Source organism: Erwinia sp. AnSW2-5, assembly GCF_045107195.1.
Lineage (GTDB): Bacteria > Pseudomonadota > Gammaproteobacteria > Enterobacterales > Enterobacteriaceae > Erwinia.
On sequence record NZ_JBJGXA010000021.1, the window covers coordinates 1 to 55943 of the forward strand.

Annotated in this window: 40 protein-coding genes and 1 riboswitch; of the genes, 9 read left to right on the forward strand and 31 right to left on the reverse strand. The window is 55.8% G+C overall.

The window, feature by feature from the left end:
* From ACFL9S_RS15560 to ACFL9S_RS15570, 3 genes are all read right to left on the reverse strand, one after another.
* Window positions 1-4673, reverse strand: a 4673-nt coding sequence (locus tag ACFL9S_RS15560) for a hemagglutinin repeat-containing protein (protein ID WP_405262794.1), incomplete at its 3' end; no start/stop codon positions are given.
* A gap of 31 nt (window positions 4674-4704) precedes the next feature.
* Complete coding sequence (locus ACFL9S_RS15565; protein WP_405262795.1) at window positions 4705-7362, reverse strand: filamentous hemagglutinin N-terminal domain-containing protein; 2658 nt, start codon at window positions 7360-7362, stop codon at window positions 4705-4707.
* 70 nt (window positions 7363-7432) lie between these two features.
* On the reverse strand, window positions 7433-9157 hold the full coding sequence (locus ACFL9S_RS15570) for a ShlB/FhaC/HecB family hemolysin secretion/activation protein (protein ID WP_405262796.1): 1725 nt from the start codon (window positions 9155-9157) through the stop codon (window positions 7433-7435).
* Window positions 9158-9691: 534 nt separating this feature from the next.
* Here ACFL9S_RS15570 and ACFL9S_RS15575 point away from each other — a divergent pair.
* A complete protein-coding gene (locus tag ACFL9S_RS15575; RefSeq protein WP_405262797.1) occupies window positions 9692-11083 on the forward strand; it encodes an amino acid permease in 1392 nt (463 codons plus the stop codon).
* Between the two features lie 81 nt (window positions 11084-11164).
* Here ACFL9S_RS15575 and ssb1 read toward each other — a convergent pair whose 3' ends face one another.
* Window positions 11165-11725 carry a single-stranded DNA-binding protein SSB1 gene (gene ssb1, locus ACFL9S_RS15580; protein ID WP_405262798.1) on the reverse strand — a complete coding sequence of 187 codons (561 nt, stop codon included), beginning with the start codon at window positions 11723-11725 and terminating at the stop codon, window positions 11165-11167.
* 251 nt (window positions 11726-11976) lie between these two features.
* Here ssb1 and uvrA point away from each other — a divergent pair, with 251 nt between their 5' ends.
* Together uvrA and ACFL9S_RS15590 are read left to right on the forward strand one after the other, a co-directional pair.
* Window positions 11977-14805, forward strand: a complete 2829-nt coding sequence (uvrA, locus tag ACFL9S_RS15585) for an excinuclease ABC subunit UvrA (RefSeq protein WP_405262800.1) — start codon at window positions 11977-11979, stop codon at window positions 14803-14805.
* A 335-nt stretch (window positions 14806-15140) separates the two neighbouring features.
* Window positions 15141-16193: an NAD(P)-dependent alcohol dehydrogenase gene (locus ACFL9S_RS15590; RefSeq protein WP_405262801.1), complete on the forward strand. Its 1053-nt coding sequence runs from the start codon at window positions 15141-15143 to the stop codon at window positions 16191-16193.
* A 37-nt stretch (window positions 16194-16230) separates the two neighbouring features.
* On the opposite strand, the gene ACFL9S_RS15595 is transcribed toward ACFL9S_RS15590, so the two are convergent.
* The 6 genes from ACFL9S_RS15595 to dnaB all read right to left on the reverse strand — a co-directional run bounded on the left by ACFL9S_RS15595 (window position 16231) and on the right by dnaB (window position 21321).
* A complete protein-coding gene (locus ACFL9S_RS15595) occupies window positions 16231-16548 on the reverse strand; it encodes an MmcQ/YjbR family DNA-binding protein (protein WP_405262802.1) in 318 nt (105 codons plus the stop codon).
* A 2-nt stretch (window positions 16549-16550) separates the two neighbouring features.
* Entirely contained in the window at window positions 16551-16970 is a 420-nt protein-coding gene (locus ACFL9S_RS15600) for a secondary thiamine-phosphate synthase enzyme YjbQ (RefSeq protein WP_405262803.1), read from the reverse strand.
* A 114-nt stretch (window positions 16971-17084) separates the two neighbouring features.
* Window positions 17085-18278 carry an amino acid aminotransferase gene (locus ACFL9S_RS15605; protein ID WP_405262804.1) on the reverse strand — a complete coding sequence of 398 codons (1194 nt, stop codon included), beginning with the start codon at window positions 18276-18278 and terminating at the stop codon, window positions 17085-17087.
* Between the two features lie 74 nt (window positions 18279-18352).
* Complete coding sequence (locus ACFL9S_RS15610; protein ID WP_405262805.1) at window positions 18353-18970, reverse strand: YitT family protein; 618 nt, start codon at window positions 18968-18970, stop codon at window positions 18353-18355.
* A 255-nt stretch (window positions 18971-19225) separates the two neighbouring features.
* The gene (locus ACFL9S_RS15615; protein ID WP_405262806.1) at window positions 19226-19705 is read right to left on the reverse strand and encodes an Lrp/AsnC family transcriptional regulator; all 480 of its coding nucleotides are present in this window, start codon (window positions 19703-19705) and stop codon (window positions 19226-19228) included.
* 200 nt (window positions 19706-19905) lie between these two features.
* Window positions 19906-21321 carry a replicative DNA helicase gene (dnaB, locus tag ACFL9S_RS15620; RefSeq protein ID WP_405262807.1) on the reverse strand — a complete coding sequence of 472 codons (1416 nt, stop codon included), beginning with the start codon at window positions 21319-21321 and terminating at the stop codon, window positions 19906-19908.
* 101 nt (window positions 21322-21422) lie between these two features.
* On the opposite strand from dnaB, the gene ACFL9S_RS15625 reads away from it, so the two are divergent.
* Complete coding sequence (locus ACFL9S_RS15625) at window positions 21423-22403, forward strand: quinone oxidoreductase (RefSeq protein ID WP_405262808.1); 981 nt, start codon at window positions 21423-21425, stop codon at window positions 22401-22403.
* Window positions 22404-22640: 237 nt separating this feature from the next.
* On the opposite strand, the gene pspG is transcribed toward ACFL9S_RS15625, so the two are convergent.
* The 3 genes from pspG to ACFL9S_RS15640 all read right to left on the reverse strand — a co-directional run bounded on the left by pspG (window position 22641) and on the right by ACFL9S_RS15640 (window position 25399).
* Window positions 22641-22874 (reverse strand): envelope stress response protein PspG, encoded by a 234-nt coding sequence (gene pspG / locus ACFL9S_RS15630; RefSeq protein WP_405262809.1) that lies wholly within the window; start codon window positions 22872-22874, stop codon window positions 22641-22643.
* A 157-nt stretch (window positions 22875-23031) separates the two neighbouring features.
* Window positions 23032-24027, reverse strand: a complete 996-nt coding sequence (gene dusA, locus ACFL9S_RS15635) for a tRNA dihydrouridine(20/20a) synthase DusA (protein WP_405262811.1) — start codon at window positions 24025-24027, stop codon at window positions 23032-23034.
* Between the two features lie 130 nt (window positions 24028-24157).
* Window positions 24158-25399 (reverse strand): conjugal transfer protein TraF, encoded by a 1242-nt coding sequence (locus tag ACFL9S_RS15640; RefSeq protein WP_405262812.1) that lies wholly within the window; start codon window positions 25397-25399, stop codon window positions 24158-24160.
* A gap of 461 nt (window positions 25400-25860) precedes the next feature.
* On the opposite strand from ACFL9S_RS15640, the gene zur reads away from it, so the two are divergent.
* The gene (zur, locus tag ACFL9S_RS15645; protein ID WP_405262833.1) at window positions 25861-26370 is read left to right on the forward strand and encodes a zinc uptake transcriptional repressor Zur; all 510 of its coding nucleotides are present in this window, start codon (window positions 25861-25863) and stop codon (window positions 26368-26370) included.
* A gap of 85 nt (window positions 26371-26455) precedes the next feature.
* Here zur and ACFL9S_RS15650 read toward each other — a convergent pair whose 3' ends face one another.
* From ACFL9S_RS15650 to ACFL9S_RS15665, 4 genes are all read right to left on the reverse strand, one after another.
* Window positions 26456-26665, reverse strand: a complete 210-nt coding sequence (locus ACFL9S_RS15650; RefSeq protein ID WP_405262813.1) for a CsbD family protein — start codon at window positions 26663-26665, stop codon at window positions 26456-26458.
* A gap of 216 nt (window positions 26666-26881) precedes the next feature.
* Entirely contained in the window at window positions 26882-28204 is a 1323-nt protein-coding gene (dinF, locus tag ACFL9S_RS15655; protein WP_405262814.1) for an MATE family efflux transporter DinF, read from the reverse strand.
* An 82-nt stretch (window positions 28205-28286) separates the two neighbouring features.
* The gene (gene lexA / locus ACFL9S_RS15660) at window positions 28287-28895 is read right to left on the reverse strand and encodes a transcriptional repressor LexA (RefSeq protein WP_062748337.1); all 609 of its coding nucleotides are present in this window, start codon (window positions 28893-28895) and stop codon (window positions 28287-28289) included.
* 106 nt (window positions 28896-29001) lie between these two features.
* A complete protein-coding gene (locus ACFL9S_RS15665) occupies window positions 29002-29370 on the reverse strand; it encodes a diacylglycerol kinase (protein ID WP_405262815.1) in 369 nt (122 codons plus the stop codon).
* 127 nt (window positions 29371-29497) lie between these two features.
* Between ACFL9S_RS15665 and plsB the strand changes: the two genes are divergently transcribed.
* A complete protein-coding gene (gene plsB, locus ACFL9S_RS15670; protein WP_405262834.1) occupies window positions 29498-31921 on the forward strand; it encodes a glycerol-3-phosphate 1-O-acyltransferase PlsB in 2424 nt (807 codons plus the stop codon).
* A 48-nt stretch (window positions 31922-31969) separates the two neighbouring features.
* Here plsB and ubiA read toward each other — a convergent pair whose 3' ends face one another.
* The 8 genes from ubiA to pgi form a co-directional block, all read right to left on the reverse strand.
* Window positions 31970-32818, reverse strand: a complete 849-nt coding sequence (gene ubiA, locus ACFL9S_RS15675; RefSeq protein WP_405262816.1) for a 4-hydroxybenzoate octaprenyltransferase — start codon at window positions 32816-32818, stop codon at window positions 31970-31972.
* 19 nt (window positions 32819-32837) lie between these two features.
* Complete coding sequence (gene ubiC, locus ACFL9S_RS15680; RefSeq protein WP_405262817.1) at window positions 32838-33365, reverse strand: chorismate lyase; 528 nt, start codon at window positions 33363-33365, stop codon at window positions 32838-32840.
* Window positions 33366-33470: 105 nt separating this feature from the next.
* Window positions 33471-33887, reverse strand: a complete 417-nt coding sequence (gene psiE, locus ACFL9S_RS15685) for a phosphate-starvation-inducible protein PsiE (RefSeq protein WP_405262818.1) — start codon at window positions 33885-33887, stop codon at window positions 33471-33473.
* Between the two features lie 138 nt (window positions 33888-34025).
* Window positions 34026-36119: a YjbH domain-containing protein gene (locus tag ACFL9S_RS15690; protein WP_405262819.1), complete on the reverse strand. Its 2094-nt coding sequence runs from the start codon at window positions 36117-36119 to the stop codon at window positions 34026-34028.
* On the reverse strand, window positions 36119-36874 hold the full coding sequence (locus ACFL9S_RS15695; protein ID WP_405262820.1) for a capsule biosynthesis GfcC D2 domain-containing protein: 756 nt from the start codon (window positions 36872-36874) through the stop codon (window positions 36119-36121). Before ACFL9S_RS15695 ends, ACFL9S_RS15690 begins: the two co-directional genes overlap by 1 nt.
* Entirely contained in the window at window positions 36871-37518 is a 648-nt protein-coding gene (locus tag ACFL9S_RS15700; RefSeq protein ID WP_405262821.1) for a YjbF family lipoprotein, read from the reverse strand. Before ACFL9S_RS15700 ends, ACFL9S_RS15695 begins: the two co-directional genes overlap by 4 nt.
* Before the next feature lie 77 nt (window positions 37519-37595).
* Window positions 37596-37865: an exopolysaccharide production protein YjbE gene (yjbE, locus tag ACFL9S_RS15705; protein ID WP_405262822.1), complete on the reverse strand. Its 270-nt coding sequence runs from the start codon at window positions 37863-37865 to the stop codon at window positions 37596-37598.
* 624 nt (window positions 37866-38489) lie between these two features.
* On the reverse strand, window positions 38490-40133 hold the full coding sequence (pgi, locus tag ACFL9S_RS15710) for a glucose-6-phosphate isomerase (RefSeq protein ID WP_405262823.1): 1644 nt from the start codon (window positions 40131-40133) through the stop codon (window positions 38490-38492).
* A gap of 371 nt (window positions 40134-40504) precedes the next feature.
* A riboswitch (Lysine riboswitch) is annotated at window positions 40505-40694 on the forward strand.
* Between the two features lie 91 nt (window positions 40695-40785).
* On the opposite strand from pgi, the gene lysC reads away from it, so the two are divergent.
* Window positions 40786-42138 carry a lysine-sensitive aspartokinase 3 gene (lysC, locus tag ACFL9S_RS15715; RefSeq protein WP_405262824.1) on the forward strand — a complete coding sequence of 451 codons (1353 nt, stop codon included), beginning with the start codon at window positions 40786-40788 and terminating at the stop codon, window positions 42136-42138.
* A 104-nt stretch (window positions 42139-42242) separates the two neighbouring features.
* Window positions 42243-43160, forward strand: coding sequence for a ketopantoate/pantoate/pantothenate transporter PanS (gene panS, locus ACFL9S_RS15720; protein WP_405262825.1), 918 nt, complete (start codon window positions 42243-42245; stop codon window positions 43158-43160).
* A 43-nt stretch (window positions 43161-43203) separates the two neighbouring features.
* Here the strand turns inward: panS and ACFL9S_RS15725 are convergent, their stop codons facing one another.
* Window positions 43204-44829, reverse strand: coding sequence for a Na/Pi cotransporter family protein (locus tag ACFL9S_RS15725; protein WP_405262826.1), 1626 nt, complete (start codon window positions 44827-44829; stop codon window positions 43204-43206).
* Window positions 44830-44955: 126 nt separating this feature from the next.
* Window positions 44956-48639, reverse strand: a complete 3684-nt coding sequence (metH, locus tag ACFL9S_RS15730) for a methionine synthase (RefSeq protein ID WP_405262827.1) — start codon at window positions 48637-48639, stop codon at window positions 44956-44958.
* 187 nt (window positions 48640-48826) lie between these two features.
* Here metH and iclR point away from each other — a divergent pair, with 187 nt between their 5' ends.
* Window positions 48827-49660: a glyoxylate bypass operon transcriptional repressor IclR gene (gene iclR / locus ACFL9S_RS15735; protein WP_405262828.1), complete on the forward strand. Its 834-nt coding sequence runs from the start codon at window positions 48827-48829 to the stop codon at window positions 49658-49660.
* On the opposite strand, the gene aceK is transcribed toward iclR, so the two are convergent.
* From aceK to metA, 4 genes are all read right to left on the reverse strand, one after another.
* Window positions 49657-51396, reverse strand: coding sequence for a bifunctional isocitrate dehydrogenase kinase/phosphatase (gene aceK, locus ACFL9S_RS15740; protein ID WP_405262829.1), 1740 nt, complete (start codon window positions 51394-51396; stop codon window positions 49657-49659). The genes iclR and aceK overlap by 4 nt on opposite strands.
* Window positions 51397-51458: 62 nt before the next feature.
* Window positions 51459-52763 carry an isocitrate lyase gene (gene aceA, locus ACFL9S_RS15745; RefSeq protein WP_405262830.1) on the reverse strand — a complete coding sequence of 435 codons (1305 nt, stop codon included), beginning with the start codon at window positions 52761-52763 and terminating at the stop codon, window positions 51459-51461.
* A 21-nt stretch (window positions 52764-52784) separates the two neighbouring features.
* Window positions 52785-54383 carry a malate synthase A gene (gene aceB / locus ACFL9S_RS15750; protein ID WP_405262831.1) on the reverse strand — a complete coding sequence of 533 codons (1599 nt, stop codon included), beginning with the start codon at window positions 54381-54383 and terminating at the stop codon, window positions 52785-52787.
* 310 nt (window positions 54384-54693) lie between these two features.
* Window positions 54694-55623 (reverse strand): homoserine O-succinyltransferase, encoded by a 930-nt coding sequence (metA, locus tag ACFL9S_RS15755; protein ID WP_405262832.1) that lies wholly within the window; start codon window positions 55621-55623, stop codon window positions 54694-54696.
* Window positions 55624-55943 lie beyond the last annotated feature (320 nt).

Consider the following 55943-nt stretch of genomic DNA (forward strand, 5'->3'; position numbering starts at 1 on the left):
TTAAAGATCGGGGTGATGCTGCCGTCGTTGGCATGCTCTGTATCGCGATTCAGGGTGCTGACGTCCTGCTGCTGCTTCGCCGTATCACGCACGGTGATGCTGCCTTCGCTCACCGCCGCTTTGGTGGCCCCCTCCGCGTGCCCCTGGCTACCGGAACCCGATATCGGCAGGGCGCTGACGTTGCTTAAAAGGTTGGCCCCTATTGGCCCACCGCTGTTAAAGCCCGCGCTCTGATGCCCGGTTTTGTAATCAGCCTGATTATGAATATCTGACCAGCCCAGCGTCCCGGTATCAAGGCTGTTTTTATCCGCTGTTGCCGTTGAGGCGATAACCGCCCCGTCCAGCTGCGTGTGCTCACCCACTTTAATATCATAGCCGCCGCTGCCGGCAAACAGCCCGGTCTGCTCCTTCACCGAGTCAAAATCACTGTTCATCTTGTCGCGGTTGGCGTTGATATTCACCGATCCTGTCATGGATCCAAAGGTGAAGCTCCCACCCGCACTGACATTCTGCTGCTTTGCATCGTAGCGGTCACTGTCCTGCTGCGAGGCAAGCGTCAGGTTACGTCCGACGTCAGCGGTCACGGTTTCACCGCTGACCTGCGCGCCTTTCAGCGTGGTGTCGCGCCCGCTGGTCAGGCTGACCGCGCTGCCCGCATCCAGGGTGGTTTCATTATGCGTCAGGCCCTTCCCTTTCTCATGGCCTTTACCGGCATTGACGCTCGCCGATACGCTGATGCCCCAGCCGCCAGAGCCTACTCCGATCCCGATACCAACGCTGCCGCCTTTACTGCTGTTTTTACCGTCGGTGCTTTCAGTATTCTGCGCCGACACCAGATGGATATCGCGGCTGGCGTCCAGCGACAGATCTTTACCCGCCTTAAGCTGGCTACCTGCGATGCTGATATCGCCGCTGTCAGGTCCTTTACCTTTGCCAGTGGCGGTGATCGACAGGTTCTGCCCGGCGTTCAGGGTACTACCCTGCGACTGGCTGCTTTTGATGGTCGTCTCGCTTTTCGACGACTGGCTGCCATAAGAGAGATTCACCCCCACCGTGTTGGTCGCGCCTTTTTCTGCCCCATCGGCGCCTTTCTCCACGCCATTTGCTGCATTTTTTGCATCGGCCGCTTCCGTTACAGCATTGTCATGATCCCAGCCCTGCGCACCCTGCACCCCGGACAGCACCGCTTTCGTTCCCTGCAGCGCCTGTAATCGCCCGTCGCCCTCTTTCCTCGCCTGCTGCGCGGTGCTGACCGCGGTATTCAGCGCGCTGCCCACCGCACCGGAAAGCGCCAGGGTAAAGCCGCTCTGCTTCGACTCAAAGGTCTCGGTGCGGCTGCGTTTATCATAGCCCGGGTCTATCTGTACGCTGTCGCCGGTGATGGCAATATCTTTGCCCGCCACCACGTCAGCACCGCCGATATGCGCCCGGTTGCCTGCGGTGATGCTGACACTGCCCTGGCGGCTGCCCACGGTGCTGACGCTCTGGCTCTGCGTGGTGCCCTTCTCATCTATCTGATGGCGCGTGGACTGGCTGCCAATAGTAAAACCGATACCCCCGCTGCCCAGCAGCCCTTTCTTTTTCTTCTCTTCCAGCAGATAGTGCGATTCCGTCTCCGTCGCCGCGGTGATATTCACGTTGTTGCCCGCGACGAGGGTGACATCGTTATCCGCAGCAATCGCGGAACCGGTCACCGCCAGATCGCGTCCGGCGTTGATAGTGACACTTTCGCCGCTGAGCAGTGAACCCTGTTCCAGCGTTGAACGGTCGTCTTTTACCGTACGGGTGGTTTTTTTCGACAGGAACTTTTTCCTCACACTCCGCTCTTCCGAGAACTGCGATTCACGGTCGGTGGCGCTGCTCATCACCACGTCCTGTTTCGCCTGCAACGCAATGGCACCCGCCTCACTGTGCAGGGTGCTGCCCGCAATCGCGATATCATTTTCTCGGGCGATCACTGTCACGCCTTTCTCGCCGCTGAGGGTGCTGCCGATGCCGCTGTCGCGCACCGTCTCCATCTCACGCTGGCTTTTGGTTTTGCCTTTGCGTTTGTTCTCGCTGTCCTGGTCGATCACCACCTGACGCGCGTCTTTGATGATCACGTCCTGCGCGCTCACGCCGATGCTGCCTTGCTTGCTGTCCACCTGCGCGCCTTCCATCCGCAGGGTGTTACCGGCCACCAGCGTCACGCCCTGGTCACCGCTCAGGGTGCTGAGCAGCAGGCGATCTTCCTGACGGGTATTACGCACCGACGAGGTACTGCTGTTCGCTTTCAGGTGCGTGGTGTTGGTGGTGGTTTCCGCCAGCAGCTTCACGTCGCCGCCCGCCTGTAGCTGGGTGGTGCCGCCCGCTTTTGCCTGGCTGCCCTGCAGGGTAATATCCTGCCCGGCATTCAGGCTGAGGTTGCCCCCGGCATTGAGCGAACTGCCCAGCGCCTGCTGCCATTCACCGCTGACCTGGGCCTTACGCGAGCCGGCTTCTTCCATCCCGGCACGGGTGCGGTTGCCCATCGCCCCGGAAATCACCTCAAGGCTGGCGGTGTGGCTGCTGCGGGCCGCGCCGATCTCCAGGCTGTTTTGTGCATTCAGGCTGAGGTTCTGCGTGGCATCCAGCTTCGCCCCCTGCAGTTTCACATCGCTGCCGCTCAGGCTGATGTCACTGGCGCTCATTGAGGCCTGGCGCAGCGCATCCTGCAGGTTAGTGCTCAAGGTCAGGTGAGTGGCCTGGACGTTAATGCTGTCGGCACGAATATCGCCGCCCTGATGCAGGAACTGGCCGGCATCAATCTTCAGCGCCTGGTCCGCCACCAGGTTCCCGGCATTGCTGAGGCTGTTGGCCGAGAGTTGCAGGTTGCCACCCGCGATCAGCGCCCCGTCACCGGACAGGCGCACCGTATTGTTCGCCAGATAGACTTTAGGCACCCAGACCGTCTGCGGGCCTGCTGCACTGTCGACCGTTTCACTCACCAGCCAGACGATATCCTGTTGCAACGCCGCAATCTGCGCCGGTGTCAGCGCCACGCCCGGCACAAGGTGGAAGTCCTGCGCCACTTTGCTGCCGTTGTTCATCAGGCTCTGATACTGCGCCATGGCGTCATCACCTTTCACCGACGGCCGCCCGGTCAGCGCCAGCATCTGCTCGCGAACCAGACGCTGCTCGTAGAAGCCATCACCCAGACGTTTGATCACCAGCGCCGGATCGTATCCCACCCGGTCGAGCAGGTAGTCACTGCTGATAAACTTGCTGCGGCTGGTAAAGCGCTCGTCGGTCACCACCAGGAAAGGGCTGCCTTTGGCCGTATCCTGACGGAACAGGCCGTTATTGGAAATGGCGGTTGCCACACGATCAAGCTGCTGCTTGTTGGCCAGCGCCAGTTCACCCGACGTTAACGGTTGGGTGCCGTCCTCGTTGGCCGTCAGCGGGTTACGTTCCCACTCTTCGCGCCCGGCTTGCGCTGCGTTCTCCGCCGCTGCCACGCTGCTGATTTGCGCCTGATTGACCGTCATGTTCTCAATGCGGGCACCCTGGATCGTCACCGCGCCATTGCCCGTCAAAATGGCATCAATGGTGGTCAGCGCAGTGGTTTCATCACGGTTAAAGGTGGGATACCAGTGGTTAGTGTCGCGGTCGTAATGGTCGACAATATGTTCCTGGCGACGTTCGTTAACTGAATAGCCTTTGTTGACGATATGCTTCGCACCGGCAATATTCAGGTTCCCGTTCGCGCTGAGGGTGCTGGCATCATTGAGCAACTGCCCGGCGACGCGCAGCACCATATTGCCGCCCGCCAGGATCTGCGCCCCGATACCCGCAGACACCAGTTTGTCACGGGTGAGCGTGCCGGTGACCGAACGCTCACGCAGGTTGTTGTAATCGCTGACATACGGTGCATCGGCAATATCAAGGTGTTTGTTCGGATCCCACTGTTCCAGACGCCCCTGGTCGTGTTCACGCCAGACGGTATTTTGATACGGCGTTGGCACCGTATTCTGGCGATAGCCGCGCGTTTCATAGAACGTCATGGCATAACTGCCATCCGCATTGGGTTTCAGGGCCAGGTAGTTGACCCACAGGTCCGTCATCACCCCTTCATTATTCTTCACCCGCACCTGCGCACGTTTGGCCCCGGCATCGATAGCCAGCAAGGTGCCGTAACGATTGCTGGCGGCAGCGGTATCATCTTCAAAGGTGAGCTGCTGGGTGGTTGGCGTCATGGTGTTTTTATCGCGGCCCACACCTGAACCATATGAACGCCAGTAGTAGTTGTAGCGATGCCAGCTGTAGTTACTGCTTGTCGCATTACGGGTGATATCCAGCCCTTCACGCAGGTTGTTCAGGCGTTTGGCCTCCACCGTCACATCACCGTCCGCTTCGATGCTGCTGGCGCGGTTTTCAATCAGATCATCACTGCCAAGGGAGAGGCTGCCGCTGCTGTAGAGCAGGCCACCATCGCGGTTCGTCAAACGCTCCCCGCTATGCAGATCCAGACGTTCGGTTGCCGCGATCACCGCCGCCTTACCGTGGTTGTCGATCACCCGGCCACGTACGGTAATATTATCGCCGATCAGGGTTGCCGGGTTGTCCAGCGTATCAACGCTGAGCGTCATACTGTCGGCTTCCAGCCGTCCACGATTGATCAACATACCGGTGGTCAGGTGCAACGTTTTACCCACCAGCGATCCCTGATTAGTGAGATTCTGGCTGTTAACGATCAGCCCCCCCAGGCAGTAACCAGTCGGTCAGATTGGTCAGCAGGCCCGCCACCGAAAGCGTAACAGTGCCGTTGCTGCTAAGGGTGTCACCTGCCCGGTGGGTGTAATCCTGCTGAACAGAAAGGGCCAGATCCTGCTGGCTAAGCAGCGTACCGCCCTGGTTGTTAAGGGTTTGGGTCTGTACGCTTAATGTCGCACCGCTTTGCACCACGCCGCCCTGATTGTTCAGGTCGTCAGCAGGCGCCACGGCGCTGCGAGCGCGGCTGTTCCCCTGGATCGTCAACGCCTGATTCGCCACAATGTGCCCCTGGCGGTTATCCAGGGCCTCCAGCAGTGACAGGGTAAGCGTGCCCGCACTCTTTACATTCCCGGCGCGGTTATCCAGTGCGCGGGCCGTAACACCCGTATGCGTGGTGCCCAACAGCAGGCCACCGTCACGGTTATTCAGCTGCTCCGCCTCCAGGGTCAGCGCGTCCTGGCTGCTGATTTTGCCCTGATCCTGGTTATTCAGCTGCGTGGCGTGCAGATCCAGCGCCCGGGTTGCGACCAGCTGTCCACCCTGGTTGTTGACCTCATCGGCCTCAATCGTCAGCGCATCGCCGCTATGGACCTTACCCTGCAGGTTATTCAGCGTCGCAACCTGGTACACACCCTTCCCATAGCTGATCAGCGTGCCGTCCGGGTTATCCAGCTGCTGCGCCGTCAGATCCAACCCTGCACCGCTGCTGAACAGTCCCTGGCGGTTGTTAATGTGGCTGGCCACAATCCGCTGGTCGCCGCTGCTCCTCACCGTGCCGCCCTGATTGTTCAGCGCGTTCGTCACCTGCAGATCAAGCTGCTGGTCGCTAAAGATCAGGCCGCCGCTGTTGTCCAGGCCGCCCTCCAGCGCCAGCGTCAGATCGCCGTTGCTGCCCAGCACGCCGTGGCGGTTATCCAGCAAATCGCTGACCTGCCAGTGCTGTGCCGTATCGTCGAGTGCCACCAGCCGACCATTCTGGTTGGTCAGCGTAGCGGTGGTCAGGCTCAGCTGCCGGGCTTCAATGCTGCCATCGGTGTTATCCAACTGACCAGAAAGGGCAAAACGGCTTTCCGCGTCCCCAACCTGCGACCAGATGCCACCCTGAACGGAGAGATTGTCGGCGTTGATATCCCAGCGACCCGCGCTGACCTGTACCTGCTGCGCCTCGACGTTTCCTGCGGTGCTCACGATCAGTTCGCTGCTGTCCACTTTGGCATTTTTTAATGCCACGCCCGCCGCCTGCGCATGGAGGCCGGCACGGCGGGCAGCCAGCGTACTCTGGCTGAGATCAACCCGTTGCCCGCTGACCTTCACATCCTTTTTGCTCAACAGATTGCCGCTGGCTTGAATATCGCCCTGGCTGGTGAGCGTGAGATCCGCAGCCTGCGTCAGGACGCTGTTGGCATTACTGCCTGCCAGCAGGTTGCCGCTGCTGGCAATACCGCGTTTTGCCTTCAGCGTGACATCACCCGCCGCCGCCAGGGTGCCGGATTGTTTCAACTCACCTTCGCGGCTTTCGACGGACAGCGTGCCGCCGCTGTGCAGCTTGCCGTGGTGTTCAATGCTGTCCCGGGCCGTAAGCTGAATATCTCCGCCTGCCCCGGTCACCGCCTCCTGCTTGCCCGACTGCCAGGTGAGCTTGCCTTCGCTGCTCACGCTCAGCGTTTTTTCAGCCTGTATATGTCCGCCCTGGTTACGCACGCCGACGCCCGCTTCCGTCCCGACCATGCGGATATGGCCGCTGTACATGCCGCCCATCTGTCCCATGTCGATCGCCAGTTCAGGCGCCTTGCCGTCTGTGGCCAGTGCAGTCACCGTTTTAGCGTCTGCGCTGATGCGGTTGCGGCCAGCCACCACGTTAAGCCCCTGTTTCGCCCACACGCCCGCATTCACTTCGACCGCGCGCGCCAGCACATCAACGTATTCCGTATCATGCCGGGCGTCGCCATTCAGCCCGCCACCTTCAATGCGCACGGTGCCGCGCTCCACCTGATAACCCGCCAGGCTGCCATCGGCGTTCAGCTGGGTTTTCCCGGTGGTCAGCGTCATACGCCCGGCGTTAATGGTGCCACAGCCATCGCAGACGATCCCCGCCGGGTTGGCGACAATCACCTGCGCGCGCCCGCCCGCGACTTCAAGGAAACCGCGCAGTTCACTGGGATTATTGCTGTTTACTTCGTTAAGAATGACCCGCGCCGGGGCCGAATTCTGCTTGAGATTCGGGTTACCCTGGATCATGCCCGCCAGCTGTGTCGAGGTCATTGAGGCGGAGTTATTGAGGATGGCCCCGCGTTTATCAACGTCGAACTGACGGTACTGGTTATGCGAAACCCCCGCCTTGTTAGGCGCGGTGATATTCACCTGCGGCAGCCCGTTCTGGGTGGCGATCACCTGAGGGCGCTGGCCCGCCGGGGCCGAACCATCGGCGACAATGCCTGCGGCGATCGTTGGCGCGGCAAACAGCGACAGGCCGAGCATCCAGACCACCCGACGTACCGTTACCCACAGACGCGGCGCACCGATGCCACGGCTCTGGCCGGGTTCACTGCTGCAACTGCGGGCCAGTTCGGACACCACGCGCAGCTCCCCGTGGGTGCGGCTGAAGATAAGGCGATAGCAATGTTTGTTCATAGAAGTCGTCCCTGAAAGAGCACTGTCCGTTCACTCAAAAATGCAGCCGTCGCACTGGCGACAGGCCACGTTAAATATCCAGGTTGAGGCTGAAACCTGCCGTCGCCCCTGAAGTATGGAACTGGTCGGGTTTTTGCAGTGGTACACCGGCAAACAGGTCATAGCTGAAGCGGTCCCACAGCGCACCACGCACGCCAAGCGCACTACCCACCAATTGATGGCCTGCCAGATAGCGGGTGCCGGGGCCGTCAACACGACCGTAGTCCAGTGCGGCGTACAGCTCATGGCCGCGCGACAGCACATTCCACGCCAGCTCGTTACGCCATATCACCCCTTTCTCACCGGAGAGGATCTGCTCACCGTCAAAACCACGCACCGAGTAACGCCCGGCAATCGCCATGCGATCCTGTGGTGTCAGCGGGTTCGCGCTCCACTGACCGCGCACGCTGGTGACGAAGCGCCAGGGTTCCTGGCCCAGGGTGAAAGGTTGATTCAGGCTGATATCCCCCAGGGCAATGCCGGTACGGGCGCTGCCGCTCTGGGTATCCTCTTCGGGTGCCCGCAGGGCGCCGAATGCCCCGGTGCCGAGCCGCCAGCTGAGGTTGGCATCCAGCGTGGCGTTGCCAAGATAACTGCGCTGATTAAGCCCCAGCTCCCAACCCGCTGTGCGGCGGCGCTGTTGTTCAATCTCAATACCCTCGACAGCATTGGTGGAGTGCCGACGCCAGAGACGCATATTGAGGGTGGTTTTGTGCAGCTGATTGCGGAACAGCAGGCGCGAGAGCGTCAGCTGCACATTGTCGCTCTTGCCGCTGTAGCTCAACACCTCGTTGGCGTTGGCGATATTCTGGTGGTAGGTGTAATTGTTGTAGTTGGCGGCCAGTCCCCAGTAGCCGACGGGCACCGAGTAGTTCAGCGTGTGCGAGCGGTTGCCAAAGGGACCGTGCTGAAACAGATCCTTGCCGATGTTGGCATAGAACAGGTCGTTATGGGCAAATGGGGCATCGACTGCCAGCGTGGCGGAGCCGAGGTAACGCCCGGTGCTTTGTGAACCACTGTCGTCCAGCCCCAGGCTGAGACGAACCGGACGGCCCTCTTTCCAGTTCACCAGCAGGTCGCTGGTGCCGTCCTGGTCACCCGGCAGGATGCTGATATCGGCCGTGGCGCTGGGCACCCGGCGGAAGTTCTCCAGACCCTGCTCAATATCGCGCAGATTGAGCACCTCCCCGGAGGTCGCTGGCACGGCATTCCACATGCGTGCGCGCCAGGAGACAGGCTCCTCAAAATGAACGCGCCCGATGCGACCAGGCTGGAGCGTCAATATCAGGGCGCCTTTGGTCAGGTCCTGTTCCTGGGCCATCACCCGGGTGGTGACAAAGCCTTTAGCCAGGATGGCGTTCTGCACTTTGTTGATCACCAGCATGATGCCCTGCCCGCCCAGGCAACGGCCTTTGGCCCCCTCTGCCGCTTCCAGCGCCCACTGAAAACGAGGCGCAAGATCGCCCTCCAGACGCAGGGAGTGGATCATAAAGCAGGGTTTTTCGTTGGCAGGGTAGTCAGGAGTCACGGCATCGGGGCGCGCCAGACGAACGTCACTCTCCGGGGCATTTTGCTGCTGGAGTACACGTTCCCGCGCCTGTTGGCGCAGCTGTTCCTGGGCATCCAGCGTTGCACCCTTGCGGGTATCGTTGTCAGGGAGTGCTGCCGCGAAGGCGACAGGTGTACAGGCGAGCACAGCACTGATAAGTGCACATGTAGCAAATCCCTGCTGAAAGAAACGCAAACATAAAGTCATGCTAATGAAAGTCCATTTTAAACACATGTAACACAATGTAATTTGCGTATATTATCCATTCAATAAAATGAAAATCAAGCGAGGATTTGTTCGATTTTGATTATTTTCACGGAGGCTTTTTTATCAGAATAAATTAGAACCCCTTACTATTAAATGTTCAGGTAATTAATAATACAGGTAGGTTATTTATATATTTATGGAATTTGGGATAAGTCATTTTAATTAAAGAAAAGACCGCATACTGAGTAAGACTTAATCTGTAAGGATGCACAGCGTTGCTCATCACCCTGCACCTTTATGGTTCACCTCTGTCACTAAAGAGGCATTTGCCGCTCAATTCGTGCGCAAACACCTCATTCAAAGCACAACATCAGTGCGTTAAGCGCATTGCATGCATGCACTGTGAATTAAGCATGAAAATAATTACCCTTATTTTTCATTGCATTGAGTATATCCCCCCGATCACATCTCCTCCGCTGGCCCAGGAATTGCTAATTCCCATGCAGACAAATATCAATACGCTGGGGAGCATACATGGATAACCATCAGTCAGAAGGTCAGCTGCATAGAGGCTTGAAAAATCGCCATATTCAGCTGATTGCTTTGGGAGGCGCAATCGGCACCGGGCTGTTTCTCGGTATCGCGCAAACCATCAAAATGGCAGGCCCGTCGGTTCTGCTGGGCTATGCCATTGCTGGCATTATTGCCTTCTTTATCATGCGCCAGCTCGGTGAGATGGTGGTTCACGAACCGGTTGCTGGCTCGTTCAGCCATTTCGCTAACCAATACTGGGGCAGCTTTGCCGGTTTCGTCTCCGGCTGGAATTACTGGGTGCTTTATGTGCTGGTCAGCATGGCAGAGCTTACCGCCGTGGGGATTTACGTTCAGTACTGGTGGCCAGAAATCCCGACCTGGGTTTCGGCGGGGGTGTTCTTTGTTGCGATCAATCTTATCAACATGACCAGCGTGAAAATCTACGGTGAGGTCGAGTTCTGGTTTTCCATTATCAAAGTCGCGGCGATTGTCGGCATGATAGGCTTTGGCGCCTGGCTGCTTGCCAGCGGTCATGGCGGCCCTGACGCCAGCGTCGCGAACCTGTGGCAGTACGGTGGTTTTTTCCCTAATGGGATCAGTGGGCTGGTGATGGCGATGGCCGTGATCATGTTCTCCTTCGGCGGGCTTGAGCTGATTGGCATTACCGCCGCCGAAGCCGACGATCCGCAAAAAAGCATTCCGAAAGCCACTAATCAGGTGATCTATCGCATCCTGCTGTTCTATGTGGGCGCGCTGGCAGTGCTGCTGTCGCTCTATCCGTGGCAGAAAGTGGTCGAAGGCGGCAGTCCGTTCGTCCTGATTTTCCACGCACTCGACAGCAACCTGGTCGCCACGCTGCTCAACGCCGTGGTGCTGTCTGCTGCATTGTCCGTGTATAACAGCTGCGTGTTCAGCAACAGCCGTATGCTGTTTGGCCTGGCGAAACAGGGTAATGCCCCGGCGTCATTATCAAAGATTAATCGTCGCGGTATTCCTTTCAACGCCCTCAGCGTGTCGGCGCTGGTGACCGCCCTGTGCGTGCTACTGAATTACCTGATGCCGGGCAAAGCCTTCGAACTGCTGATGTCACTGGTGGTTTCTGCGCTGGTAATCAACTGGGCGATGATCAGCATCACTCACCTGAAATTCCGCAGCGCCATGCACGCTGCCGGGCAGAAAACTCGTTTCGCCAGCCTCGGTTATCCGCTGACCAATATCCTGTGCCTGCTGTTCCTGGCCGGTATTCTGGTGATTATGTTTATGACACCGGGCATTGAGATTTCCGTCTGGCTGATCCCCGTCTGGCTGCTGTTGCTGACCCTGAGCTATCAGTTAAGAAAAAAGAAATACACGGCGCAAGTCGGCTCGATTGTTGAAACCAATAGCCTCTGAAGGTAGGGGTAAGCTCATTGCATGCATAAAAAAAGAGGCCTGATGGCCTCTTTTTTTGCTTTGAGCGACATAACATTCGATTTAGAAAGGAATGTCGTCGTCAAAGTCCATTGGTGGTTCATTGTTGGCAGGCGCGCTGTTCTGCTGTGGTGCCTGCTGCGGGCGAGACTGCTGCGCGCCGCCGCTGAACTGGTTGCCGCCCTGTGCGCCGCCCTGCGGCTGCTGTGGCTGGCCCCAACCGTTGTTGCTGCTGCCGCCCTGACCGCCGCCTGCTGGTGCGCCGCCGCCCTGAGCACGACCGCCCAGCATCTGCATGGTGCCGCCAACGTTGACCACAACTTCAGTGGTGTACTTCTCAACGCCAGCCTGGTCAGTCCATTTACGGGTTTGCAGTGCGCCTTCGATATAAACCTGAGAACCCTTACGCAGGTACTCAGCGGCCACTTCGGCCAGTTTGCCGAACAGCACAACACGGTGCCACTCAGTCTTCTCTTTGGTTTCACCGGTCTGCTTGTCACGCCAGGATTCGGAGGTGGCCAGAGTAATGTTGGCAACGGCACCGCCATTTGGCATGTAGCGAACTTCCGGGTCCTGACCCAGATTTCCGACTAAAATTACTTTGTTTACGCCTCTGCTGGCCATGTTGCTGTCTCCGGTTAAATGTTCTGACTTAAGTCTAAGCGCAAAATTCTATCATGGCATACCCCCAGATCCTACATTTAGGAGATGCCTCGAAAAACACCGCTGTTCGTTGCACTATTACATCGCGCTGTATGGCATTCTACGGCAAAACACTGGTTATCCATTCAGGTTTTTTTGTGCCATACTAACGCGTTTCTTTCTGGCCGTGCCGGGCAGGCATGGTGAGGTTTGTGCTAATCCGGGAATTGTGAATGGATAAGATCGAAGTACGGGGTGCCCGCACCCACAATTTGAAAAACATTAACCTGACCATCCCGCGCGACAAACTGATCGTCGTTACGGGCCTGTCAGGCTCCGGCAAGTCCTCGCTGGCGTTTGATACGCTATATGCAGAAGGGCAACGTCGCTACGTAGAGTCGCTCTCCGCCTATGCGCGCCAGTTCCTTTCCTTAATGGAAAAACCGGACGTCGACCATATCGAAGGGCTGTCACCGGCGATTTCGATTGAACAGAAATCGACCTCGCACAACCCGCGCTCCACCGTCGGCACCATCACTGAAATTCATGACTATCTGCGCCTGCTGTTTGCCCGCGTGGGCGAGCCGCGCTGCCCGGATCATGACGTTACGCTGGCGGCACAAACCGTCAGCCAGATGGTGGATAACGTGCTGGCTCAGCCGGAAGGCCGCCGTCTGATGCTGCTGGCCCCGATCGTGAAAGATCGTAAGGGTGAGCACACAAAAACCCTGGAAAACCTGGCGACCCAGGGCTATATCCGCGCCCGTATTGATGGCGAAGTCTGCGACCTGTCCGATCCACCGAAGCTGGAATTGCAGAAGAAGCACACCATTGAAGTCGTCGTTGACCGCTTTAAGGTGCGTGAGGATCTGGCCCAGCGTCTGGCTGAGTCGTTTGAAACCGCGCTTGAGCTGTCCGGCGGGAGTGCCGTCGTCGCCGATATGGACGACACCAGCGCCGAAGAACTGCTGTTCTCAGCCAACTTTGCCTGCCCGATTTGTGGCTACAGCATGAATGAGCTGGAACCGCGCCTGTTCTCGTTCAACAACCCGGCCGGGGCGTGCCCGACCTGTGACGGGCTGGGCGTGCAGCAGTATTTTGACCCTGACCGCGTAGTGCAGAACCCTGAGCTGTCGCTGGCTGGCGGGGCTATTCGCGGCTGGGATCGCCGTAACTTCTACTATTTCCAGATGCTGCGCTCACTGGCCGAGCATCTGGAATTTGATATCGAAGCGCCGTTCAGTTCACTCAGCGACTACAACCGCAAAGTGATCCTTTACGGCTCAGGCAAAGAGAACATCGAATTTAAGTACGTCAACGACCGGGGCGATACCTCAGTGCGCCGCCATCCGTTCGAAGGCGTGCTGCACAATATGGAACGCCGCTATAAAGAGACGGAATCGTCGGCGGTGCGCGAAGAGCTGGCGAAATATATCAGCAACCGTTCCTGTACCAGCTGCGGCGGCACACGTCTGCGTCGTGAAGCGCGTCACGTCTTCCTGGAGAACACCACGCTGCCAACCATCTCAGATATGAGCATCGGTCACGCAATGGAGTTCTTCCAGAATATGAAACTCAGCGGCCAGCGCGCCCAAATCGCTGAGAAAGTGCTGAAAGAGATTGGCGACCGCCTGAAGTTCCTGGTCAACGTTGGCCTGAACTACCTGTCGATGTCACGTTCTGCGGAAACCCTCTCCGGCGGTGAAGCCCAGCGTATCCGTCTTGCCAGCCAGATCGGTGCCGGCCTGGTGGGGGTGATGTACGTGCTGGATGAACCCTCTATCGGCCTGCATCAGCGCGACAACGAACGCCTGCTGGAAACCCTGGTTCACCTGCGTAATCTCGGTAATACCGTGATTGTGGTCGAGCATGATGAAGATGCCATCCGTGCAGCTGACCACGTGATCGATATCGGTCCCGGTGCCGGGGTGCATGGTGGACAGATCGTCGCAGAAGGGACGGTGGATGACATCATGGCGGTGGAGTCCTCCCTTACCGGGCAGTACCTCAGCGGCAAACGTGGCATCGCCATCCCGCAACAGCGCGTCAAAGGCGATCCGGCGAAGGTGCTGAAGCTGACCGGCGCCAGCGGCAACAACCTGAAGGACGTCACCCTGACGCTGCCTGTCGGGCTGTTTACCTGCGTCACCGGCGTATCCGGCTCCGGGAAATCGACGCTGATCAACGATACCCTGTTCCCGATTGCCCAGCGCCAGCTGAACGGCGCCACCATTGCCGAAGCCGCGCCATACCGTGACATCTCTGGTATGGAGCATTTCGATAAGGTGATCGACATCGATCAAAGCCCTATCGGGCGTACGCCGCGTTCAAACCCGGCCACCTATACCGGGATCTTCACCCCGGTGCGTGAGCTGTTTGCCGGGGTGCCGGAGTCACGCACGCGCGGCTATACGCCGGGGCGTTTCAGCTTTAACGTGCGCGGCGGGCGCTGTGAAGCCTGTCAGGGTGATGGCGTGATCAAGGTAGAGATGCACTTCCTGCCGGATATCTACGTGCCCTGCGACCAGTGCAAAGGCAAACGCTATAACCGTGAAACGCTGGAAGTGAAGTACAAGGGTAAGAGCATTCACGAAGTGCTGGAGATGACCATTGAAGAAGCCCGCGAGTTCTTCGATGCCGTTCCTGCGCTGGCGCGTAAGCTGCAAACCCTGATGGATGTCGGCCTGTCCTATATTCGCCTCGGCCAGTCGGCCACCACGCTCTCTGGTGGTGAGGCGCAGCGCGTGAAGCTGGCGCGTGAGCTGTCGAAACGCGGCACAGGCCAAACGCTGTACATCCTCGACGAACCGACTACCGGTCTGCACTTTGCCGATATTGAGCAGTTGCTGGAAGTGCTGCATCAGCTGCGCGACCAGGGAAACACCATCGTGGTGATTGAGCACAACCTTGATGTGATCAAAACCGCTGACTGGATTGTTGACCTCGGGCCGGAAGGCGGCAGCGGCGGCGGCGAGATCCTCGTGTCCGGTACGCCGGAAACGGTGGCTGAGTGCGAGCGTTCGCACACGGCCCGCTTCCTGAAGCCGTTGTTACAGCGGTAATTATTTGGGCGAGGCATCGGCAAAGCATCGGGCGAGGCATGCCTCGCCCCTACGATTACGGTTTTCGGTTTTCGGTTTTCGGTTTTCGTAGGGGTCGGGCATGCCCGACCCGCTATCACCAACGGTATTTTTCTCAGCGATTTGCTGCATTTTTCTTATAATCCCCACAAAATCTTGCAGAAACAGGCAAGACTTAGCGAGTTTTGGATATACCCCTAACCCCATTCCCTGACTATGCTTAACCTTCATCATTTTGCGGAGAAGGCGACGTTATTCCACTGCCTGCTCCCACCCTCACGGCCATTGCGCCACATCATCAATAACTGGAGAGACCAATGAATATTACGCATGCTTATGCCGCCCAGGACGCACTCTCTGCGCTGGCTCCGTTTGAGTTTCAGCCGCGCGAACTGCGTGAACATGATGTGCAGATTGACGTGCTGTACTGCGGCGTTTGCCACTCTGACCTGCACCAGGCACGCAACGAATGGCGCAACACCGTTTTCCCGGTAGTACCAGGCCATGAAATTGTCGGCCGCGTGACGGCGGTCGGTGCGCACGGCCATAAATACAAGGTGGGCGAACTGGTGGGCGTGGGCTGTATGGTCGACAGTTGTCGCACCTGTGACAGCTGTAAAGAAGACCTGGAGCAATATTGCGAAGAGGGTTTTGTCGGCACGTATAACGGCCAGGACCGCGTTAATGGTGATATCACCTTCGGGGGCTATTCTACCCAGGTGGTCGTGCATGAAGACTTCGTGCTGCGCGTGCCGGAAAATCTCGATCCGGCGGGTGCGGCGCCGCTGCTGTGTGCGGGGATCACCACCTTCTCTCCACTGCATCACTGGGGCGTGGGTCCGGGCAAAAAAGTGGGTATCGTCGGCCTCGGCGGCCTCGGTCATATGGGCGTGAAAATTGCGCATGCGATGGGGGCACACGTCGTGCTGTTTACCACTTCACCATCAAAAATTGAAGATGGTAAGCGCCTGGGCGCAGATGAAGTGGTGATCTCGAAAGATGCCGACCAGATGGCGCAACATGCCAACAGTTTCGACTTTATTCTTAACACCGTTGCTGCTCAGCATGACCTGAACCCGTTTATTACGCTGCTGCGCCGTGACGGCACCATGACGCTGGTCGGTGCGCCGGAACATGACCATCCATCACCGCAGGTGTTTAACTTGATCTTTAAACGCCGCAGCATTGCGGGGTCACTGATTGGCGGGATTAAAGAGACGCAGGAGATGCTGGATTTCTGTGGTAAGCACAACATCACCTCCGATATTGAGATGATCAATATTAATCAGATCAACGAAGCTTATGAACGTATGCTGAAAAGCGATGTGAAGTACCGCTTCGTGATTGATATCGATACATTGCGCGCGTAACCGTCATGGGCGGACCGCAAGACGGTCCGCCCTGAGTTTATTTTTGCACCTGCTGATAAGACGCATCCACCAGGTAATAAATCTGTGAATCCTTCAGTGATCCGTCCAGAAACACGGTGTTCCAGTGTGAGGGATTCAGATGTTCGCTGGGCCGCACATCACTGTGCTGCTCTCGAATGAGATCGGCCAACGCCGGGGTGCTTTTCAGTGCCACCACAGGACGTCCGTCCACGTCGTACAACATGGCAAACAGCACACCTTTGGCTTTGACCTGCGTCGCCTGCCACTCGTCGTGCTCATTTTGCTCTGCACCGTTCTTCGCCATGCAGTAGGACAGCAGCTCAGATACCTTCATGCTTAATCATCCCCCTGTAGAGTCGCCACAATACGTCGGGCGCCACCGCGAATACGGTGTTCACCCAGATAAATTCCCTGCCATGTTCCCAGCATCAGACGACCCCGGCTAATCGGCAGCAACAGTGAGGTGCCCAGCAACGACGACTTAATATGCGCAGGCATATCGTCTGCACCTTCATAGTCATGCTGCCAGGGTGCGTTGTCCGGCACCGCACGCAGAAAGTGTTGCTCCATATCGGATCTCACCGTGGGATCGCAGTTTTCGTTCAGCGTCAGGGAAGCCGATGTATGCTGCAACAGCAAATGCAGCAGCCCGGTCTGCACATCACTTAATCGGCGTAGTTCACCGAGGATCTCATCCGTCACAAGATGAAAGCCGCGCGATTTTTCGTTCAGAGTGAGAGTTTGCTGATACCACATAGTACGACTCCTTAACGCAATAGATCCGTTAAGTGTGCAGCAAGTGGCGAAAAGGTAAACCTGAAAAGTGAAAAAGCGGGAATAGCTGGCCGGGAGAACCCCGGCCAGAGAGGACTACATCACGGCTGCCATCGCTTCCGCCACCTGACGCACATTGTTGTGGTTCAGGCCAGAGATGCAGATACGTCCGCTGGCAATCAGATACACGCCAAACTCATTACGCAGACGGTCCACCTGTGCTGCGCTCAGGCCGGTGTAGCTGAACATGCCGCGCTGCTTCAGCAGGTAGTCGAAGTTTTTCCCCGGAACCGCAAGGGTCAGCCCTTCCACCAGCGCCTGACGCATTTCCAGAATACGCACGCGCATCGCTTCCACTTCTGCCAGCCAGCTGGCTTTCAGCTCAGGATTATTCAGCACGCAGGAGACGACCTGCGCACCAAAGTTTGGTGGGCTGGAGTAGTTACGGCGCACGGTGGCTTTCAGCTGGCCAAGCACACGAGCGGCTTCATCCGCATCGTCACAGACGATTGACAGGCCGCCAACACGTTCACCGTACAGGGAGAAGATTTTAGAGAACGAGTTGCTGACCAGCGCAGGCAGGCCCGCTGTGGCGATGGCGCGGATAGCATAAGCGTCGTCGTCCATGCCAGCACCGAAGCCCTGATAGGCGATATCCAGGAACGGGATCAGCTCGCGCGCTTTCAGCACGGCGGTCACTTCGTCCCACTGCGCGTTGGTCAAGTCAGCCCCGGTTGGATTGTGGCAGCACGGATGCAGCAGCACGATGCTTTGCGCAGGCAGCGTGTTCAGTTTTTCCAGCAACGCGGCAAACTTCACGGTGTTGCTTTCATCGTCATACCACGGGTAAGTGTTTACCGTGAAACCGGCACCCGCAAAGATAGCGATGTGGTTTTCCCAGGTCGGATCGCTGACCCAGACCTGGGAATTCGGGAAGTAATATTTCAGGAAGTCAGCACCCACTTTCAGTGCGCCCGACCCGCCCAGCGTCTGGATTGTGGCAATACGCCCGGCTTTCAGTACCGGATGCTCTGCACCGAACAGCAGAGGTGCAACGGCGGAACGATAAGGCGGCAGACCTTCCATCGGCAGATAGAGGGACGCGCTCTGCGGCTGTGCATTCAGCAGGGCTTCCGCTGCGGCAACCGCTTTCATCTGTGGGATCACACCCTGTGCGTCGTAATACAGGCCGATACTCAGGTTAACCTTGTGCGCGCGGTTGTCCTGCTTGAAAGTTTCCATCAGGGAGAGAATCGGATCGCCAGCGTAGGCATCAACGTTTTGAAACACGGTGCAAGTCTCCATTAAATAATCAGTCATGTCCTGCAACGCCACGACGGGCGTCGCGGTAAATTCAGGCAGGGCTATACGTAATAGCGGCCAGGGCGATGGTTCATGGCAATAATCAGATTCAAGACCACCGCACCCGCGATAGAGGCCGCCAGCATCTCACGCGAAACCACAAACAGCGAGGCCAGTACCACACAGGTATCCACTACCATTTGCAGTTTTCCGGCGCGAATACCGTAACGGTCCTGCAACCACAACGCCAGGATATTGATCCCACCCAGGCTGGCCTTATGGCGAAATAACACTATAAACCCAATCCCCATCACCACGTTACCGAACAGTGCCGCATAAAAGGGATCCAGCGCGGAAAAATGGATGAATAATGGGTGCAGGTGGCTGAACGCTGAGACCAGCGCCACGGCAGAGAAGGTTTTTATGGTGAAAGCCCAGCCCATACGCTTCACGGCCAGCCAGTAAAATGGAATGTTGATCAGGAAAAATGCCAACCCGAAGGAGGTTTTGCTGAGGTAGCTGATGAGAAAGGCGATACCCGCGGTGCTTCCGGTCAGTGCCCCGGCTTGCTTCAGCAGCGTGACGCCAAAAGAGACCATCAGCGTACCCAGCAGGATAGCCAGCACATCTTCCAGCAGCGTATGGGGGATTTTTACAGGTTGTTGCACGACGTTATCCATCGGATTGATTCTCTGGTGATTATTGCTTTATTGACTGCCCAATATATAGCAAAAATCGCACCAATCCGGCGGCCCTTTGAGCCATCGGATGGTGCCAGCGAATTAACCCATTGAATACAAGGCGCTTTATTGCTCATTTTTGTGCATGAAACTGGCATTTAACCATCACATCACGCACTGAAATTCATTTTATCGCACAGATTTTGCATTAATGATCGTTTTTACGCACAAGAATGGTGCGCGGCATGCACTGTTTTAGCGCAGCAGCGTCTCACTCACCGACATCAGGCCATTCTCTTTCAGGCGGTTCAGGACCACTGACGTCTTCACATGCGAAACGCTTTGATGTCCCGCCACCAGCTGGCTGATAAGTGCGCTCAGCCCGGCCAGATCGGCCACCGCCACTTTCAACAGGTAATCAGCATCACCTGTGGTTTTATAGGCATCCACGATGGCCGACTGTTCGGACACCATGCGGTGAAAACTCTCAACGTATTCTGTCGTATGGTTGATCAGCCGCACTTCAATCAGGCCGATCATCCCAAGGCCAACGGCATCCGGAGACAGCCGCGCGTGATAGCCAAGGATCAATCCTGCCTGTTCCAGATTAATACGGCGGCGTGAGCACTGTGAGGCTGACAGCTTCACAATATCGCTCAGTTCCTGGTTGGTCAGGCGACCATTTGCTTCCAGTAAAGTCAGTATCTTAAGGTCAAAATCATCAATCTGGGTCATCGTTCATCCGTGCTGGTGTCTGGGTACTGCTGACAGACAGATAACCGCATTCATTGCGTTGTTGTCCAACACTATTTTGTGATGACAGACGTTGAAAGCGGGTCGGGCATGCCCGACCCCTACAAGATTGGGAGGTATTTTTTACCGCGTCGAAAGCAAGGGAGCAAACGTAGGGGTCGGGCATGCCCGACCCGAAAAGATTATTCGTCGTCGTACTGCGGACCCGCATAGTTGTCGAAGCGCGACCACTGACCGTTAAAGGTCAGGCGCACCGTCCCGATTGGGCCGTTACGCTGCTTACCGATGATGATCTCAGCGATGCCTTTATGCTCGCTGTTTTCTTCGTACACTTCATCACGGTAGATAAACATGATTAAGTCGGCATCCTGCTCGATGGAGCCGGATTCACGCAGGTCGGAGTTTATCGGGCGTTTATTACTACGTTGTTCCAGGGAGCGGTTAAGCTGCGACAGCGCCACGACCGGCACCTGAAGCTCTTTCGCCAGCGCCTTAAGCGAACGTGATATCTCAGCGATTTCCAGCGTACGGTTGTCAGACAGCGCCGGTACGCGCATCAGTTGCAGGTAGTCGATCATGATCAGGCTTAAGCCGCCGTGCTCACGGAAAATACGGCGGGCACGTGAACGAACATCGGTCGGAGTCAGGCCGGAAGAGTCATCGATGTACATGTTCTTCTTCTCCATCATGATCCCCATCGTGCTGGAGATGCGCGCCCAATCCTCATCATCAAGCTGGCCGGTACGAATACGGGTCTGGTCAACGCGGGACATCGACGCCAGCATACGCATCATGATCTGCTCGCCGGGCATCTCCAGGCTGAAGATCAGCACCGGTTTATCCTGCTCCATCGCCGCGTTTTCACACAGGTTCATGGCGAAGGTGGTTTTACCCATCGACGGACGGGCTGCAACGATAATCAGGTCGGAACGCTGAAGCCCGGCGGTTTTCTTGTTCAGATCACCGTAGCCGGTATCCACCCCGGTCACGCCATTTTGCGGCGTCTGATAGAGTGCCTCGATACGCTCGATCGTCGATTCGAGGATCTGATCAACACTCTTCGGGCCTTCATCTTTGTTGGCACGGCTTTCAGCGATCTGGAACACGCGGGTTTCAGCCAGATCGAGCAGATCCTCACTGGTGCGCCCCTGAGGATCGTAACCGGCATCCGCGATTTCGTTGGCCACGGAGATCATCTCTCGCACAACGGCACGTTCACGGACGATATCCGCATAAGCACCGATGTTTGCCGCACTTGGCGTGTTTTTTGACAACTCAGCCAGGTAGGCAAAACCGCCAACCATGCTCAGTTCGCCTTTGGTTTCCATCGATTCGGAAAGGGTAATCAGATCGATCGGTTTACCCAGTTCCAGCAGGCGCTGCATCTCCGCGAAGATCATCCGGTGCGGGCGGCTAAAGAAGTCCTTTGCCACAACGCGCTCTGAAACGTTATCCCAGCGTTCGTTATCCAGCATTAAACCGCCCAACACCGACTGTTCAGCTTCCAGCGAGTGCGGGGGCAGCTTGAGACCTTCCATCTGACGGTCACGCGGCTCGCGGTTTTCGAAGGATTTGTTGGTGGGTTTATTTCCTGCCATAGTGATGCGATACCAAAAATCTTGTGGGGGGACGCGCAAGTATACCCGTTTGCATGACTGACGTCCTCCCCCACATCGCGGCGAAATCCACAGGAGTGAACATGGCGAAACGTATACAAATCAGCCAGCACGGCGCACCCGAGGTGATGCAGCTGGTGAGCTTTGATCCGACCGATCCGGCCCCCGGTGAAGTGCAGGTTGAGAACAAAGCGATCGGTATTAATTACATTGATACCTATATGCGCAGCGGTCTGTATCCTGCTCCGCTACCGGCCGGGCTGGGGACGGAAGCCGCCGGGATCGTCACTCGCGTCGGCGCTGGCGTCAGCGCCCTGAAACCGGGTGATCGTGTGGTTTACGCACAATCATCACTGGGTGCTTATAGCGAAGTGCATAACGTTCCGGTCGATAAAGTGGCGCTGCTGCCGGATGCCATCTCCTTTGAACAGGGTGCGGCATCCTTTCTTAAAGGCCTGACGGTGCATTATTTGCTGCGCCAGACCTATGTGGTGCAGCCGGATGAGGTGTTTCTGTTCCATGCCGCTGCGGGCGGTGTCGGGCTAATTGCCTGCCAGTGGGCAAAGGCGCTCGGGGCGCACCTGATCGGCACCGTGGGTTCGGCGGAGAAAGCGGCGCTGGCGAAACGTGCAGGTGCCTGGGAAACCATTAACTATCGAGAAGAGGATATCGCCGCGCGCGTCAGCGAGCTGACTCATGGCAAGAAGCTGCGTGTGGTGTATGACTCCGTGGGGAAAGATACCTGGGAAGCCTCGCTGGACTGCCTGCAACGTCGTGGTCTGATGGTCAGCTTTGGTAACTCATCCGGCCCGGTGACGGGAGTGAATCTCGGTATCCTCAATCAGAAAGGGTCACTGTATGTTACCCGGCCATCACTGAACGGATATGTCACCACGCGTGAAGCGCTGCTTCAGGCCAGCAATGAGCTGTTTTCTCTGATGGCAAGCAATGCGATTAAGGTGGATGTGCCAGACGCGCAAAAGTTTGCACTGGCCGATGCACAACGCGCGCATCAGGTGCTGGAAGGGCGTGGTACGCAAGGATCGAGTCTGCTTATTCCGTAATATCGGTCATCCGCACAAACAATCAGGGCCTCCCGAAGGAGGCCCTTTTTTCTTTCTTTTTATAGTTCGCACTGAGTGTAGGGTCAGCGGCGATGAATACGTTTTGATTCAGTAAAACCATCCTGGCAGAATTCATAAGTAAAAAATATGTTTAATGACGAAATGGTGCATAGCAATTTGTCATGATGTGATCCACCCCGCATTAACACGCCAAAAACCTCCGGCAACTCATTGATATTATCGAGATAACCAGGGTTTATCCTTCGCAGACGGTTTACAAAAAGCGCGATATAACCAGACCCCAACCACCGCCAGCAGCAACCACGGCAACAATTTAATAACAACAGCAAACAATCCGCCAACGACCATCACCACGGTAGCCACCAGCAGCGCCGCAATGATGCCTAATAGCGAAATACCGGTCAGCAACAGCATCATAAAAAAGCCGATAACAAACAGGATCTCTAACATGTCGATACGCTCCAGAATAAGGGACTCTGAAGAGACTATTACAAGAAGCGTGCCAGTACGGCGAGGATTTTAACGTATTGATCTATAAGGGCGGTATGCACCAGGGCGATAATAACCCTGGTGAATTTCATCAAAATTTAGTGAACGTTTAACGATATTAAGCGCTGGCAGGCACTTTATCCGCGACCAGCAGCAGGGCTTTTTCCACCACATCGACACCGGCACCCGCTTTATGAGCATTCTCACTCAGGTAACGACGCCACTGGCGTGCCCCAGGAATGCCCTGGAACAGTCCCAGCATATGGCGGGTGACATGGCCAAGGTAAGTGCCGTTCGCCAGCTCATGCTCGATATACGGATACATGGCGCGCACCACCGCGACTGGATCGACCATCGGCACGGTGCTGCCGAAAAGGGTCTGGTCTACCTGCGCCAGCACTCCCGGGTTCTGATAGGCTTCGCGCCCCATCATCACCCCGTCCAGATGCTGTAAATGGATACTGGCTTCTTCCAGCGACTTAACGCCACCGTTAAGCGACAGCGTAAGCTGCGGGAAGTCGCGCTTTAGCTGGTAAACTCGCTCGTAGTCAAGCGGTGGGATTTCGCGATTCTCTTTCGGGCTGAGGCCAGAGAGCCAGGCTTTACGGGCGTGAATAATAAACGTCTCGCATCCCCCCTGTTCTGCCACACGCTGAATGAAATCACACAGGAACTCGTAGCTGTCCTGGTCGTCGATACCGATACGGGTTTTCACCGTGACCGGAATAGAGACTACATCGCGCATCGCTTTGATGCAGTCTGCCACCAGCTGGGCTTCGCCCATCAGGCAGGCACCGAAACGGCCGTTTTGCACGCGGTCAGACGGGCAACCCACATTGAGGTTAACCTCATTGTAGCCACGCGCTTCCGCCAGTTTCGCACACTGTGCCAGTGCTGCCGGATCGCTGCCGCCCAGTTGCAGCGCAACGGGCTGCTCTTCAGAACTCCAGGCCAGGTAATCCCCTTTGCCGTGGATAATCGCACCGGTGGTCACCATTTCGGTGTACAGCAGCGTCTGGCGCGTCAGCTGACGATGAAAGTAACGGCAGTGGCGATCGGTCCAGTCGAGCATTGGGGCAATTGAAAAACGATGTGCAGGGAAATTATCGGTCATGAAAAGCGTTAACTCTGTATCAGAAAGGGAGTGTCGATATTGTGCGCAATGATAGCACGGCGGGCAGCGAGGATACAGGCTCAGGGAAAGGTGATAGCCAGCAGCCCGTGGGCTGGCTGCTGGCAGAAAATCAGAAAGTAAAGTTCAACTGGGCAACCGCGCCCCAGGTATTGTCTTTGCCCACCATCCCGGCGAGATCCAGATGCACTTTGTTAAACGGTGACAGACCAAAACCGCCGGTGAACACATTGGTGTCATTGGACTTCACGTCAGCACGGTAACCAGCACGCAGTTGCAGCCAGTCCAGCAGACGATACTCCGCACCCACGGCAGCGTACTGGCTGTCCTGTTGCGTTTTAAAGCGCTTAGTCGGGGTCAGGTCCACATCCAGTGCCGTTGTCAGGCGCTCGGTATGGAATGACACGCCGGAGGTGACCAGCGGACGGATTTGATAGGTATCCTTGTAACCACTGACCTCTTTGGTGTCGATATCACGTGAGATCAGGTTCTGCGCGCTCAGGCCCAGCGTCCAGTTTTCACCGAGGTCGGTGGATGCGCCCGCATCCAGGTTAAAACCGGTGTTCGTGTTTTTATAATTGCCGTTGGTGAAGTCTGATTTGTCATAGCTGTATACCGAAGCGCTGTAGTTATATAGCGTGGTTTTTTGCAGCTTTGGCGTGATCCCCAGTGAAACCGGCTGACCGCCGAAATCAAACTCATGTGCGACGGCGATCCCCATATCGTAAACCACCGCTGCACGTCCCAGCCCGGCGGAGGTCAGACTGTTCAGCCCTGCTGTCGTCGGAATGTTAGTGCCATCGGCAATGCCTTGCAGATAATCGATATCACTTTGCGTGACATCCGTTACCACAGAGGCGGTACCGTAGGCTTTGGTGACAAACGCGAAAGGCAGAACCTCATTCGGGACGGTCACCGCAAATGCTGCACCCGCGTTTGCCCATGCCTTCTGCCCTTTGATCTCGCGCAGACGATCGGCAAGATCACCCGCAGCCACCTGGGCACGTGGGATATCCGTGGGGAAGACGAAATTATTTGCCAGGTCTTTGTAACTGTCGACCGCATTGGTCAGGTCATCCACCTTATCGACCAGTTTTCCCTTATCGCTGATCTGCGCACCGACGGCCGGCAGGGTAATACTGACGCTGTCTTCCGGTTTCGCTTTGGTCATCAAAGCCGGGTTAGCCAGCACCGCCGAACCGTAACTGGAGGAGGCAACGCCCGTCCCCCCCATTGCATCATTGCGGGCATCGAAATAGTTACCGGCAGCAAACGCACTCAGCGGAGTAAGCAACAGAGCGGGTAATACTACGGGCGCGGAAAAACCGATTAATTTATTGAATTTATTTGCCATTGACCCCAAACCCACCATAAAAAAATGAAAAAGCGAATGCGCAAAGACACGCATAACCGAATGCCTGAATAATGAACATAAAGGCACCATTTCATTGCTGTGAATTGAGAGAAGATGAGTGGGCTTATCAGGTCATTGCCATTTTATTAATCTGTTAACACGCTAACAGTTGAACGTTCTGCATCTGTTTTTTTCAGTGCCAAACGCGCATAGCCCTTTGAAAAAGGTAGTCACGAACCTTAAGCCCTGCAAATCAGATTAGCGATGCTGAATGAAAAAAGAGTGGCCCTGGTACACTGAAAACAATGATGAAATTTTTTTTACCTTCTGCGCTTATCAGCAATACCAGTAAATGGTTGAGTCTGTGCAGGTGGCTGAGGGTTGCCTGACGGTGAACTCGGCGTTTTGTTGCAGACGTGATAAAATAACATCCTGAAATGGCCTGAGGGGGAACAATGAACATTACCAGTGCTGAAAAAATCCTGTCGCAGGCGGAAGTTATCTGTCAGCAGCGCAGCGTGCGACTCACGCCGCAGCGCCTTGAAGTCCTGCGTTTGATGAGTGAGCAGAATGGGGCCATCAGCGCCTACGACCTGCTGGACTTACTGCGCGTATCTGAACCCCAGGCGAAGCCCCCAACCATCTACCGAGCACTGGACTTCCTGCTGGAACAGGGCTTTATCCATCGTGTGGAGTCCACCAACAGCTATGTGGTCTGCCATCACTTTGAAGAGCCGTCACATACCTCAGCGATGCTGATTTGTGACCGCTGTGGTTCAGTCGCTGAGCAACATGCCGATGGTGTGGAAGATATTTTGAAATCGCTGGCCCTGAAGTCAGGTTTTACCCTGGGGCATAGCGTGATTGAAGCGCATGGATTCTGTCAAAAATGCGGGGAAATTGAAGCCTGTACGCATCAGGATGCATGCCAGCACGATCATAGTGTGCAGAGTAAAAAACGCGGGCGTTGATTAGATTTTATGAGGAAGGAGAAAGAACTGAGTGGCACGGTCCTTGTGCCGGGGCTGGAGCATCGCCCTGAAAGGGGCCGCTGTTTTACCAGCGGTGGTTATTGCGAGTTTCCCATTCACTAAGCTCTTTCTCGGCTTTATCTTTCTGATAGCCGTAGCGCTCCTGAATTTTACCTACCAACTGGTCGCGTTTACCTTCAACGATCGTCAGATCATCATCAGTCAGCTTGCCCCATTGTTCTTTCACTTTACCTTTAAACTGTTTCCAGTTACCGCCGGCTTCGTCTTTATTCATAATGTGATTCCTCTACCTTGGGTTAAAACAGCTTTTTCGTCTCAAAAATTCGCTGAATATCCAGATAATTATCTGGTTATTTGCCTAAGACAAAGATAATTGTAGTAGAGAAATCGGCACCCGGCAGTTAACCCGCTGGCAATAGTGGTAAAAAATTGCTAAAAACCCCTAAAATTCAATAAACTAGCGAAGCTTCGGGTTACGTAAGCAAATGTGTCACTGCGCGAACCATGTACCATTACGCCAGTGACGACGCCAGATGACCCACAGGGAGACACCGCGCAGCAGCAGGAACAGCGTCACCGCCAACCACAGACCATGATTACCCAGCCACGGCACGCTAAACAGCGTCAAACTAAAGCCCAGAGCTGCGATAGCCATACTGTTGCGCATCTCACTGGCCCGGGTGGCGCCGATAAACATGCCATCCAGCAAATAACAGCCCACACCCGCCAATGGCATCAGCACCTGCCACCATAAATACCGATCGGCAAGCTGCCGAAGCGGTTCCAGAGAAGTCAGCAGCGCGATAATTTGCTCACCAAACAGGGCATAGAACAGAGAGAACCCCATTGCGACTATCAACGACTGCCTGCAGGCAGCGTGCCAGACGCTAAGTAATTGCTGACTGTTTTTCGCGCCGTAGGCTTCCCCTGAACAGGCTTCAACCGCATAGGCGAAACCATCCAGTGCATAGGCGGTGAAGGTGAGGAACATCAGTAGCACGGCGTTGACCGCGACGACATCATTCCCCAGGCGGGCACCAAAAATTGTCAGCGACGCAAAGCACATTTGCAGCAACAGAGAACGCAGCATGATGTCGCGGTTTAAGCGCAGCAGGCGCGCCACATCACCGCGCCAGGCGTTCAGCATCAGCCCTACCGACAAACCACGCAGTTTCATCACCCGCCATACCAGCAGCAGGCCGACTATAAAGCTGACATATTCAGCGATCGCGGTGGCTGCTGCCGCACCCTGCACGCCCCATCCCAGCCCAATAACAAACCACAGATCCAGCAAAATATTGACCAGATTACCCACCACAAGCAGGATCACCGGAGCACGCGCATACTGCACCCCAAGCAGCCAGCCAAGCAGCACGAGGTTAGCCAGTGTTGCTGGGGCACTGAGCCAGCGCACCTGCATAAACAGTGCCGCCTGGTGCAGGACTTCGTCGCTGCCACCGGTCAGGCCCAGTGCAAGGTGAGTAATGGGGGTTTTTAGCAGGACAAACAGCAGCCCGGCCAGCAGAGCCAGCAGCAGCGGCTGCATCAACGCACGCGCCAGTGCAGACTTATCACTGGCGCCAAATGCCTGGGCTGTCAGCCCGGTGGTGCTCATGCGAAGAAACAGTAGCAGCATAAACAGGAAGCTGGTGACAGTAGTGCCGATTGCCACTCCGCCAAGATACGTTGGGCTATCGAGATGGCCGATCACAGCCGTATCAACCAGGCCAAGCAGAGGCACGGTAATATTAGAAAGGATCATCGGCAGCGCCAGCCGCCAGAGGCTTTTATCCGCAGAGGTGAGCAGTTTCATCAGAATCCATCAGAGTTAACGCGATTGCAGATGGTAATACGCGCCGCAGAAGCAGCGCGCAGGATTTAGCGGGGAGTCACGATTACAGCCAATTGCCGTTGCGGATAACGCCAACAGCAAGGCCTTCTATCGTCAGCGTCTGCTGACGCAGATCGACGATGATAGGTTTGAAATCCGGGTTTTCAGGTAAAAGCTGTACCGTATTACCCTGGCGTTTCAGGCGTTTAACGGTCACTTCATCATCAATGCGCGCCACCACAACCTGGCCATTACGCACATCTTCCGTTTTGTGTACCGCTAACAGGTCGCCGTCCATAATACCGATGTCTTTCATCGACATTCCACTGACGCGCAACAGGAAGTCAGCGCCAGGCTTGAACAGGTCAGGGTCAACCTTGTAGTGGCCTTCAATGTGTTGCTCTGCCAGCAGTGGCTCACCAGCGGCAACCCGACCAATCAGTGGAAGTCCGTCTTCTTCTTCCATCATCAGGCGAATACCGCGTGAAGCACCAGAAACGATCTCAATCACGCCTTTACGGGCTAAGGCCTTCAGGTGCTCTTCAGCCGCATTCGGGGAACGGAAACCAAGCTGCGCGGCGATCTCTGCACGCGTAGGTGGCATACCAGTTTGATTAATGTGGTCGCGAATCAGGTCATAAACCTGCTGCTGCCTCGCCGTTAGTGCTTTCATTCCGCCCCCTGGTTGTTTATACAGTCGACTGTGAGTATATACAGGTATTTAGACATTGAAAACCTAAAGTTGGGCGAAATGCAGTTTGTGGCGATTTTTGGAAAACTCATCGCAAATGTGGCACTAACAGCATGATCCAAACAAAAATTGCCAGCAAGATAGTCAACAGCACAGCCGCAGAGCCCATATCTTTGGCCCGGCCTGCCAGGGGATGTATTTCACTGCCGATGCGGTCGACAACCGCTTCGATGGCGCTGTTGAGTATTTCGACAATAATGACCAGCATCACGGAGCCAATCAGCAGCACACGGGTAATGGCATCCACGTCCAGCCAGCAGGCAATGATAATCGCGATGATCGCCGCGACGGCTTCCTGGCGAAAAGCAGCTTCATGCTGCCAGGCGGCACGGATGCCTTTCCACGAATACCCGGCCGCTTTTATGATTCGCGTCAGTCCGGTGACATTATTTGCCATAATAAGGGAACCCTTTGAGAAGTTTAACGTCAATGAGTGGAACTACAGGTTTTTTAACACCACAGATTCTGTTGGCGCTTTCTGGTATGCTTGCGGCGCTTTGCTAACAAGAGGCTTCATGTTGTCTATGTCAGGTTGGCGTAAATTATATTATAACTTATTGAATCTTCCAGTAAAACTACTGGTAAAAAGTAAAGCAATTCCGGCTGAACCGGTTGCTGAACTCGGGCTTGATACGTCGCGCCCTATTATGTATGTGCTGCCTTATGATTCAAAGGCCGATCTCCTTGCACTTCGTGAGCAGTGTCGCAAACAAGACCTGCCCGATCCTCTGGAACCTCTGGAGATCGACGGTACGGTATTGCCACGTCATGTGTTCATTCATGATGGCCCGCGCCTGTTCCCGTACTTTGTCCCGAATCTTCAGTCGGTCAAGCTGTTCCACGATTATCTCGATCTGCACCGCAATCATCCCGATCTGGATGTGCAAATGGTACCGGTATCGGTGATGTTTGGTCGTGCGCCGGGCCGTGAGGTACAGGGGAACGAACAGCCGCATCTGCGCATGCTGAATGGTATTCAGAAATTCTTTGCCGTCATCTGGCTGGGGCGCGACAGTTTTGTTCGCTTCTCTCCGATGGTATCGCTGCGCCATATGGCCACCGAGCACGGTACAGATAAAATCATCGCGCAGAAGCTGGCCCGTGTGGCACGTATGCACTTTGCTCGCCAGCGTTTAGCGGCCGTTGGGCCGCGTCTGCCAGTGCGCCAGGACCTGTTCAACAAACTGTTACAGTCCAAAGCGATCGCCAAAGCGGTAGAAGACGAAGCACGCAGCAAAAAGATTCCCCATGAAAAAGCCCAGCAGAATGCCGTTGAGCTGATGGAAGAGATTGCCGCTGACTTCTCTTACGAAGCGATTCGTCTGACTGACCGCATCATGGGTTGGACCTGGAGCAAGCTCTATCAGGGAATCAATGTTAACGGCGGTGAGCGCGTGCGCCAGCTGGCACAGGATGGACATGAAATTGTCTACGTGCCCTGCCATCGTAGCCATATGGACTACCTGCTGCTCTCCTATGTACTGTATCACCAGGGTCTGGTGCCGCCGCATATTGCCGCCGGAATTAACCTGAATTTCTGGCCAGCCGGCCCGATTTTCCGTCGCCTGGGCGCCTTCTTTATTCGTCGTACCTTCAAGGGCAACAAGCTCTACTCGACGGTGTTCCGTGAATACCTTGGTGAGCTGTTCACCCGTGGCTATTCCGTTGAATACTTCGTGGAAGGGGGCCGTTCCCGTACTGGCCGCCTGCTGGACCCGAAAACCGGCACGCTGTCGATGACGATTCAGGCGATGCTGCGCGGCGGTAACCGCCCTATCACACTGGTGCCGATTTACATCGGTTACGAGCATGTGATGGAAGTGGGTACTTACGCCAAAGAGCTGCGTGGCGCGACCAAAGAGAAAGAAGGCTTTATGTCAATGGTACGTGGGCTGCGTAAGCTGCGTAATCTCGGCCAGGGTTATGTGAACTTTGGTGAGCCATTGCCGCTGGTCGCGTATCTGAATCAGCAGGTACCGGAATGGCGTGAGGCTATCGATCCTATTGAAGCCCAGCGTCCAGCCTGGTTAACCCCCGCCGTGAATGACATCGCGCAAAAAGTGATGGTGCGGATTAACAATGCAGGGGCAGCCAATGCCATGAACCTGTGTGTGACGGCGCTGCTGGCATCACGTCAGCGTTCGATGACCCGTGAACAGCTGACCGAACAGCTCGACTGCTACGTGCAGCTGCTGCGCAATGTGCCGTATTCGCCGGATTCCACCGTGCCGGATATGACGCCAGAAGCACTGCTGGAACATGCGCTGAGCATGAACAAGTTCGAGCTGGAGCAGGATAGCATTGGCGAGATCGTGGTGCTGCCGCGCGAGCAGGCAGTGCTGATGACCTACTATCGCAACAACATCCACCACATGCTGGTGATGCCGTCGCTGATTGCCGCCATTCTGATGCAGCACCGTGAAATCAGCCGTGCCGAGCTTCTGCGTCAGGTCACGGTGATCTATCCGATGCTGAAAAGCGAGCTGTTCCTGCGCTGGAGCACGGATGAACTGGGCCAGGTACTCGACTCACTGGTGGCTGAAATGGCTCGTCAGGGGCTGCTGGTTGCAGAAGAGAGCAGTCTGCGCTTGAGTGCTGGTCGCTTCCGTACCCTGCAACTGCTGGCTGCCGGCGTGCGGGAAACCCTGCAACGTTATTCGATCACCTTCTCTATCCTCAGCGCGAAACCGGCGATTAACCGTGGAACACTGGAAAAAGAGAGCCGTACCATGGCACAGCGTCTGTCCGTGCTGCATGGCATTAACGCGCCGGAGTTCTTTGACAAGGCGGTGTTTACGTCGCTGGTGTTAACGCTGCGTGATGAAGGCTATATCAGCGATTCCGGTGATGCTCAGGTTGAGCAGACACAGCAGGTTTATCAACTGCTGGCAGAGCTGATTACTCAGGATGTGAGAATGACCATTGAGAGTGCCGTAGAGCAAGATTGATGTCAGTGTGGTGGGCCGATCAAAACAAATGATCGGCCCCTATGCGTTTTATCTGATCCCCAGTACCACGCCAACGAACAGCACCAACCCTACCCAGTTATTATTCAGGAAGGCCTGGAAGCAGCGATCGCGCTGACGTCCGGCAATCAGTTTTTGCTGATGGACAAAGAACACGCCCGCCACCAGCACCGCCCAGTAGAATACGCTGCTGAGATGCAGCTGCCAGCCCACCAGCGTCATCAGGCCAAGCGTTGCCAGCTGTAACAGACCCACAATCAGCTTATCGAAACGACCAAATAGAATGGCGGTAGATTTCACGCCGATTTTCAGGTCGTCATCACGATCAACCATCGCATAAAGCGTGTCGTACGCCACCGTCCAGCAAATATTCGCCAGGAACAGCAGCCAGCAGGTCAGGGGAACGGTTTCACTCACCGCAGCCCAGCCCATCGGGATCGCCCAGCCAAATGCCGCCCCAAGCACCACCTGCGGCAGGTGCGTGTAGCGCTTCATAAATGGATACAGCCAGGCCAGCCCCAGTCCACCAAGCGACAACCAGATGGTCATGTTATTCATGGTCAGCACCAGACCAAAGGAGACCAGCACCAGCCCGGCAAACAGCAGTTTTGCCTCACGCGTGGTCACCGCACCGCTGGGTAGCGGGCGCTCGCGGGTACGCTTCACAAAGCCATCGATTTTGCGGTCAGCAAAGTCATTGACCACACAGCCCGCAGCACGCATAAAAAATACCCCCAGCACAAAGACCAGCAGCACATTGAGTGGTGGGATTTTCATTCCCGCCAGCCACAATGCCCAGAGTGTTGGCCACAACAGCAGCAACGAACCTATCGGTTTATCAATACGCATCAGACGGCTGTAGGCCGAAAGCTTACTCATTGGCAGACTTCTCTCCACGCTATCGTCCCCCTTCTGCCGCCACGCTGGCATAGAGCGGGGAAGCGGGTAAAAACAGTTCGGTCAGTAATAGCGGCTTGCCCGACAAACGCAGGCGTGAACGCCGCCCCCACAGTTCAGCGCTGTGGCCGACATCAATAAAATCACGCGTTAAGGTGGAGGTGGCAAACAGATAACGTCCCAGCGGCACCGTACCCAGCTGTTGCAGCTTCTGCTCCGGTCCGTTCAGGGTCGACTCCGGGACCAGCGTGCGTGCCACCAGCCAGGGAACTCCGTCGCCGCACAGTTCGATCTCTCGCAACCAGTAACGTGCTTCTGCTGGCAGCAGGGCGATATCCTCTGCCGCGTCCTGCGCGCTGATAAAGCCTTCACGCAGCAGATTAACCGTCACCTCCTGGCAATGACGCTCAAAACGGCGGGTCATCGAATCGACTTCCATCAGCCAGTCCAGCAGGGGGGCGGTTAGCAGGGGTGATGAATCCGGTAGCCAGTTGATCGCGCGCAATAGCGACAGCGCGTTCTCAGCCATAACACTTCTCCGCAAAATCTTCGATGCGTCAGTGTAACGCAGACCCTGGCGGCAAACCTATCAAAGCTCGGCAAAAAGCCACGATTTTGTGGCCGGTTTACCGACTTATTCGCGCTTCAGACGGTTGCTGTTCGCCAGCCAAAGGGTGACCACCAGGATCAGGATGGCAATGGCGTAGGCCAGGGTATCGAACGGGTTTTTATGGTCGACGATAATCAGACGAATGATTGCCGTGATCCCGATGTAGACAAAGTAGCGCAGCGGGAAGTGGTAGCCTGACTGAAAATACTTAATGATCAGCGCGATAAACTCAAAATAGAGGAAGTAGATCACGATACCTTCGATCAGCAGATAAGACGATGTCTGCTCGCCGGTATTCAGCAGCACGTTGCCAAGATGGATGGTCTCTTTGCCAAGAAAGATGATCAGAATACAGGCCAGCACGATCAGGCCAGTGTTTAATACCATTTGCAGGGCAAAAGCCAGCCGGATGGCGGGCGTGTTACGTTCCGGGGACGTCATGATACACCTCAAAGTGACTGTTAATCGTCGGGCGACCCGACGATTAACAATATGCTTCAGTGTGATGAAGATCACAACATTTCGATTGGATTAGGACGGATACGGGACGACAGGAAAAAGCCGTCCCTGGCGTATCCTCTAGCGGTAATGAACGTCGCGGTCGCTGGTCATATCGTACAGCTGGTATTTACGGCCCAGCATCTGTCCGCCATCACGCGTCAGCGGCGTCCAGTTGACCTGCGCGCGGCCACGGGTTGGTGAAACGCTAAAGACATCCATTGGTACGGAGATGTAGAAGCCTTTGGTGAAGTCGCCTTCGCCATACTCTTCTGCCGAGACGTTGGTTTTCGTGGCGTAAGCGCCCACGATAATCCCGCTGTCAAAGCGCTTCGAAACATCAACGGTAACGCCTTTGTCTTCAGCCAGATATTGCCCAACGCTGGCTTTCACCAGGACGTTACGCATAAACCACGGCTGCCAGTATCCGGTAATGTTGCCCACCTTCGCCGTATAGTCGTTGAACTTCATCATGTTGTCCCAGTCGCGCTGTTTGACGTAGTTCGCATCCACGCCAATCGCCCAGCTGGAATCCAGCGGACGGTAAAGCACTTCGCCCCCGGCTCCGCCGTACATGGTTTCCAGATACCCGCCATACACCTGGCCGTAGAAGCCGTTGCCAAGTTCACGCATGTAGTTGGCCTGCAGGTTATTCACGTAAACGTTATTTTCAACGTAGTCGCGAATATGGGTACGTACGCGTGGCAGCGTGGAGTCCGCCGGTGCGCCGTTATAGTTGAACTTGTCATAGTTGTTGGCAAGGTTGCCGAACAGGCTGCCATCTACCAGCAAATGATCCGTCAGCCAGAAACTGGCGTTCGCCATAACGCCCAGCTGATACAGGTAGAAGCTTTCCGGGCCACCAACAGACTGATTGAGCACCGGCGACAAGCTGTAGTTCAGGCGATCGCCCTCGATAAAGAAGCCCTGCTCGGTGCGGCCCGGGTCAACCGGATTGACACGTTGCTGCTGTAGCGTCTCTTCACTCCCCAGCGGGTATCCCGCCAGCTGACGTTGCAGACTCGGCACGTTCGTTTCCGTGGTCACCTGCGGCATATGGCTGCGCGTCTGGGTCACCTTCAGGGTATCAATCCCCTCTGGCAGGTGGTTCACCATGATGATGTTGGCACGATCGACGCCGCGCGTGGTATCGCGATATTTCGCCTGCTCACCGCTCACGTACAGCGTGCTGCCCTCAACCTGAATGCTTGGGGCATTCAGCCCGGCGTTGTACTTCAGATCGGTCAACTGACTGGCCGTCACCGTCGGATCGAGGAAGCGCTCCTGCGGTTGCGGGTTATATTCCGGTTGCGGCGTATCACGCTGGGTCTGATGCAGATCGTTGAAGTTGGTGCGCAGGGTGAAACCGGCCATAAAGGTGTTGCCACGCTCATAGCTGACGTTCACATCTGCCCAGTCGGTAATGCGGTAGATCGCCCCGACGTTAAACTTGCTCTTCTGCTCCAGACGCCCGGCGAAATCATCCTTGTAGTCGTTACCTTCGTATTCCATTTTCAGGCGCAGCGGCTGCCACGGCGTCTGATATTCAATCCCGCCGAAGATAGCGGTTGGCCCTTTGAACATATCGCTACCGCTGACGGAACCGGCGGTGCCGCTGCCCTCGGTGCGGTAGCAATATTTTTCACTGGCGGAGCAGAACGGGTTTTTCACCGTGCCGCTGTTACCGATATAGCCCCAGCCCATACCGAGGGTGAAATCAAAGGGTCCCCAGGCTTTGGTGGCCACCAGATATTCACTGTCAAACAGGCCCGTACCACCGAGGTCACGCGTCCCCACGGAGACTTCCGGCAGCCAGAAGCCCTCTTCCCACAGGCGTAGTTTGAGGTCGAAGGCTTTGTCTTTGTAGGTCTGATTCCCCGAAAAACTTGAAACGGCACTGTACTCGCGGGTTTTCACATCGGTATAACGGATGGTCGCCTCCAGCCACGGGAACAGCTGCACCGAGGAGGAGTAGAAGTGATACTGATCGTTATAACGGTAGTTAAGGCTGAACTCGCCCTCTTTGGCCATACGCGCGGTTGGCACCTGCATCAGGCCGACGCCACCAAAGTCAGACTGTGACGGGCCAATCGGGTCCGGATAACCGGCAGCCTGAACCTGGCAGGCACAGGCGACAGAGAGTGACAGCAGGCTGAGAAGATAACGTTTTTTCATCAGTCAGGGATCCGGTGCGTCAGAACAGAAACGATCTGCTGGTTAAGATCGGCATAGGCGCTCGGCAGCGTCCAGGAAGAGAAGCCCACAAACAGGATGCTGCCCGGCTGCGGCTCATAATGGCGACGGTTCCAGTACGCCACCGGCACTTCCGTCACCTCTCCTCCCGGGGAGATCACCTGCGCCTTGTTGCGTTCACCGCCGTCTCTTCGCGGATGTGCATCAAGATACTCAACCACGGATCGTCCTGCTGCCCACGGCGTTTTCCCTGCATTTTCCACCACGCCAGCCAGCGTGACGGATGTGGGTTCTGCCAGGGTATACAGGCTGTATTCCCCTTCCAGCGTGCGGTTAGCCTGCGGCCGTAAACGCACCCAGTCCGGGTCCAGATTGACGATCTGACGTCCTGTGACTTTCAGCCCGGCAATCTGCTGGCGAACATTTTCCACCACGGCGGCCTGTTCTTCGTCGCCGTCACTTTTGAGTTCATCGCGCCATGCCTGCAAGCGTGCCAGCAGCTGCTGCTGTTGCTGTACCGCCACGACCGTCGCCCGTTTTTCGCCGATCACCGTTCCCGGCCACCAGGTTTTCTGCGTCAGTGCCGGGTTGGTCACCAGCTGCGCCAGATTGGCCGCTCCGCTGATCGCCACCGGCTGTGTCTGTCCAGGGTAAAAGACATCGACCCGGCCGTCGGCCTGGGCGTGCAGCGACAGTGATGCCACTATCCCTGCGAGAATAAGGGTTATTTTTTTCATGATTTCGCAGGCTTCAGGATGGTGGATTCAACCGGGATATAGTCTGCCCCCAGCATTTGCAGTGACTGGCGCACCTGTCCGCTGGAGATATCCACCCAGAAGGTGTTGCGCCAGGATTCGCCGCTTTCCGCTATCGACACGTCTTCCTGCCAGACGCGGCACGCCACTGGCTGACCCACCAGTTGCAGCACCTCATCCTTCAGACGCGAGAAGTGGGAAACCGCCGTGCCTGCCTGAGGCGTGCCGCCCTCGGTCCAGCGCAGGGTGCGGGTCCAGCTTGCACCTTCGGTGAGATGCAGGGCATCACGCAGTGGATCGCTATCGAGATTGCTGACCTCGTTGAGGTTATCGCCCATGCCAAGGGTTTTCACCATGCGACCATGCTGGGTCACCAGCATAGCTTTATCGCGGGTGATCCACTTCTGCTGACCATTTTCGTTGAAGCCCAGCACCACAAAGATCTGCTGGCCGCCATTGACGCGCAGATACATGCTGGCGTAAGGCATATTGTCGATTTGTTCGTTAGTCATCTGGATGTCGTCGACGCCAAGAAAAGCCAGCTTGACGGTTTCACCCAATCCTTTTTGCGTTTGTGTACAGGCCTGAAGCAGCAGGCAGAGCAGCAGAAGTGGTAGGTTTCGCAACTGTGTGTGTCCCTGAGCAAAGTAGAACAAGGCTGAAAATAACCACACAAATGTGTGGTTATGATTAATTTTTGAACTTAGCGGGTTGTACTTGTGGTGGTGGTGGTTGTTGTTCCGGTATTGGAACCATTTCCACCGCTGCTTGCTGCCAGCAGCACGCCAGCCAGTGCGCCAGCAGCGCCAATACCAACAGCGGTGGTGACACCGGTCGACATCGCACCTGCATCAGCACCGGCAGCATCACCCGTTTCAACCGCTGGCGTACCAGTGGCTTCAACAGCGGCAAACGCGCCAGTTGCACTCGCTAAGTACACTATGGCTGCAGTAGCCCATATGACTTTTTTCATCACACTTTCCCTTCATTAAATGAATGGATGCCCGGGCCTGGATGGCACCTGGCGACTCCAGTATGGGGAATTAATTTCCAGAAAGCAGCGCATCGGGCAAGGTGTCGGGCCAGAAGAGAAGGCGATGATAAAAATCTGACAATACGAGATATTCAGATATTTTAATCTGTAAAAGGCACTTACACAGCGGTTAATACCAATACTTACTTTATTATCGATACGAAAAGTTAAAAAAGGCATGCAGGGAGGGGAATAGTGACGTAGCGGTAATAATTGACAAGATATCGACTGTAAAGTGATAGGAATCAATTAAATAACAAATGAGTTATTACAATTTTTTTGTTTTTACCGGATGTTTATTTAAGAATTATCCGTCTCAAAATGACACGGTTTAAGGCGCTTTTAGGATTATACCCATCCTCATTCTTTTCACTTTATTCATCTTTGGGGTGAAAAAGAGGTGTGTAATCAGAGTACCAGCAGGTTGCCAACGCCCGGCGGCGGTCACAAAGAGAAAGGTCCGACTGTCAACCAGGTCCAGTTATTTCCAGAAAATAAAAAACCCCCAGAAACTGGGGGTTCAGGTCAGAGGGATGACCAGAAAAGGGCCGTCCCACGCGGGGATTAACGCCAGGATTTATAGCGATTAATCAGACCATTCGTCGAGCTGTCATGGCTGTTGACTGCTTCACCATCCGCCAGTTCTGGCAGGATGCGGTTAGCCAGCTGTTTACCCAGCTCCACGCCCCACTGATCGAAGGTGAAGATATTAAGGATCACGCCCTGAGTGAAGATTTTATGTTCATACAGTGCAATCAGCGCCCCGAGGCTGTACGGAGTGATATCGCGCAGCAGGATGGAGTTGGTTGGACGGTTGCCTTCAAACACTTTGAACGGCACCACGTGCTCAACGGCTTTAGCGTCCAGGCCTGCATCTGCAAACTCTTTCTCCACCACGTCACGAGCTTTACCAAACGCCAGTGCTTCCGTCTGAGCAAAGAAGTTAGACAGCAGCTTGCTGTGATGATCGCCCAGCTTGTTATGCGATACCGCTGGTGCGATAAAGTCGCATGGCACCAGCTTGGTGCCCTGGTGGATCAGCTGGTAGAACGCATGTTGACCGTTGGTGCCAGGTTCGCCCCAGATAATCGGGCCAGTCTGGTAAGAGACCGGGTTACCAGCACGGTCAACATTTTTACCGTTGGACTCCATGTTGCCCTGCTGGAAGTATGCGGCAAAGCGATGCATGTACTGATCGTAAGGCAGAATGGCTTCGGTTTCGGCACCGAAGAAATTGTTGTACCAGATGCCGATCAGCGCCAGCAGCACCGGCAGGTTTTTCTCTTCCGGGGTATCGGCAAAGTGACGGTCCATGGCGTGTGCGCCATCCAGCAGCTTCTCGAAGTTGTCGAAACCGATAGAGAGGATGATCGACAGACCAATCGCTGACCACAGAGAGTAACGGCCGCCAACCCAGTCCCAGAATTCGAACATGTTAGCCGTGTCGATACCGAACTCGGCCACCGCTTTACCGTTGGTCGACAGCGCAGCAAAGTGCTTCGCTACATCTTCCTGATGACCCGAGGTCAGGAACCAGTCACGCGCGCTGTGGGCGTTGGTCATGGTTTCCTGCGTGGTGAAGGTTTTCGACGCCACCAGGAACAGGGTGGTTTCCGGGCTGAGTGTTTTCAGCGTTTCAGCAATGTGCGTGCCGTCAACGTTGGAAACGAAGTGCATATTCAGGTGATTTTTATACGGGCGCAGCGCTTCGGTGACCATAAATGGCCCCAGGTCAGAACCCCCGATACCGATGTTCACCACGTCGGTGATCGGTTTACCGGTAAAGCCTTTCCACTCACCGCCGATGATGCGCTCAGAGAAACCTTTCATCTTCTCCAGCACCGCGTTCACTTCCGGCATCACATCTTTGCCGTCAACGACGATTGGCGTGTTGCTACGGTTACGCAGCGCCACGTGCAGTACGGCACGATCTTCAGTACGGTTGATTTTCTCACCGGAGAACATCGATTTGATCGCCCCCTGCAGATCGGTCTCTTTGGCCAGCGCCTGCAGTTTTTCCAGGGTTTCGCTGGTGATGCGGTTTTTGGAGAAATCCACCAGCATCTGATCGTCGAACGTGGCAGAGAAGGCAGCAAACCGGTTGGCATCTTTGGCGAAAAGGTCAGCAATTTGCACATCTTTCATTTGTTCAAAATGCTGAAGCAGCGCCTGCCAGGCAGCGGTTTGTGTCGGATTGATATTTTTCATAGCAACACACTCTTTTTATTTAAGAACTGTCATTCAGACCGGACGATATATTACCTGTTACGGGCGTTCGGCTCCCCTCTTCCTGCAACAGGTCACAGCTATCATCCCGCCACGATTTTGGCTCCGTCGGTGCGAATGATTCGCATGGAGGTTTTCAGTATGACTATTCATACCCTTTTACGGGAAAAAATTATAGCCCGGACCGTGCTTATAAGAATTGACGCTTATAGTCTAAACGATGATTTATGTACCAAAAGTGATTAGCGTCAGTGATACCTGCCGGGGTATAACGAAAATGAATAATCATCCGCCGACAAGCGTTGACAGCCGCACCATAACCCGATATTTCTATGCGCAACTTACGCAATGTGTAAGCCAGAAGAGGCGCGTCGCCCAGGCAGTGTATTGGAGGAACCGAATCCTTTGATAATGCATGATGGGGAGCGACGCCGAGGTATCAACCACGCGGAGTGGGGCGTATCGACCGCAGGGGCTGAATCCTCTGGGTTGTCACCAGCAACGTCCGGTAGTCGGGCGGCGAGGTGGGGCGCTTCTGGGTGACTCGTAGCCTTCATTCTACGTCCTCCCCGTTGTGCTCCTTCCCTTGTGCCAAGCTGATGGAATAAATCCTGACACGAAGGTAGTCATCGTAATGTCTCAAAATCTGATCGTGGCGAAATTTGGCGGCACCAGTGTGGCCGACTTTACCGCTATGAACCGCAGCGCTGATGTGGTGCTGTCCAATCCCGATGTGCGTCTGGTTGTCCTGTCCGCCTCTGCGGGTGTGACCAATCTGCTGGTTGCCCTGGCTGAAGGCCAGCAGCCAAAACAGCGAGCGTCCCTGCTCGACGACATTCGCCGTATTCAGTACGCGATTATCGACGCGCTGGATCAACCGACGGTCATCCGTGATGAAATCGACCGTATGCTGGACAACATCAGTATGCTGTCCGAAGCAGCAGCGCTGTCGACCTCTACCGCCCTGACCGATGAACTGGTCAGTCACGGTGAACTGATGTCCACCCTGCTGTTCGTTGAGATCCTGCGCCAGCGTCAGGTCGCCACAGAGTGGTTCGATGTACGTAAAGTGATGCGCACTAACGACCGCTTTGGCCGCGCAGAACCGAACGTCACGCTGCTGAACGAACTGGTTAATACGCAACTGAAAGCCCGCACTGAGGAATCTCTGGTGGTCACTCAGGGCTTTATCGGGAGTGAAGCGCAGGGCCGCACCACCACGCTGGGCCGTGGCGGCAGTGACTATACGGCTGCCCTGCTGGGTGAAGCGCTGCATGCCAGCCGCATTGATATCTGGACCGACGTGCCGGGTATCTACACCACCGATCCGCGCGTGGTGCATTCCGCCCATCGTATTGATGAGATCACTTTTGAAGAAGCCGCCGAAATGGCGACATTTGGTGCAAAAGTGCTGCATCCGGCAACGCTGCTGCCTGCGGTACGCAGTGATATTCCGGTGTTTGTCGGTTCCAGCAAAGATCCGTCAGCCGGTGGCACAATGGTGTGCAATAAAACCGAGAACCCACCGCTGTTCCGCGCCCTTGCGTTGCGCCGTAAGCAGACGCTGCTGACGCTGCACAGCCTGAATATGCTGCATGCGCGCGGGTTCCTCGCCGAGGTCTTCAACATTCTGGCGCGTCACAATATCTCCGTTGATCTGATCACCACCTCCGAAGTGAGCGTGGCGCTGACGCTGGATACCACCGGTTCAACCTCAACCGGAGACAGCCTGTTAACACAGGCGTTGCTGACGGAACTCTCCTCCCTGTGCCGGGTGGAAGTGGAAGAGAATCTGGCGCTGGTTGCCATTATCGGCAACAAACTTTCTCAGGCCTGTGGCGTGGGCAAAGAGGTGTTTGGCGTGCTGGAGCCGTTCAATCTGCGCATGATCTGTTATGGCGCCAGCAGCTACAATCTCTGCTTCCTGGTCCCAGGGCAGGATGCAGAAAAAATCGTTCAGACGCTGCACCGCAATCTGTTTGAATGATGATGAAACCGGGCCTTGCCCGGTTTTTTTATTGCTATGAAAAACTCAAATCACCTGCATAACCGCTGAAAGAAAAAGCGCGATTCAAAAAAGGAAGCCTCTCTATGCTCGCCACTTTTACCCGACTGTTCCCCCTCTGGGCAGTCCTGCTCTCTGTTGCTGCGTATTACACACCCACGACCTTCACCGGAATGGGGCCTTATGTGCCTTACCTGCTGATGCTGATTATGTTCGGTATGGGTGTGACGCTCAACGTCGGCGATTTCAAACGGGTACTGACCCGTCCGGCGCCGGTCATTGCCGGTACGTTCCTGCACTATCTGGTGATGCCGCTGGCAGCCTGGGGCCTGGCAAAGCTGTTCCATATGCCGCCTGACCTGGCAGCGGGTATGATTCTGGTGGGCAGCGTAGCCAGCGGCACCGCGTCTAACGTGATGATCTATCTGGCTAAAGGCGATGTCGCCTTGTCCGTGACCATCTCCTCCGTCTCGGCGCTGGTTGGCGTGTTCGCTACGCCGCTGCTGACCAAATTCTATGTAGATACCCATATTCAGGTGGATGTGGTGGGGATGCTGCTGAGTATTGTGAAAATTGTCGTCGTGCCGATCAGTCTCGGCCTGGTGATCCACCACACCATGAACGGCGTAGTGAAGCGCGTGGAGCCTTATCTGCCCGCCTTTTCCATGATCTGTATTCTGCTGATCATCAGTGCCGTGGTCGCGGGCAGCCAGGGCTTTATCGGCTCGGTTGGCCTGATGGTGATTGTGGCGGTGATCCTGCATAACGCCATTGGTCTGCTGGGCGGTTACTGGGGCGGCAAGCTGTTTGGCTTCGACGAATCCACCTGCCGCACGCTGGCGCTGGAAGTGGGCATGCAGAACTCCGGTCTGGCTGCGGCGCTGGGGAAAATGTACTTCTCACCACTGGCGGCACTGCCGGGCGCGCTGTTCTCCGTGTGGCATAATCTGTCCGGTTCACTGCTGGCGGGTTACTGGTCAGGGAAAGCGATTAACAAGACGTAATCTGTTCATCACAGGGGGCATCCCCCCCTGTGATCATCACGCCTCACTCATCATCTTTGTCATCATCCGCCTGCTCCAGCACACTGTATGCCACCGCGCAGAACAGGGAGTTCAGACGTTTCATATCCCCCAGCAACCCCAGATGCAGCGAACTGGTTTCGATGCTCTGTACGTTATGCTGATGCAGGCGGTCTACATGGGCGTGCGAGTAGCGACGGTTGGTGATGCGAAAACGGTGCTTGGAACGACGCAGGCGTTTCGCACTGGTAATATCGCGGGATAAGAATACCGACAGGCTCAGACGCAGGTTGTTGGTCAGCAGCTCTATCTGAGCGTCCAGCTCCTGCAAACCTTCTACCGAGAATGCGCGCCGCGCGGCCAGTGATTTATCGGCCACATCGCCGCTGATCCGTTCAAGAATATCCCCTGCCTGCTCCAGGTTGAGGGCCATCTCGATAATTTCTGCCCAGCGCCGTGAATCCTCTTCCGGCAGGTCTTCTTTCGGCATCTGTGCCAGATAGAGTTTGATGGCGGTGTACAACACATCAACATCATCATCCAGCTTGCGAATTTCGCGGTCTTCACGCAGTTCGCCGTGCACAACTTTGCTGAAGGTCGCCAGCATCTGTTCCATCACATCCCCCATTCGCAGGGTTTCGCGTGAGGCATTCGCCAGCGCCAGTGCGGGCGTATCCAGCGAGCCAGGATCAAGATGACGCGGTTTCAGGCGCAGGTCGGTTTCCGGCTCCTCACGGATAAGTCGATGACACAGCGCAGCCATCGGTTCGGCAAAGGGCACCATGATGATGCAGCGGATCAGGTTGTAAAACACATGGAAGAAGATCACTAACTCTTCATCGTTGACCGGCAACTTCTCCAGCCACCCCGCCAGCGGATCGATAAACGGCAGCACCAGCAGCGAGCCGATAAATTTAAACAGCAGGCTGCCGAGCGCCACCCGTTTGCCGGAGGCATTCGACGCGCTGTTATTCAGCATCGCCAGCAGCCCGCTGCCCAGGTTAGCGCCGACCACCAGACACAGGGCGACTTTGAAGGAAATCACCCCGGTCGCCGTCAGCGTGGCGGTCAGCAGGACGGCCGCCAGGCTGGAGTAGCTGATAATCGCAAACAGCGCACCGATAAGGGAATCGAGCATCACATCACCGGTCAGTGATGAGAACAACACTTTCACTCCGGCTGCCTGGGTGATCGGCGTAGCGGCGGCAACAATAAGCTGCAAGGCCAGAAGAATTAATCCCAGCCCGATGCTGGCACGCCCTATCTGCCCGGCACGGGTCTGTTTACGGCCAAGGAAGAACACCACGCCAAAGAAGATAAACAACGGCGACAGCCAGGAGAGATCAAAAGTGAGGATACGCGCCATCAGCGCCGTACCGACGTCCGCACCAAGGATAATCACCAGGGCAGGCGTCAGCCCCACCAGCTCCTGTGCGACAAATGACGTCACCAGCATGGTGGTGGCATTGCTGCTCTGTACCAGGGCGGTCACGCCAATGCCCGCCAGAAACGCCATCGGTTTTTTTGCCACGCTGCGGCTGAGTACCCGCCGCAGATCGGCGCCGTAAACGCGCATGATGCCGGTACGCACGATGTGCGTCCCCCACACCAGTAGCGCCACGGCAGAAAGAAGATTAAGCAGGGTTAACACAGATATCGACCTCATCACTCAGAAAGACTGACTATGCACAGCAGTAAAAACATCCGCTGTGCTGATAGTGTTAGTTTAGCCGATGATGACCTTATCAATTCTCAATGAAGAGCAATGAACACGTTTTTAATCAGCGTCATATCCCAGATTCGGTGCAAGCCAGCGCTCAATGTCGGTAACCGACATCCCTTTCCGCCGGGCGTAGTCTTCAATCTGGTCGCGCTGGAGCTGGGCCACGGCAAAGTATTTACTCTCCGGGTGGCTGAAGTACCAGCCAGACACCGCCGCCCCTGGCCACATGGCGAAGGATTCCGTCAGTTTCATGCCGGTGTGAGTTTCCACATCGAGCAGTTCCCAGATAGTGGCTTTCTCCGTGTGCTCCGGGCAGGCCGGGTAGCCAGGCGCAGGGCGAATGCCCTGGTAGTTTTCCCGAATCAACTCGTCGTTGCTGAGGTTTTCCGTGGCGGCAAAGCCCCAGATTACTTTACGCACCCGCTCATGCAGATATTCGGCAAAGCCTTCCGCCAGACGGTCTGACAGGGCTTTAACCATAATTTTGTTGTAGTCGTCGTGCTGTGCATCCCAGGCCTCTGCCAGCGCATCTTCTTCCAGGCCTGCGGTGACGGCAAATGCCCCCAGGTAATCGGCTTTGCCGCTCAACTTCGGTGCAACAAAATCAGCCAGGCAGTAGTTAGCAAAGCCCTTTTTCTCGGTCTGCTGGCGTAAGTGATGACTCACTTTCAGAATTTCAGTGCGCGATTCATCCGTGTAGATTTCAATATCGTCCCCGACACGGTTAGCCGGGAAAATACCCACCACGCCGCGAGGATTGAGCGAGCCGTCGCGGCTCAGCTGATCCAGCATTGCGTTGGCATCGGCAAACAGGCGTTTGGCTTCTTCACCGACCACTTCATCTTCCAGAATACGCGGATATTTGCCCGCCAGTGACCAGGTCATAAAGAATGGCGTCCAGTCGATGTAGTTACGCAACGTTTCGATGTTAGCGCTCACTTCGCTCACACCCAGCCTGTGTGCTACCGGTGGAGTGTAACTTTCCCAGTCGAAGGCAAAATCGTTGTCACGCGCCACCTGTAAAGTCACCGGCGGCGTACGCGGTTTTTTACGTGCATGCTGAATGCGCACGGTGTCGTACTCTTTGCGCGTGCGGGCAACAAAGCCGTCGTACTGAGTGGCTGACAGCAGCGCGGAAACCACGCCGACGGTGCGTGAGGCATTCTGCACATACACCGTCGGGCCACTGTAGTTCTGTTCGATTTTGACCGCCGTGTGCGCCTTGGAAGTGGTCGCCCCGCCAATCAGCAGCGGCAGGGTAAAGCCCTGGCGCTCCATCTCTTTGGCCACGTTAACCATTTCATCCAGCGACGGGGTAATCAGCCCGGAAAGCCCGATAATATCGGCATTGTGCTCACGGGCGGTTCTCAGAATTTTTTCACTGGGCACCATCACGCCCAGGTCAATGATTTCGTAGTTATTACACTGCAACACCACGCCAACGATGTTTTTTCCGATGTCGTGTACATCCCCTTTTACCGTCGCCAGCACGATTTTACCGTTGGTACTGCCCTTCTCTTTGCTGGCTTCAATGTAAGGTTCAAGCCAGGCGACCGCCTGCTTCATCACGCGTGCTGATTTGACCACCTGCGGCAGAAACATTTTGCCCTCACCAAACAGATCCCCCACCACGTTCATCCCGGCCATCAGCGGCCCTTCTATCACCTCAATCGGGCGTGAGGCGAGCAGACGGGCGGCTTCGGTATCAACCTCAATAAACTCGGTAATGCCTTTCACCAGCGAGTATTCCAGCCGTTTCGCCACGTCCCAGCTGCGCCATTCGGCCTGCGGTTTGGTGCTGTCATCGTCGGCTTTGCTGCCGCGATATTTCTCCGCCACATCCAGCAAACGCTCCGTACCGTCATCGCGGCGGTTCTGGATCACATCTTCTACCGCATCGCGCAGGTCGGCGGGCAAGTCGTCATAGATCGCCAGTTGTCCGGCGTTGACGATGCCCATATCCATGCCGTTACGAATGGCGTGATAGAGGAAGACGGCGTGGATCGCTTCGCGTACCGGGTCGTTGCCACGGAACGAGAAGGAGACGTTGGAAACGCCGCCGGAGATCATCGCATGCGGCAGTTCGCGTTTGATGTCTTCACAGGCGCCGATAAAGTCCATCGCGTAGTTGTTATGCTCTTCAATGCCGGTGGCGACCGCGAAGATATTCGGGTCAAAGATAATATCTTCCGGCGGGAAACCGACCTCTTCCGTCAGCAGCTGGTAGGCACGGCGGCAGATCTCGATTTTACGCGCGCGGGTATCGGCCTGGCCCTCTTCATCGAAGGCCATCACCACCATCGCCGCACCGTAGCGCCGCACCAGGCGCGCATGATGCAGGAACTGGTCGACGCCCTCTTTCATGGAGATCGAGTTAACGATGCCCTTGCCCTGGATACATTGCAGACCTTTCTCGATCACATCCCATTTGGAGGAGTCGATCATAATCGGCACGCGGGCGATATCCGGTTCCCCGGCAATCAGGTTGAGGAAGCGCACCATCGCCGCTTCGGCGTCGAGCATCCCCTCATCCATGTTGATATCGATAATCTGCGCGCCGCTCTGCACCTGCTGTAAAGCCACTTCCAGCGCTTCGTTATACTTCTCTTCTTTGATCAGACGCTTAAATTTTGCCGATCCGGTAACGTTGGTCCGTTCACCCACGTTCACAAACAGGCTTTCTGCGCTGATGGTCAGCGGCTCCAGCCCGGCAAGGCGGCAGGCAACGGGCAGCGTCGGCAGCGGGCGCGGGGCAACGCCCTCCACCGCTTTCGCCATCGCCGCGATGTGCGCGGGCGTAGTGCCACAGCAGCCGCCGACAATATTGAGGAAACCCGCCTGCGCCCATTCACCAATCTGCTCGGCCATAATGCGCGCATCAAGATCGTATTCACCAAAGGCGTTGGGCAGCCCGGCATTCGGGTGCGCGGTCACATAACCTTCGGCAATACGCGCCAGCTCCGCCACGTACTGACGCAGCTCGTCCGGGCCGAGGGCACAGTTCAGGCCAAAGGAGAGCGGTTCCGCGTGGCGCAGTGAGTTATAGAAGGCTTCCGTGGTCTGGCCGGAGAGCGTTCGGCCGGAGGCATCGGTGATGGTGCCGGAGATCATCAGCGGCAGCTCAACGCCCAGCGCTTCAAATTCCTCTTTAACGGCAAAGATCGCCGCCTTGGCATTCAGGGTATCGAACACCGTCTCAATCATAATAATGTCAGCGCCACCTTCCACCAGCGCACGGGTGGATTCCCGGTAGGCTTCCACCAGCTGGTTAAAGGTAACATTGCGGAAAGCGGGATCGTTCACATCAGGAGAGATGGAGCAGGTACGGTTAGTGGGCCCTAACACACCGGCGACATAACGCGGACGATCTGGCGTGCGGGCGGTCCATTCATCCGCACAGGCGCGCGCCAGTTTGGCTGCCACATAGTTGATTTCTGCCGACAGCGATTCCATCTGGTAATCGGCCATCGCGATAGTGGTGGAGTTGAAGGTGTTGGTTTCCAGAATGTCGGCACCCGCCGCGAGGTAACCGTTGTGGATTTCGCTGATAATATCGGGTTTCGTCAGCACCAGCAGATCGTTGTTGCCCTTCAGATCGCTGGGCCAGTCGGCAAAACGCACACCGCGAAAATCCTCTTCTTCCAGTTTGTAGCTCTGGATCATCGTTCCCATGCCACCATCCAGCAGCATGATGCGTTTCTTCAACTGCTGATGCAGCGCTTCAATCCGGTTACTCACGACTCTTCCCCTTCAGCATCTCAACCAGGCACCACTGCCAGCACGTCATACTGGCACAACTTTTGTGCGGGTAACAGCGATGCCAGGTGAGACATTTTCAGCCAGGTAACAAATGCAGAAGCCGCTTGAAGTATGACGGGTATAGAACGAAAATGATTTCCATAATGAGGACACAAAGGAGTCAGGTATGGTCACCCCCGTCGTCGTGAAACGCGGCAAGAAGCCACGTGCCGCCGCTGCATCCACGGCCGCCCCGGCCGGGCAGGTTCAGTCGTTAACCCGCGGCCTGAAGCTGCTGGAATTTATTGCCGAGTCCCACGGTAATGTGGCGCTGACCGAGCTGGCCCAGCAGGCCGGGCTGCCGAACTCCACCACGCATCGCCTGTTAACCACCATGCAGCAGCAGGGATTTGTGCGGCAGGTCGGGGATTTAGGGCTGTGGACCATCGGGGCGCACGCATTTGTCGTCGGCAGCAGCTTTTTGCAAAGCCGTAACCTGCTGGCGCTGGTCCACCCGATGCTGCGCACGCTGATGGAGGCCTCTGGTGAAACGGTGAATCTCGCGGTACTGGACCTCAGCGATCACCAGGCGGTGATTATCGATCAAGTGCAGTGCTCTCAGCTGATGCGCATGTCAGCACCGATTGGCGGCAAGCTGCCGATGCATGCGTCCGGTGCCGGTAAGGCGTTTCTCGCCAACCTTGATGATAAGCAGGTGAGTGAACTACTGCATCGTCAGGGGCTTCATCACTACACGCCGAAAACGCTGATGTCGCCACACAGTTTGAAAGAGAATCTCGCGCTGGTGCGCAAGACAGGCTATTCGTTTGATGATGAAGAACACGCGCTGGGCCTGCGCTGCATCGCCGCCTGCATCTACGACGAGCACCGCGAACCCTTTGCCGCGATTTCAATCTCCGGCCCGATTTCACGCATTACCGACGATCGCGTTACAGAGATCGGTGCGCTGGTGATTAAAGCAGCGAAAGAGATCACCCGTGAATACGGTGGATCGCGCTAACCCGCCGCATCCAGTGAACCATAGCGCTGGCTGAAGCGCTGACGGCGACGGTAGGCGAACACATCTTCAATGTGCCCCGCGCGGATACGCTGCTGCAGTCCGCGCCAGAAGTCGGCGTGGAACAGCTCCGCGTGCATTTCATCAAACAGCGTGGCGATAGCCGGGTCGGCGCACAGGTAGTGTCGGAACTCTTCCGGGAACACATCCTCTGGCGACACGCTGTACCAGGGCTCATGGCTTAATTCATCTTCCGGGTAGCGGGCGGGCGGGATGTCGCGGAAGTTCACTTCCGTCATGTAGCTGATTTCATCGTAGTCATAGAACACCACTCGCCCGTGACGGGTGACGCCAAAGTTTTTATACAACATATCGCCGGGGAAGATATTGGCCGCCGCCAGCTGCTTCACCGCGTTGCCGTACTCTTCTATCGCCTCACGGCGCTGCTGCGTGCTGGCCTGCTCCAGCCACAGGTTCAGCGGTGTCATGCGCCGTTCCATATACAGATGGCTGATGGTCAGCATCTCACCGTGGCGTTGCAACTTCTCCGGCACTTCCCGCTCCAGCAACGCCAGCAGCGCAGGGCTGAGCCGCTTCTCTTCGATGGCAAAATTTTCGAACTCCTGCGTATCCGCCATTCTGCCTACGCGGTCATGTTCTTTCACCAGCTGGTAGCACTGACGTACCCGCTCTGGCGTCACCTCTTTCTGTGGTGCAAAGCGGTCTTTGATCACTTTAAATACCCGATCAAAGCCTGGCAGGGTAAACACCAGCATCACCAGCCCCGGCACCCCGGGCGCCACCACAAACTGCTCGGTGGTGGCCGTCATATAATGGAGATATTCGCGATAGGTTTCGGTTTTGCCATGCTTCTGGCAGCCAATCGCCATATACAGTTCAGCGGTGGTTTTTCCCGGCAGGATCTCGCGCAGCCATTCGACCAGCGCCGCAGGCAAAGGGGCATACACCATAAAGTAGGAGCGGGCGAAGCCGAAGACGATGCTCGCCTCACGGTTGCGCGTCAGGCAGGTATCAATAAACAGCGCACCTTCGTCACTGCGGTGGATCGGCAGCAGGAAGGCACAGACGCCCGACGGTGTGCGCAGTTTGGCCACCAGCCAGGCCGCTTTATTACGGTAAAACAGTTCGTTAGCCACCTGTAAACTCGCCTGTTGCAGCTCACTCGCGCTAAAGTTTTCCCGCAGATGCGCCATGATAAACTGGATATCGCGTGCCATATCCTGCCACGGCAGGCGCAACGGCAGATCGTGCAGTAAACGGCTCAGTAAAGGCTGCCAGCCATCGGCCGCACTGAAGGTTTTTGCCAGCGGGCGCGGAATGGTACGGAATCGCTGTTCTGGCTGCGAACTGAAGATAAACAACCGTTCCGGCGTCAGTGCCTGGTGGCTGAACAAACGGCAGTAGACGGAATTAAAAAAGCTTTCAGCTATTTCAAAGCGCGGGTAATCCGGCAGCAGATCGGTGTAAATGGTTTTCACCTGCTGGAGAAAGTCGCGATCCTCCGACTGCGATGCGGTAATGCAGCGCAGCTGCTCGACCACCAGACCAACATGGTGGTCGTAGAGATGGATACGGGCCTTCATCGCGTGTTGTACCGCCTGCCAGTCGGCCTGTTCAAAGCGCTGTTGCGCCCCGGCAGTGACTTCGAGGAAGCGTCCATACTGGGCGTCAAATCCTTGCAGGATGGTGCGGGCAATCAGGGTTTCCAGCGTGGTCATGGTTCACCTCCGGTGATGGCATGACGAAGGGACGGGCAGGCCCGCCCCCTTTGATTGGCTTATCAGAACTGCTCTTCTTCCGTCGATCCGGTCAGGGCGGTCACTGATGACACCCCGCCCTGGATGATGGTCGTAACATGATCAAAGTACCCCGTTCCGACCTCCTGCTGATGCGACGAGAAGGTGTAGCCCTGTTCAATCGCGGCAAACTCTGGCTGCTGCACTTTCTCCACGTAGTGGCGCATGCCTTCACCCTGCGCGTAAGCTTGTGCGAGATCGAACATGTTGAACCACATGCTGTGAATGCCCGCCAGAGTGATGAACTGGTATTTGTAGCCCATCTCTGACAGCGCCTGCTGGAAGCGGGCAATCGTGGTGTCGTCGAGGTTCTTCTTCCAGTTGAATGACGGTGAGCAGTTATAGGCCAGCAACTTACCGGGGAAGCGCGCGTGAATGGCTTCGGCAAAGCGCCGCGCCTGCTCAAGATCCGGCTTTGAGGTTTCACACCAGATCACATCGGCATAAGGTGAATAAGCCAGGCCCCGGCTGATCGCCTGCTCAATGCCGGCATGGGTGCGGAAGAAGCCTTCCGGTGTGCGCTCTCCGCTAATAAATTCGCGGTCGTATTCATCGCAGTCGGAGGTGATCAGGTCTGCTGCATCCGCATCCGTGCGGGCAATCAGCACCGTAGGTACGCCCATCACATCGGCCGCCAGGCGTGCTGCCACCAACTTTTGGATCGCTTCCTGGGTCGGCACCAGCACTTTACCGCCCATATGGCCGCACTTCTTCACCGATGCCAGCTGGTCTTCGAAATGGACGCCTGCCGCGCCGGCCTGGATCATCGATTTCATCAGCTCAAACGCATTTAATACCCCGCCAAACCCTGCCTCCGCATCGGCCACGATCGGCAGGAAATAGTCCACATAGCGCGGGTTTCCAGGCTCAATATTCGATGACCACTGAATCTGATCGGCACGCTGGAAGGTGTTATTGATACGTTCCACCACCGACGGTACGGAGTTCGCCGGATACAGCGACTGGTCCGGGTACATGCTGGCGGCAAGGTTAGCATCGGCTGCCACCTGCCAGCCGGAGAGGTAGATCGCCTCAATCCCCGCTTTTGCCTGTTGCAGTGCCTGCCCGCCCGTCAGTGCGCCCAGGCTATTGATGTAGCCCTTTTTGGCTCCACCGTTAAGCAGCGCCCAGAGTTTTTCCGCGCCGTTTTCAGCCAGCGTACAGGCCGGGTTAACCGACCCGCGCAGTTTGACCACCTCTTCAGCGCTGTAAGGACGGGTGATGCCATCCCAGCGTGCATCGCGCCAGGTTTGTTCTGTCTGCTGAATCTGTTGGGTACGAGAAGTCATGGTGGAGCTCCTTGTCAGGGTTCAGGGAAGTAAGCGGTAGCCCGGCAGAGTCAGAAACTCAACCAGTTCGGATTCAGTGGTAATGCGTTCCATCAGCGAGGCGGCCTCTTCAAAGCGCCCTGCGTGATAGCGTGAGTCACCCAGTTCTTGTCGGATCACCTGCAACTCTTCTGCCAGCATCTGGCGGAACAGGGTTTCAGTAACGACCTCGCCGCTTTGCAGCGTTTTACGGTGATGGATCCATTGCCAGATGGAGGTACGTGAGATTTCAGCGGTGGCGGCATCTTCCATCAGCCCGTAGATAGGCACACAGCCGTTGCCACTGATCCAGGCTTCGATGTACTGCACGGCGACGCGGATATTGGCACGCATACCGGCTTCCGTCCGTTCACCGGCACAGGGCGCCAGCAACTGTGCTGCGGTGATGTCTGCATCCTGTTCACGCATCACATGGAGCTGGTTCGGACGTTCACCCAGTGCCTGATCGAAGATGGCTTTCACCGTGTCGGCGAGCCCTGGATGCGCAATCCAGGTTCCGTCGTGACCGTTCGCCGCTTCACGCTGTTTGTCGGCCTGTACTTTGTCCAGCACCCACTGGTTACGTTCGGCATCTTTACTGGGAATAAACGCCGCCATTCCGCCCATCGCAAATGCCCCGCGGCGGTGACAGGTTTTGATTAGCAGGCGCGAATAAGCGTCCAGGAATCCCTGATCCATCGTCACGGACTGACGATCCGGCAGCACACGATCCGGATGATTTTTCAGGGTTTTGATGTAGCTGAAGATGTAATCCCAGCGGCCGCAGTTCAGCCCAACGATATGATCGCGCAGGTGCCAGAGGATCTCGTCCATCTGGAAAACAGCCGGTAAGGTTTCGATCAGCAAGGTCGCTTTGATGGTTCCGCGCGGCAGATCAAAACGATCTTCGGTGTAGCTGAACACATCGCTCCACCAGGCCGCTTCCTGATACGACTGGGTTTTCGGCAGATAGAAATAGGGTCCACTGCCCTTCGCCAGCAATGCATCAACGTTGTGGAAGAAGTAGAGCGCAAAATCAAACAGGCTGCCAGGGATCGGCTCATTGCGCCATGTGACATGTTTTTCAGGCAGGTGCAGACCGCGAACACGACAGATCAGAACCGCGGGATCGGGCTGCAACTGATAGATCTTTCCCGCGTCACTGGTGTAACTGATGGTCCCGTTGATCGCGTCGCGCAGGTTAATTTGCCCGGCGATCACTTTATCCCATGCCGGTGCCAGTGAATCCTCAAAATCGGCCATAAAGACGTTCACATTGGCGTTAAGCGCGTTGATCACCATCTTGCGTTCTACCGGCCCGGTGATCTCAACCCTGCGGTTCTGTAAATCGGCTGGGATACCGCGTATTTTCCAGTCACCATTTTTAATGGAATCCATTTCCGAAATAAAACCCGGAAGAATTCCCGCGTCAATATGGCGCTGAGTCCGTTCACGTTCGGCCAGTAATGCATGACGTCGCGGTGTGAATTTCACCACCAGATCGCTGAGAAAATCGACGGCTTCATCGGTAAGAATCTGCTGTTCATCCTGACCAAATGCGCGCTGGAAGGCCAGTTCGCTGCTGATTACCTGTTGTGTCATCTGTTTGCTCCTGTCATCGATACGACCGGGTACGCACTGTGTTACCCGGCGATCTTCGTTGAACAATCTTTGAACTACAGGATCAAAATATCATCAGTTAAATTTAAAAATCAAAAGCTATTTCCATTTTAAATGTAAAATGATCGCAATAGATTGATTAATATGAATTTAAAACTTAAATTTTACAGGAAGTTGTTTTCACAAAATAATGGGATCGCGATCGGGTGACTGGATTCAGCAAAAAGAGAGAGGTGTGAGAAGTGTACAAGGTGGATCAGGGATCCACCTGACAACAGAAACCGGGGAGTGATTACTCGAGCGTTGGGTTCATATGACGCAGATCGAACGGTGTGATCTGGTAGACGTAGTAGTTCAGCCAGTTGGAGAACAACAGGTTGCCATGACTACGCCAGCTGGCACGCGGTGGCAGTGCCGGGTTGTCATTCGGGAAGTAGTTGAAGGGCACTTCCGGGTTCAGGCCAGCATCAAAATCGCGGTGGAATTCACCGGACAGCGTCAGTGCATCATATTCCGGATGGCCGGTGACAAAGGCCAGGCGTTTGTCTTTGCTGGCAAACAGGTAAGCACCGGTCTGGTCCGACTCAGCAAAGATTTCGAGGTCCGTATAGTCACGCAGTAACTGAGCCGGGAAGTCGGCATAGCGTGAATGCGGTGCCAGGAACGTGTCATCAAAGCCGCGCGTTAACAGCGCATGAGGATGCAGAATCTGATGCTCAAACACGCCGGAGAGTTTGTTATCGCGCGTCTGTTTTGGGATGCCATACAGGATATTGAGTGCCGCCTGTACCGCCCAACAGACAAACAGTGTCGATGTGACGTGCTCTTTCGCCCAGTGCAGCACTTTCTGAATTTGCGGCCAGTAGGCCACATCGCAGAAGTCGACCAACCCCAACGGCGCGCCGGTAACGATCAGACCATCATAGTTATCATTCTGAATATCTTCGAAATTACAGTAGAAGTTGTTCAGATGCTCCGAAGGCGTATTGCGTGACTCACGGCTGTCGATACGCAGCAGCTGGATGTCGATCTGCAGCGGAGAATTGGAAAGCAGACGCAAAAACTGGTTTTCAGTTTCGATCTTCTTTGGCATCAGATTCAGTACCAGCACTTTCAGCGGGCGAATATTCTGCGTGCTGGCACGCGTGGACGTCATAACAAAGACGTTCTCGTCGCGCAAAAAACTTACGGCTGGTAATTCATCGGGTACCCTGATCGGCATGACCTGCTTCCTCACTACATACGTTTATACGTTCAGACATCCAGACAGCCAAAGATAACGTGCCGCTGCCTGAATGTCGAGTACTCATCTGATTCTTGAAAATGTTTCATCTCATTGCTCAGTATAGAGTAGCAATCGACCAAATAGTGGTGAGAAAACACGCAGCACAGTAGAGGATTGCTTCGATTCAGCAACGAGTAACTTGCTGATTTTGATGTAAATAGGGGGGAATACACGGCAATAACTAAATTTTGTGTAAACAAAAAAGCCTCATACTTTCGTATGAGGCTTGTCTGCTTATTTGATGCCTGGCAGTTCCC

Excerpts from the sequence above, each read along its gene's own strand:
- ACFL9S_RS15565 (WP_405262795.1), bottom strand. The coding sequence starts at position 7,362 with ATGAACAAACATTGCTATCGCCTTATCTTCAGCCGCACCCACGGGGAG.
- ACFL9S_RS15570 (WP_405262796.1), bottom strand. The coding sequence starts at position 9,157 with ATGACTTTATGTTTGCGTTTCTTTCAGCAGGGATTTGCTACATGTGCA.
- ACFL9S_RS15575 (WP_405262797.1), top strand. The coding sequence starts at position 9,692 with ATGGATAACCATCAGTCAGAAGGTCAGCTGCATAGAGGCTTGAAAAAT.
- ssb1 (WP_405262798.1), bottom strand. The coding sequence starts at position 11,725 with ATGGCCAGCAGAGGCGTAAACAAAGTAATTTTAGTCGGAAATCTGGGT.
- uvrA (WP_405262800.1), top strand. The coding sequence starts at position 11,977 with ATGGATAAGATCGAAGTACGGGGTGCCCGCACCCACAATTTGAAAAAC.
- ACFL9S_RS15590 (WP_405262801.1), top strand. The coding sequence starts at position 15,141 with ATGAATATTACGCATGCTTATGCCGCCCAGGACGCACTCTCTGCGCTG.
- ACFL9S_RS15595 (WP_405262802.1), bottom strand. The coding sequence starts at position 16,548 with ATGAAGGTATCTGAGCTGCTGTCCTACTGCATGGCGAAGAACGGTGCA.
- ACFL9S_RS15600 (WP_405262803.1), bottom strand. The coding sequence starts at position 16,970 with ATGTGGTATCAGCAAACTCTCACTCTGAACGAAAAATCGCGCGGCTTT.
- ACFL9S_RS15610 (WP_405262805.1), bottom strand. The coding sequence starts at position 18,970 with ATGGATAACGTCGTGCAACAACCTGTAAAAATCCCCCATACGCTGCTG.
- ACFL9S_RS15615 (WP_405262806.1), bottom strand. The coding sequence starts at position 19,705 with ATGACCCAGATTGATGATTTTGACCTTAAGATACTGACTTTACTGGAA.
- dnaB (WP_405262807.1), bottom strand. The coding sequence starts at position 21,321 with ATGGCAGGAAATAAACCCACCAACAAATCCTTCGAAAACCGCGAGCCG.
- ACFL9S_RS15625 (WP_405262808.1), top strand. The coding sequence starts at position 21,423 with ATGGCGAAACGTATACAAATCAGCCAGCACGGCGCACCCGAGGTGATG.
- pspG (WP_405262809.1), bottom strand. The coding sequence starts at position 22,874 with ATGTTAGAGATCCTGTTTGTTATCGGCTTTTTTATGATGCTGTTGCTG.
- dusA (WP_405262811.1), bottom strand. The coding sequence starts at position 24,027 with ATGACCGATAATTTCCCTGCACATCGTTTTTCAATTGCCCCAATGCTC.
- ACFL9S_RS15640 (WP_405262812.1), bottom strand. The coding sequence starts at position 25,399 with ATGGCAAATAAATTCAATAAATTAATCGGTTTTTCCGCGCCCGTAGTA.
- ACFL9S_RS15650 (WP_405262813.1), bottom strand. The coding sequence starts at position 26,665 with ATGAATAAAGACGAAGCCGGCGGTAACTGGAAACAGTTTAAAGGTAAA.
- dinF (WP_405262814.1), bottom strand. The coding sequence starts at position 28,204 with ATGAAACTGCTCACCTCTGCGGATAAAAGCCTCTGGCGGCTGGCGCTG.
- lexA (WP_062748337.1), bottom strand. The coding sequence starts at position 28,895 with ATGAAAGCACTAACGGCGAGGCAGCAGCAGGTTTATGACCTGATTCGC.
- ACFL9S_RS15665 (WP_405262815.1), bottom strand. The coding sequence starts at position 29,370 with ATGGCAAATAATGTCACCGGACTGACGCGAATCATAAAAGCGGCCGGG.
- plsB (WP_405262834.1), top strand. The coding sequence starts at position 29,498 with ATGTCAGGTTGGCGTAAATTATATTATAACTTATTGAATCTTCCAGTA.
- ubiA (WP_405262816.1), bottom strand. The coding sequence starts at position 32,818 with ATGAGTAAGCTTTCGGCCTACAGCCGTCTGATGCGTATTGATAAACCG.
- ubiC (WP_405262817.1), bottom strand. The coding sequence starts at position 33,365 with ATGGCTGAGAACGCGCTGTCGCTATTGCGCGCGATCAACTGGCTACCG.
- psiE (WP_405262818.1), bottom strand. The coding sequence starts at position 33,887 with ATGACGTCCCCGGAACGTAACACGCCCGCCATCCGGCTGGCTTTTGCC.
- ACFL9S_RS15690 (WP_405262819.1), bottom strand. The coding sequence starts at position 36,119 with ATGAAAAAACGTTATCTTCTCAGCCTGCTGTCACTCTCTGTCGCCTGT.
- ACFL9S_RS15695 (WP_405262820.1), bottom strand. The coding sequence starts at position 36,874 with ATGAAAAAAATAACCCTTATTCTCGCAGGGATAGTGGCATCACTGTCG.
- yjbE (WP_405262822.1), bottom strand. The coding sequence starts at position 37,865 with ATGAAAAAAGTCATATGGGCTACTGCAGCCATAGTGTACTTAGCGAGT.
- pgi (WP_405262823.1), bottom strand. The coding sequence starts at position 40,133 with ATGAAAAATATCAATCCGACACAAACCGCTGCCTGGCAGGCGCTGCTT.
- lysC (WP_405262824.1), top strand. The coding sequence starts at position 40,786 with ATGTCTCAAAATCTGATCGTGGCGAAATTTGGCGGCACCAGTGTGGCC.
- panS (WP_405262825.1), top strand. The coding sequence starts at position 42,243 with ATGCTCGCCACTTTTACCCGACTGTTCCCCCTCTGGGCAGTCCTGCTC.
- iclR (WP_405262828.1), top strand. The coding sequence starts at position 48,827 with ATGGTCACCCCCGTCGTCGTGAAACGCGGCAAGAAGCCACGTGCCGCC.
- aceK (WP_405262829.1), bottom strand. The coding sequence starts at position 51,396 with ATGACCACGCTGGAAACCCTGATTGCCCGCACCATCCTGCAAGGATTT.
- aceA (WP_405262830.1), bottom strand. The coding sequence starts at position 52,763 with ATGACTTCTCGTACCCAACAGATTCAGCAGACAGAACAAACCTGGCGC.
- aceB (WP_405262831.1), bottom strand. The coding sequence starts at position 54,383 with ATGACACAACAGGTAATCAGCAGCGAACTGGCCTTCCAGCGCGCATTT.
- metA (WP_405262832.1), bottom strand. The coding sequence starts at position 55,623 with ATGCCGATCAGGGTACCCGATGAATTACCAGCCGTAAGTTTTTTGCGC.